Here is a 55636-nt window from a genome sequence, read left to right on the forward strand (position 1 = left end):
GGGGCGGGGGCGCGCGGGGGCGGTGTGCGGGGGTGACGCTGGGTGAGGACCGGGGCCCGCCCGCCGGGTCGGCGCGGGATCGAGGTGGGCGGGCCCCGGAGCGGGGGTGGGGCGGGTGCGGTGCGGTGCGGGTGCGGATGTGTGCGGGTGCGGTGCGGGTGCCGGTGTGATGCGGGTGCGGCGCCGTGTCCACACCTGCCGGAACCCAGCGGCCAGTGGCCCGGCTCAGGACCGGACGGACCCGGCAGACGGGTGGGCGGCCGGGGTCACCGGGCTCACCGGGCGGACCCGACGGATCCGCCGAGCCGACCGGACTGAGCGAACCGACCGGACGGAGCGAGCCGACGGCCGCGCCCACGGCCGCCGCACCGCGTCACGCGACGCCGCAGGCCGTGCCGTTCAGGGTGAAGCCGGTGGGCTTGGCGAAGGTGCCGCCGTAGGTTCCCTGGAACCCGAAGGTCCCCTGACCGCCGGGCGCGATCTGCCCGTTGTACGCCAGGTTGGTCGCGGTGACCGGGCCCGAGGACGCGGAGACGGTGGCGCCCCAGGAGCTGGTGATCCGCTGACCGGTGGGCAGGGTGAACCCGAGCTTCCATCCGTTGACCGGGGTCGAGCCGGTGTTGGCCACGGTGACGTCGGCCGTGAAGCCGCCCTGCCAGACGTTCGTCCCGTACGTCACCCGGCACGCCGTGGAGTCGCCCGGAGTGGTGCCGCCCGTGTTGACCGTCGAGGAGAAGGACGACACCTCGAGGCCCGCGCCGTTCTGCCAGGGCTCGAAGCCGGCCTGGACGCTCGTCAGGTACCAGCTGGCCTGGGCGAGTCCGCGGGAGACGGCCTGCCGCACGAAGTCCATGACGTCGAAGGACCAGCTGGTGATCGCCGACGGGGCGACGAAGGACAGCACGTCGTTGGAGCCGTTGTTGCCGGACCACACCTGCCACTGCCGCCCCGCCACCGTGGCGGTGCCGACCTGCGAACCGACCGGCTGGACGGAGCCGACCTTGTGGAACCAGACCATGATCTCGGTCTTGTTGACGCCGTCCGTGCGCGGCGTCGGGTCGAGCCAGATGTCGTACGCGGCGTCGTACACGGCGTTGCTCACGTACGTGTACGAGATGGAGGTCGGGGCGCTGGAGATGGTGCTCAGCCGGGCCGGAAGGCTCGTGCCCGGGGCGCAGTTGGTGTAGTGGCAGCCGTCGAAGACGGACGGGTAGGACTTCGGGGCGCCGTTCGTGGGCACCGAGCCGTCGGCCTGGGTGAGCTTGAACCCGGAGTCCGTGACGTTGACGCACTGGGTCTCGCTGGTTCCCCAGCGGTTGTTCTGGACGACGTACCGGCCCCGGATCGTGGTGGAACCGAACTGTTCGCAGATCGTGGTGTCGGCCTGTGCCGGCGAGGTGGTGGTCAGCAGCGCCGCCAGGGCGGCGAGGGCGGTGAGCAGCGCGCCGAACAGGCCACGCGCTGTTCGGGCATGGTGCTTTGACGGTCGCATGCGGTCGGTCCTCTCCGAAGGGACGGGGAAGTCGTTGCGGGAGTGCTGCCGTGCGATGCGATGGGAGCGCTCCCATTCGTCGGTCCGGATGGGACTGTAGGGACCGCTACATGGCCCTGACAAGACGATGGACACGACCGCGTCGAAGCGATTTCGAAGGCGCAGGTCAGGAAGGGCGGTTTCGGGAAGGCGGTCACCGGCCGCCGGTGTCAAGGGACTTGGGAGCGCTCCCGACAGACGGAGCCGGCAAGGCGGTGAAGCATCCCGCGGCGCGCGGGAACCGCAAGACGCCGAAGCACCCCACGACACTCAGGAACCGACAAGGCGGCGAAGCACCCCACCACACTCAGGAACCGGCAGGGCGGCGAAACACCCCACGACTCAAGAACCGGCAGGGCGGCGAAGCATCCAGTGACACTCAAGAACCGGCAAGACGCCGAAGCACCCCACGGCGAAAGCGGGAACCCGCAGAACGACAAGGCCCCCACAGCCCGCGCTCAGGTCGACTCCCGTACCACCAGTTCCGTCCGGAGGATGACATGCCGCCAGGCCACGGCCGTCTGCTCCTCCATCTCCTCCAGGAGCAGCCGGACCATGGCCCGTCCGATCTCCTCCAGCGGCTGGCGGACCGTCGTCAGCCGCGGCGTGGTCCGCTGGGCCAGCGGGAAGTCGTCGAAACCGACGACGGCGACGTCCTCGGGCACTCTGCGCCCCGCCGCGCGCAGCGCCTGCAAGGCACCGGCGGCCGTGGTGTCCGACGCGGCGAGGACACCGTCGATCTCGGGATGGCGTTCGATGAGCCGGGCCATGGCCTGGCGTCCGCTCTCCTCGGTGAAGTCGCCCTCGGCGACCCAGGACGGCTTGGCCTCCACACCGGCCAGCGCCAGTGCCTCGTGGTAGCCGCGCAGTCGGCACCGGGCGACGTACATGTCGGACGGCCCGGTGATGGTGGCGATCGCCGTACGGCCTCGTTCCAGCAGGTGGGAGACCGCGGTGCGGGCCCCGCCGACGTTGTCCGCGTCGACGTGGCTGACGTACTCCTCGCCGGAGCGGCGACCCAGCAGAACGGTCGGCAGCCGGGCCTCGGCGAGCATGTCGGGCAGCGGATCGTCGGCGTGCACGGACATCAGGAGCACCCCGTCGACCCGGCCGCCGCGCGCGTACTCGAGGAAACGCCGCCGGTCGTCGCCGGAGCGCACCAGGGTCAGCAGCAGTTGCATCCCGGTGTCGGCCAGCGCGTCCCCGAGCGAGCTGACGATCTCGGAGAAGAAGGGCTCGGCGAACTGCCGCCAGTCCGGCTCGGTCATGACGAGCGCGACGGCGTCGGCCCCGCGCCCGGCGAGGGAGCGCGCGGCGAGATTGGGCACGTACCCCAGCTCCGCGATCGCTTGCTGCACGGCACGCCGTGTGGACGCCTTCACCCCTGCCGCGTTGTTGATGACGCGGGAGACCGTGCCCCGTCCCACACCTGCGTGAGCGGCCACCTCCTCCAGCGTCGGCGTGCCAGGGCGTCGCTTGCCCATGACCACCTCCCCCAAGAGATCACCGATCCTACGACCCGGGCCACATCGCGCACACGGCTTCCCGCCGCCCACGGAAACGCGGACCGCGACCCGTGGACGGCGACCCGCGGACGGCGACCCGCGGACGGCGACCCGCGACAGGCCGGGTACAGGGCGCCGGACCGGGTACGGGGCGTCGGACCGGGTACGGGCGTCGTTTCGGGCGCGTCCCCGCCCCGCCGACGGTGATCACGTCTGGTTCCCACCGCGAGGGCGCGGCTAGCCTGCCGCCCATGCGCCTCGACCCGCTCCCCCTCACGGCCGACCACGACATCCCGGCACCCCTGCTCACCGAACTCACCGCGCTCTACGCCTCCGACCGGGAGTTCCAGGCACTCAGCGGGGACTTCCCGGACCCCGACGACATCCGGCCCGAGCAGGTGGCCAGGGCGTTGGCCGACGAGTTGGCCGATCCGGGGGCGGAGGTGCTGCTCGCGCGTGGCGGCGGGCGGCTCGTCGGAGTGGTGGTCACCCTGGCGCGGCATCCCGACCCGGACGATCCGGACCCCTGGATCGGGCTGCTGCTGGTCGACGCGGCCGTGCAAGGCCAGGGCTACGGGCGGCGGATCGCCGAGGCCGTGGAGGACCGGTTCCGCGCGGCCGGCCGTGGCGGCGTACGGCTCGCCGTCCTGGACGCCAACCGGCGGGGCCTCGCCTTCTGGACGGCCCTCGGCTACGAGGTGATCGGACACCGGGCCGACCTCCGGCTCGGCCGCCCCTGCGCCGTACTGCGCAAGATCCTGCGCACCCCGCGCCGTGCCGCCCGCGTCGCCGTGGTGGACCCGGCCGGCGCGGTCTTCCTCTTGCGGTACGACAACGTCGAGATCGGCGTGCACTGGGCGCTGCCCGGCGGCGGGCTGGAGGAGGGCGAGTCCCCGCGCGAGGGCGCGCGACGGGAGCTGGCCGAGGAGACGGGCTGGACGGACCTGGAGCCGGGCGAACTGCTGCACACCTGGGAGCACGACTTCACCCACTCGCGTACGCCCGTCCACCAGTACGAGCACATCTACGTCACCCCGGGCCCGCGCCGGGAACCCGCCGGCCCCGGCCTGGCCGCCGCGCACGCCGCCGACGCCATCCTCACCTGGCGCTGGTGGACCCGCGAGGAGCTGGCCGAGGAGGCGGAGCCGGTGTGGCCGGAGGGCCTTGCCGGGCTGCTCGACGCCTGGGAGGCCTCACGTCGGCCTCGGTGACGGCGGGTCAAGGGCGTTCCGGTCTGCCCTTCCCGTAGAGCCAGTCCCGCCAGATCGGCTCGAAGTCCTTGTCCGGGGCCTGCTGCTCGACGTACGCCGTGAAGTCGTCGGTGTCGGCGTGGCCGTGGCGGTGGGCGGCGGTCCAGCCCTGGACGAGGTCGTAGAAGGCGTCGTCGCCGACCGTCCGGCGGATCTTGTGGACGACCATCGCGCCGCGCTGGTAGACCGGGTCGGCCGAGACGTCCGCGGCACTGCCGGGTGCCGCGGGCGGGAACTCCCAGAGGTCCTCGTAGGTGTCCTCGCCGTGGTCGTACCGCTCGGTGAAGGTCTCCTCGGCTGTGGGGCCGCCCTCGTCCTCCGTCCACAGCCACTCGGCGTAGGTCGCGAAGCCCTCGTTGAGCCACATGTCCCGCCAGGTCCTGGGCGTGACGGAGTTGCCGAACCACTGGTGGGCGAGTTCGTGGACGAGGAGTCCGACTCCGGGGGGGCCGGGGAAGACGGGCCGGTTCTGGGTCTCCAGCGCGTACAAGGAGTCGCGCGGGCGGTCGACGATCGCGCCGGTGGAGGAGAAGGGGTACGGGCCGAAGTTGTACGCCGCCCACTCCATGACCTCGGGCAGCCGGGCCAGTGTGGTGCGGCTCGCGGCGGCCTGGGTGGGGTCGACGGCGACGTACACCGGCAGGCCGTCCCCGGTGCTGGACCGGGTGACGGTATAGCGGCCGATCGCGAGCGTGGCGACGTGGCTCGCCATGGGCTCGGCGGTGTGCCAGGCGTACGTCGTACGGCCGCCCGTGGTCCGGGCGCTCCTCAACTCCCCGTTGGACACGGCCGTCAGGCCCTGCGGCACGCTGACCGTGAGGTCGTAGGACGCCTTGTCGCTCGGGTGGTGGTTGCCGGGGAACCAGGCCATGGAGCCGGTCGGTTCACCGAGCGCCAGCACCCCGTCGGCGGTCCTCAGCCAGCCCTCCTCCGAGCCGTCCGGGTCGGTGATCGTCTCCGGGTGGCCGGAGTAGCGCACGACGACCTCGAAGGTCGCGCCCTTGGCGAGGTGGTCGTCGGGGCGGACGGTCAGCTCCTGTCCGTCGCGGTCGAAGGACGCCGCCCTGCCTCCGACGGTGACCTCCTCGACCTCCATGCCCCGCAGATCGAGGTGGAAGGCGGAGAGGGCCTGGGTGGCGCGGGCGGTGAGGCGGGCGGTGCCGGACAGACGGCGGCCCTCGGGGTCGTAGGCGAGGTCGAGACCGTAGTGGCGGACGTCGTAGCCGCCATTGCCCGCCTTCGGGAAGTACGGGTCGCCGACCCCCGCCGCCCCGCCTCCCCCGCCCCCGGCATCGTCCGCGCCGCTCCCGTCGCAGCCGGCGAGAGCGAGGGGCAGGGCGAGGCCCCAGGCGGCCGCCACGGCGACGGCCCTGACAAGGCGCGCGGATCGGGACATGCGAGCGATCCTAGGTGCGCGCAGACCGGGACATGTCAGTTGTCCGAGTACTGCGCGGATCGGAACGGACAGGGGGCCGAGAGCCGCCGGGCTGGAACGGGAAGAGGGCGTCCGAGAGCCGCCCGGGTCGGAGCGGGAAGGGCGTCCGAGAGCCGCCCGGGTCGGAGCGGGAAGGGCGTCCGAGAGCCGCCCGGGTCGGAACCCGCCCAGGGATCCGAAAGCCGCGCGAGCCGGGAGAGGCCGGGGAACCGGCAGCCGCACGGGTGGAGACTCGCCAACGAACCAAGAGCCCCACCGACGAGTCCCTGCACACCGGCGAACCCAACAGCCACACAGGCCGGAACGCCGGGGATCCGAAAGCCGCGCGAGCCGCGAAGGCCGGGGAACCGGCAGCCGCACGGGTCGAGACCCGCCAACGAACCAAGAGCCCCACCGACGAGTCCCTGCACGCCGACGAACCCAACAGCCACACAGGCCGGAACGCCGGGGATCCGAAAGCCGCGCGAGCCGGGAAAGGCCGGGGAACCGGCAGCCGCACGGGTCCAGACTCGCCAACGAACCAAGAGCCCCACCGACGAGCCGCTGCACGCCGACGAACCCAACAGCCACACAGGCCGGAACGCCGGGGATCCGAAAGCCGCGCGAGCCGCGAAGGCCGGGGAACCCGCGGCCCGACAGATCGGCACACGCCGGCGATCCGAAGGCGGGGCGGGTCCCCCGCACAGTGGCAAACCGCAGCCTCCGAGGTCCCCACACGTCGGCGAACCAGCAGCCCCCGAGTTCCCCGCACGCCGGCCGTCCGGCAGGCCCCCGCGGGGTCGGGACGGGCCAGGGCCCTCAGGGGCGCCCTCTCTTCGGGAGCCGTGACACCATCACGTACGTGCTCGACATCGGCTACGCCCTCTCCAACCGCTTCCCCGACCCCCCGCAGACCGACTACCGCCGCGCGGACGTCCACGCGCTGCGGCACGACCTGTTCTGCGGTGACGTCTACCTGGCCGACACCAAGGCCGACCGGGAGGTGTCCACCGCCTGGGGATGGGTGCCGGTGCTCGACTTCGCGTGGGCGCTGTGCGACATCGTGGAGCGGCTCGACCGGGATCCCAAGGGCTCCCGCGCCTCCCGCCCCCAGCACGCGGAACTGGACTTCACCGAGTCCACCGACCGCATGCTCTTCGAGCGCCGCTTCGGCTGGGTCGACATCGAGGCCGACTGGATGCCGGCCGAGGAGCCCCCGCTGACCTTCTCCCACGCCGAACTGCGCCGCGAGGCCCGCGACTTCCTGCACGACCTGATCGCCGACCTGGTCGACCTGCACGACGACCTGGACGAGAACCCGGCGATCTGGACCCTCCAGGCCCGCTTCCCCCGACTGGGCTGAGCGGCCCGCACGCCGGGCCCGGCCGGCAGGCCACGCCCTCCTCCCCCGGCACCGGCACCTCCACCGGCGGCAGCGGCAGCGTCCTCGCCGGTCCGTGCCACCAGTAGGGTCTCCGAGAACGGTCGACTCCCTCTCAGTCCTCCACCCTGATCCCCAGCTCCGCCGCCAGCACCGGGGCCAGGTCCAGTAGTTGACCCGTGCTGATCACCGCGCCGGACAGGCGGTCCAGGCCGCCCGCGATGCCCAGCTCCGTCGCGCCACGCAGATCGGTGTCCGTCAGGGTCGCCGCGGTGAAGTCGGCCGACTTCAGGGCGCAGTCCAGGAACTCCACGCGCTCCAGGCGGGCACCGCCGAAGTCCGGTTCGACCAGCACACAGCCCTGGAAGACGACGTCCCGCAGCCTGGCCTGCCGCAAATTGAGGTAGTCGATCTTGCCGCCGCGGATCAGGACCCGCTCCAGGACCGCGCCGTGCAACTGCGTCCCGCCCAGGCGGGCGTCGACCAGCTCGACGTCGCGCAGGGTCGACTCGGCCAGGTTCGTACCGACGCCGCGGATGCCGGTGAGCACCGAGTCGAGCAGCCGGGCGTGATGCAGGCGCGTCCCGTCCAGCACGCAGGCCGACAGCGCGCAGTCCATGAAGCGGGCGCCCCCGCCGTCCTGCCCGGACAGGTCCGACTCCCGGAAGTCCAGCCCGTCGTAGTCCCCGTCGGGCGCCAGCCCTCCGCCGCCGTACGGCTCCAGAGGAGGCAGCCGCACCTCCGGCCGCCGCGCGCCCTTCACCCGGCTGCCACTCCCGCCGGCCGCCCTCGCCCTGCCCCCGCCACCCGCACCCGTCCTCGCCATGCCCCCATGCTGCACCCCACCACTGACAACGCCGCTGACCAGCGCCGACGCCTCCGTCCTGATCGACTCACGGCCCACACGCACGACTCCGGGGGACCCCACGCACGCCGTCCGACGGCACGCCTTCGGCCCGCCCGAGAACCTGACCCACGAGGCCCACCGCGCCCTGGACCCGGGGACGACCGGCAAGGTCGTCCCCGGAGCCCTGAGCCCGGAGCCCTCAGCCCGGAGCCCTGAGCCCTGACGCGCCGGGTCCGCCCGAGGAGCAGCACCCACCGAGCACCCACCGAGCACCCAGGGAGCGCGACCGGCCGCACGGCGGGTCCGCTCAGTGCCGTCCCGCCACCCGGTCCGCCACCCGCGCCAGCCGCGACGACCCCGGGCTGTGGGTCCGCGTCTCCCGGCGGTCCGCGGCCCGGTAGGTCGCGTACATGGCCTGCACGCCCAGCCAGCGCAGCGGCTCCGGCTCCCACCGGCGGACCTTGTGGCCGACCCACGGCAGTTCCGTGAGGGGTGTGCGCCCGGCCTGCCCGGAGTCCTGCCGGACCAGATCGCACAGCGTGCGCCCGGCGAGGTTGGCGGTGGCGACACCCGAGCCGACGTAGCCGCCCGCCCAGCCGAGGCCCGTCGAACGGTCCAGGGTGACCGTCGCGCACCAGTCGCGCGGCACGCCCAGCACCCCCGACCAGGCGTGCGCGACCCGCACCCCGGCCAGCGCGGGGAAGAAGCCGACGAGGATCTCGCGCAGCGCCTCGACGGTGGCCTCCTGCGTCCGCCCGTCGTTGTCCGTCCGGGACCCGAAGCGGTAGGGCACCCCGCGTCCGCCCAGCCCGATCCGTCCGTCGGCGGTGCGCTGCGCGTACATGTAGGCGTGCGCCATGTCGCCCAGCGTCTCGCGGCCGTCCCAGCCCACCGCGGCCCACTGCTCGTCGGTCAGCGGCTCGGTGGCGATCATCGAGGAGTTCATGGGCAGCCAGGTCCGCCGCTGGCCCTTCAGCGAGGCCGTGAACCCCTCGGTGCACCGCAGCACGTACGGCGCCCGCACGGTCCCGTACGGCGTCACCGCGTGCCCCGCCCGGATCTCGGTGACCGGCGTCGACTCGTGCACGACGACGCCCAGCGCCTCGACGGCGGCCGCCAGCCCCTTCACCAGCTTCACGGGGTGCACCCGCGCCCCGTGCGGCGTCCACGTGGAGCCGACCGCGCCGGCCACCCGGATCCGCTCGGCGGTCTCCCGCGCGCCGTACAGCTCGCGGTCCTGCTCGCCGTACTCCAGCTCGTGCGCGTGGAAGGCCTTCAGTCGGGCCAACTGGGCCGGGGTGCGGGCCACTTCGAGGACACCGCCGCGGTGCACGTCGGCGTCGATCGACTCCTCGCCGACGACCCGGACCACCTCGGTGACGGTCTCGTTCATCGCCCGCTGGAGGCGTACGGCGGCGTCCCGGCCGTGCGTCCTCGCGTACCGGTCGCGGCCCGCGATGCCGTTGTAGAGCCAGCCGCCGTTGCGCCCGGAGGCGCCGTAGCCGCAGAACCGCTGCTCCAGGACGGTGATCCGAAGGAAGGGCGCTGCCTTCTTCAGGTAGTACGCGGTCCACAGGCCCGTGTAGCCGCCGCCGACGATCACCACGTCCGCGGAGACGTCGCCGGAGAGGGGCTCCCGCGCCGCGGGGACGCCGTCGTCCGCGTACCAGTAGGAGATCCCGCCGTTCACGACACCGCTGCTCATGGCCGGACGTTAACCCGCCCGAGCGACCCCTGTCTCCTACGGATTCCGTCGTCCCGCACGCCTGTGACCAGCAGACAGCGGCCCCGTACGAGGAGCACGGATGCCGCGCGGCGAAGGACGACCGTCGGGAAGCCAAAGGCCACCTGGACCGCTTGCTCGAGCGGCGTCGTTGAGGCCCGTCGTTTGGATCAGGCCGTGGGACGGCGGCGGGCGCGGAGCCAATGGACACCCTTCACGGCGTATACGGCGCTCATGATCGCGAAGCCGGCGACGACCAGCCAGGCCCAGGCACCTCCGACGACCAGGCTCAGCAACATCCCGCCGAAGGCCAACAGGGAGCCGACGGTCTCCAGCAGGTCGAGGCGTGCCTTGGACTGCAGCGCGGAGTCGGTTTCCCGCAGCCGGTGGATGACGGGGAATAGCCCGAGGACCTGCCAGAAGAACGGAATGAGAACGATCCAGACGAACCAGCCGGGTATGCCCACGGCGCGCACTGTATCGGCCGCTCGGAACCTCTCGGAGGAAGAGTCGAAAGAAGCATCCGGGGAGGGACTGCCGTCAACGCCCCCACGGTCCGAGATCGTGGGGGCGTCGTCCCTGGTCGGGCGTGAGCCTCCTGTCGGATTCGAACCGACGACCTTCGCTTTACAAGAGCGGTGCTCTACCAGCTGAGCTAAGGAGGCGTGCGCGTCGGCGTGCGGCGGGCGCGCCCGAGCAGTGTACCCAGGTCGCCGGGGGTCGCCGTCGAATATTTCCGCGAAGTTCACCTGTCTCCGGGTACTGACAGATCAGGCGAACGCCAGGTACCGTCCAGAACCGGTTCACTCATGTGGACTACACCTTCCCGGCACCGCCCGGGAGGCTCACCACCTTCCTACAACGGATCGTCCGGCACGTTCCTGCCGGTAGAAGGGGGCCCATCACCATGGCCACTGTCACGTTCGACAAGGCGACCCGGATCTACCCGGGTTCCACCAAGCCCGCCGTCGACGCACTCGAGATCGACATCGAGGACGGCGAGTTCCTCGTCCTGGTCGGCCCGTCGGGCTGCGGCAAGTCCACCTCGCTCCGCATGCTCGCGGGGCTCGAGGACGTGAACGGCGGCGCCATCCGCATCGGTGACCGCGACGTCACGCACCTGCCGCCGAAGGACCGGGACATCGCCATGGTGTTCCAGAACTACGCGCTGTACCCGCACATGACCGTCGCCGACAACATGGGCTTCGCGCTCAAGATCGCCGGCATCAACAAGGCGGAGATCCGGCAGAAGGTCGAGGAGGCCGCGAAGATCCTCGACCTCACCGACTACCTCGACCGCAAGCCGAAGGCCCTCTCCGGTGGTCAGCGCCAGCGTGTCGCGATGGGCCGCGCCATCGTGCGTGAGCCGCAGGTGTTCCTCATGGACGAGCCGCTGTCCAACCTGGACGCCAAGCTCCGCGTGTCGACGCGTACGCAGATCGCCTCGCTCCAGCGCCGTCTCGGCATCACCACCGTGTACGTCACCCACGACCAGGTCGAGGCCCTGACGATGGGCGACCGGGTGGCGGTCCTCAAGGACGGTCTGCTCCAGCAGGTCGACACCCCGCGCAACATGTACGACCGCCCGGCGAACCTGTTCGTGGCCGGCTTCATCGGCTCCCCGGCGATGAACCTCGTCGAGGTCCCGATCGCCGACGGCGGCGTGAAGTTCGGCAAGTCGGTCGTGCCGGTGCAGCGTGACGCGCTCGCCGCGACCACCGACAAGACGGTCACCGTCGGCGTGCGTCCCGAGCACTTCGACGTGGCCGGCCCCGACACCGAGCAGGGCCTCGCGGTCGTCGTCAACGTGGTCGAGGAGCTGGGCTCCGACGCCTTCGTCTACGGCACCGCCCAGGTCGGCGACGAGTCGAAGGACCTCGTCGTCCGCGTCGGCGGCCGCAACGTCCCGGAGAAGGGCAGCACGCTGCACGTCGTGCCGCGCGGCGGCGAGACCCACGTGTTCTCGACCTCCACGGGCGCGCGCCTCTCCGACTGAGCGACGGCCGAGCGGCGCCGGGTGACGGGCGAGCGACGCTCGGCCGGGTGAACCGCCCGCACGGAACACGAGAGGGCCTCGCGGCAGCCGCCGCGGGGCCCTCTCGCGCGCCTGCGGCCCGGAGACCGGAAAACCCCGGCACAACGGTCGTTTCGAGCAGCGAACGTCAACCCCCTACCCAAAAAGAGGCACTCCTTCATCCCCCGACCGGGTGACTAAATGTCGCCAAATCATTACCCCGCGCTACCCTCACACGCGTGAAGCACTCCGTGAAGCACTCCGCCACCCAACCGTCGCGACGCGGCCAGGGCCCCGCCCGACGGATCGGCCGCTCGCTCGCCCTCGTCCTGCCCGTCGTCATGGTGCTCTCGGGGACCCTCGCGGTCACCCGGGTCAACTGGTCGGGGAACCCCTCGGATTCGGTGCTCACCGCCTCCGAGGTATCCACCGCCCACCGCGCCTCCCACGGCGGCGCCAAGGCCCCGCAGGACGTCCTGCGCGAGCAGCTGCTGACCGAACTCCAGGAGAAGGACCCGGGCACCGCGCTGACGCACCTCCAGGCCGCGGTGAACGGCAAGCCGTCCCTGGCGAAGCACTGCACCTCCATCGCCCGCGCCCTGGGCCGGGCAGCCGTCCGCATCTACGGCGCCTCGCGCGCCCAGTCGTACACCCGCCCGGTGTGCGACACGTCCTTCGCCTCGGGCGTCCTGGCGGCGCACAGCTAGGGCCGGCCGTCTGGATCAGACCCCGCGAGCCCGGCACGATCCAGACGAGAGGCGCCAGGGCGCAGGCCCCTCCAGGGGAGCCTGCCGACGGGAACGGGGCGCCGCGTACAGTTCGGGCATGACCGATCCGCACGCCGCGTCCCGACCCACGCAAGCCGTCATCCTGGCCGGTGGCCAGGGGTCCCGGCTGCGTCCCTACACCGACGACCGGCCCAAGCCGATGGTCGAGATCCCCGGGACCGGGACGCCGATCATCGGCCATCAGCTGGGCTGGCTCGCCGAGGAGGGCGTGACGGACGTCGTGGTCTCCTGCGGCCACCTCGCCGGCGTCCTGGAGACCTGGCTCGACTCCGCCGACCTGCCCCTGAAGGTGACCACGGTCGTCGAGACCGAGCCCCTCGGCCGCGGCGGCGGCCTCAAGTACGCCGCCGCCCACCTCCCCCACCCCGAGCGCCCCTGGTACGCCACCAACGGCGACATCTGGACCCGCTTCTCGCTGCGCGACATGGCGGACTTCCACACCGAGCGGGACGCCGTCGCGACCCTCGCGCTGGCCAGGCCGCGCATCCCGTGGGGTGCCGTGCAGACGGACGGCTTCGGCCACATCACGGACTTCATCGAGGCCCCGCCCACGACGTACGAGATCAACGCCGGCGTCTACGTCTTCTCCCCCGCGTTCGCCGGGCTGCTGCCCGCGCGCGGGGACCACGAGCGCACGACCTTCCCGCACCTGGCCCGTGAGCGGCGGCTGGCCGGGTTCCCGATCCCGCAGGGCGCCTACTGGCGCGCCATCGACACGGCGAAGGACCTCACCGAGGCGGCCAAGGAACTGGCGGCGCTGGGCCGCTGACGGCCGGACAGCCGGTCAGCCGGTCAGCCGGACAGGACGGCGCTGGGCCACTGACAGCCGGTCAGCCGGACAGGACGATGGGGCCCCGCTCGCTTCCACAGGCGAGCGGGGCCCCATCGTCGTAGCGGCGGGAGGGGCTAGCCCAGCAGGCCGCCCACCAGGCCGGGGCGGTCCGCCGACGGGGAGCCGCCGTCCGAGCCGCCGGTGGAGCCGGAGGAGGAGCCGCCGGTGCCTCCGGAGGTGGGCCCCGAGGTGGTGCTGGGGGCCTCCTCGACCGGGCTGGACCGTTCCGGCGGGGCCTCCCCGCCGGTGCCCTGGGTCTGGCTGGGGCCGCCCCCGGCGGTCTCGGTGTCCCGCGTGGCACCCGGAGCGGAGTCCTCGTCCCGCGTCGGCGCCTCGGACGTGCTGCCCCGGGTCGGCGAGGTGGACGCGGACGGCGTCCTGCTCGGCCGGTGCCCGTCGGACTCCTCGGGGAGCGGGGCACCGGGCAGTTCGTTGCGCGGGGCCTCGCCCGGACCGGGGACGACGACCCGGTCGGCGTCGCGGACGGCACCGCCGAGGAGCGAGCCGACGAGCAGGGTGAGTCCGACGACGATCGCGGTGACGAGGGTGCCGCGGCGCAGCACGTAGCGGCGCAGCTCCCACAGGTCGGACCGCGGTCCGAGCCGCCGCCAGGCACCGGCGGCGAGGCGGCCGTCGACGGAGTAGACGGGGGCGCCGGCGATGATCAGCGGTGACCAGGCGGCGAGGTAGATGATGTCGGGCGTCTCGTAGACCGGGACGGTCTTCCAGCTGACGGTGAGGATCAGCGCGGCGGAGAGCATGGCGCCGAAGCCGGCCGCGACCCGCTGCCAGCAGCCCAGGACCGTGAGCACGCCCACGACGACCTGGAGGAAGGCGATGACGAGGCCGGAGCCGACGGGGTGGTGCAGCGCGAACTGGCGCAGCGGCTCGGCGACTTCCCACGGGTGCAGGGTGTTCAGCCACTTCACCATGGAGCCGCGCTTGCCGCCGTCGAAGTAGACGGGGTCGCACAGCTTGCCCATGCCGCCGTAGAGGGAGATGAAGCCGAGGAGGATCCGCAGCGGGAGCAGGACGACGCCGAGGTTCATCCGGCGGCCGGGGAAGTAGGCGTGCCGGGCCGGGTCGGCGCTGTGCCGTCCGCCGCGCGAGCCGCTGTCCGCCGTGGCGGCGGCCTCCGCGAACTCCTCGAACCCATCGTCGTCGTAGGGCGGTTGGCCGTAGCCGGGACGGCCGTGGCCGGACCGGTCGTAGCCGGGCTCGTCGTAGGCGCTGCCGACGGAGCGCATCTGCGGCAGGAGCCGCTGTTCGCCGTCGCCGTGGGTGCGCTGGGCTCCGACGAGCGGGGTCTCGAGGGTCTGCGCGGTGAGGTCGCCGTCGTAGCCGTCGTCGATCCCCACGCGGGGGATGACCTGGGTGGCTCCGGCGTCGGCCGCGGGCGGTTCGCCGTGGCCGACGCTGCCTGCCCGCACGGCCTGGAGCAGCCGGTGGGCGCCGGTGTCGTCCGGTGCGGACCGGCCGCTCCAGACGACCGGCCGGCGACGGGCGGCAGAGGCCCCGACGGCGGCGATGCGCGCGGTCTCCTCGGCGACGCTCGCGTGCCGGGCGACCCGCGGGGATTGACTGCGCCCTGCCGACGCCCCCAGCTGCACGCGGAAACTCGCGTGATTGACGATGATCTGCGCCGGGTCGCTCGGCACCTTCACCATGCTCAGCGCGGGAGCGTCGTCGAAGCCCGACGAGAGGTCCCCCGTAGGTGTGCGGGGTGTTCTGGTGTCCACACTCATCTAACCGAGTGACGTGTGGTTAGGACACTGCTTTGACCCGCCGGATCTGTCCGGACAGCGTCAAGGTTGCCCGACGCGTCGGAATTACGCCGTACGGGTGAGACGGCGGACGGGTGTGCGACCCGTCCGCCCCTCTGCTCGGCATGGCCTCAGACCCTGCGGCGAGCCGCCTCGTACAGGACGATCCCCGCCGCCACACCGGCGTTGAGCGACTCCGCGCCGCCCGGCATCGGAATCCGCACCCGGTGGTCGCAGGTCTCGCCGACCAGGCGGGACAGGCCCTTGCCCTCGCTGCCGACGACGATGACGACCGGGCCGCCCAGGGCCGCCAGCTCACCGATCTCGGTCTCACCGTCGGCGGCCAGACCGACGATCGTCATGCCGGCCTTCTTGTACGCCTCCAGGGCGCGGGTGAGGTTGGTGGCGCGGGCCACCGGCGTGCGGGCGGCCGCACCGGCGGACGTCTTCCAGGCACCGGCGGTCATGCCGGCCGCGCGGCGCTCGGGGACCACGACGCCGTGGCCGCCGAAGGCGGCGACCGAGCGGACGACGGCACCGAGGTTGCGCGGGTCGGTCACGCCGTCGAGGGCGACGATCAACGGGTCCGCGCCCTCGTCGTAGGCCGCGTTCGCCAGGTCCTCGGGGTGCGCGTACTCGTACGGCGGGACCTGGAGGACCAGGCCCTGGTGGTTGAGGCCGTTGGTCATGCGGTCCAGCTCGGGGCGCGGCGCCTCCATCAGGTTGATGCCGCCGCGCTCGGCCGCGAGCTGGAGCGCCTCGCGCACCCGCTCGTCGTTGTCGATGAACTGCTGCATGTACAGCGTGGAGGCGGGCACGCCGCCGCGCAGCGCCTCGACGACCGGGTTGCGGCCGACGACCAGCTCGGAGGGCGACTTGCCGCCGCGGCCGCGCGGCGCCGGCCGGCGCGCGGTCTGCTTGGCCTTGGAGCTGGCCAGGCGGTTCTTCTTGTGCCCCTTGCGCATCTCGGCGGGAGGGGTCGGACCCTTGCCCTCGAGGCCCCGGCGCCGCTGGCCGCCACTGCCGACCTGCGCGCCCTTCTTGCCGGACATGCGGCGGTTGTTGGCTGCCATGACCTACCCGTCTGTCGTGAAGCGTGTGTGCGTACGTAATGCAGTGTGCCGCCCGGACACCCGGGCGGCACAATCGATCAAGAATGCATCAAGAATCGATCAAGGGAGTGCTCAGCGTGGACCGAGCGTCCAGCGCGGCCCCTGCGGGCCGTCCTCGATGACCAGCCCGGACTGGTTGAGCTGGTCGCGGATGGCGTCCGCGGTGGTCCAGTCCTTGCGACCGCGCGCCGCCTCCCGCTGGTCCAGGACCATCCGGACGAGGGTGTCCACGACGCCGTGGAGGTCCTCGCCCCGGTCGTCGTCACCGGCCCACTGCGGGTCGAGGGGGTCCAGTCCGAGGACGCCGAGCATGGCGCGCACCTCGGCGAGGCGGGCCACGGCGGCTTCCTTGTCGTCGGCGGCGAGGGCGGAGTTGCCCTGCCGGACGGTGGTGTGCACGACGGCGAGGGCCTGCGGGACGCCCAGGTCGTCGTCCATCGCCTCGGCGAAGGCGGGCGGCACCTCGGCGGCGGGCTCGACGGCTCCCCCCGCCTTCTCGACGACGCGCTGCACGAATCCCTCGATCCGCGCGAACGCGGACTCGGCCTCGCGCAGGGCCTCCTCGCTGTACTCGATCATCGAGCGGTAGTGCGGGGTGCCCAGGTAGTAGCGCAGCACGATCGGGCGCCACTGCTTGACCATCTCGGAGACCAGGACGCTGTTGCCGAGCGACTTGGACATCTTCTCGCCGCTCATGGTGACCCAGGCGTTGTGCACCCAGTACCGCGCGAACTCGTCGCCGTAGGCCCTGGCCTGGGCGATCTCGTTCTCGTGGTGCGGGAAGATCAGGTCCAGGCCGCCGCCGTGGATGTCGAAGGCGGTGCCCAGGTACTTGTGGGCCATCGCCGAGCACTCCAGGTGCCAGCCGGGACGGCCGCGGCCCCACGGGGTCTCCCAGTCGGGCTCGCCCGGCTTGGTGGCCTTCCACATCGCGAAGTCCCGCGGGTCGCGCTTGCCGGTGATGCCTTCCTCGGCCGGCTGGCGCAGGTCGTCGATGTCCTGGTTGGACAGCGCCAGGTAGCCGGGGAAGGAGCGCACGTCGAAGTAGACGCTGCCGTCGGCCTCGTAGGCGTGGCCGCGCTCGATGAGCCCGCGCATCATCTCGATCATCTCGGGGACGTGCCCGGTGGCCCGCGGCTCGTACGTCGGCGGGAGGCAGCCGAGGGCCCGGTAGCCGTTGTCGAACGCCCGCTCGTTCTCGTACCCGATGGACCACCAGGGGCGGTCCTGGTCGCGCGACTTGACGATGATCTTGTCGTCGATGTCGGTGACGTTCCGGATGAACGTGACCTCGTAGCCGCGGTGGAGGAACCAGCGGCGCATGATGTCGAAGTTCAAGCCGGAACGGATGTGCCCGATGTGCGGGGCCGCCTGCACGGTGGCACCACACAGGTAGATCGAGACACAACCCGGCGTGAGCGGGGCGAAGTCACGAATCTGCCGGGCGCTGGTGTCGTACAGGCGAATAGTCACCACTCCAGGGTAGTGGGCGCGGGCGAGTGCCCGACACCTTCCACCGGTTCGAGAATGCGGTGTCCGCGGGCCGCTGGGGCGGGGCCTCGCGCCGCCACGGCCGGACCGGGGGCCCGGATCACGGGCCGCCGCGACCGGCCGGCGCGGACGCGCACACGGCCCTCCCCCACCACGGTCCCTCAGCCCTGTCGCACCACCAGCGCCGTCGCCACCGCCATCAGGCCCTCGTCCCGGCCGGGGAAGCCCAGCCCGTCCGTCGTCGCGCCGGACACCGACACCGGGGCGCCCACCGCCTCGGAGAGGATCTTCTGCGCCTCGTCGCGGCGTCTGCCGATCTTGGGGCGGGGGCCGACGACCTGGACGGCGACGTTGCCGATGCCGAAACCGGCGGCGCGGACGATCCGGGCCGCCTCCGTCAGCAACGACACGCCCGACGCGCCGGACCACTCCGGGCGGCCGGTGCCGAAGTGCTGTCCGAGGTCACCGAGGCCCGCGGCGGAGAACAGCGCGTTGCACGCGGCGTGCGCGACGACGTCCGCGTCGGAGTGACCGGCCAGGCCGGGCCCCTCGCCCTCCCACCTCAGACCCGCGCACCACAGCTCGCGGCCCTCCTCGAAGGCGTGGATGTCGGTGCCGATGCCGACCTGCGGCAGCACGGGCGGCAGCGGGGTCGCCTCAGAAACCATCGTTGAGCCTCCTGCGGGCGAGGACCGCCTCCGCGAGGACGAGGTCCAGCGGGCGGGTGACCTTGAAGGCCTCCTCGTGGCCGGGCACGACCACGACGGTCACCCCGAGCCGCTCCACCATGCCGGCGTCGTCGGTGACGTCACCGCTGACCGTCTCGTGGGCGCGCACCAGGGTCGCCCGGTCGAAACCCTGCGGCGTCTGTACGGCCCGCAGCCGCGCCCGCTCGGGCGTGGCGACGACGGATTCGGGCCCGCCGGGGACCGCGGCCGGTTCGACCTCCTTGACGGTGTCGGCGAGCGGCAGCGCCGGCACGACGGCCGGGGCGCCCTCACGGACCGCCTCGATCACGGCGTCGACGGTGTCGACGGGCACCAGCGGCCGGGCGGCGTCGTGCACGAGCACGATGTCGTGGCCGGGCGGCAGGGCGTCGAGGCCGAGCTTCACCGACTCCTGGCGGGTCTCGCCGCCGGGCACGACGACGAAGTCGGTGCGGTCGGGCAGCGCGTGCGCGTCGAGCAGCGACCTGACCTCGGCGGCGCCGTCCGGCGGGGCCACGACGACCACGAGGGAGACGGCACGGGAGGCGGCGAGCGCGCGCACCGCGTGGATCAGCATGGGGGTCCCGCCGAGGGTACGGAGCGCCTTGGGGGCGCCCGGACCGAGGCGTACGCCCCGGCCGGCGGCCGGAATCACCGCGGCCGTACGGACGGGGACGGGGGCGGGAAGCGAATCGTCAGACATCGGTTCCTGTCAGGTTTGTGTGCTCGGCCTACGTGGGTACGGAGACAGCGTGCCGGGCGAGACGCCTTGAACGGACCCTTCCGTGACACCGGTCGAGGCGGCGAGCAGCCCGGGCCCGGCACACCGCACTTCCCGGGGCTGCGTCCGAGGTGAACACGCACCACTGGGTACGTCCGGGCTCATCCGCGTCCGGGCTGTCGTGCGCGGGCATGCCCGCGCCGGCGTTTGGGCATGAACATGCCGCAGCGCCCGGCGACGGAACTACGTCATCGGGCACCGCGGCATGATCACTGTGCTGAGCGAGCTGAGCTGGGGCCGACCGGTCCCGGCGTCAGGACGCGAGGACCTCGTCGAGCAGCGCCTCGGCCTTGTCCTCGTTCGTGTTCTCCGCGAGCGCCAGCTCGCTCACCAGAATCTGGCGGGCCTTGGCGAGCATGCGCTTCTCACCGGCGGAGAGTCCGCGCTCACGCTCACGACGCCACAGGTCACGCACGACTTCCGCGACCTTGATGACATCGCCGGAGGCGAGCTTCTCCAGATTTGCCTTGTAACGACGCGACCAGTTCGTGGGCTCCTCGGCATACGGCGCGCGCAGCACCTCGAAGACCCGGTCCAGCCCGTCCTGACCGACCACATCACGCACGCCCACGAACTCCGCATTGTCCGCTGGCACACGCACCGTCAGGTCACCCTGGGCGACCTTCAGCACCAAGTAGGTCTTGTCCACGCCTTTGATCTGGCGAGTTTCGATAGCCTCGATCAGCGCGGCCCCGTGATGGGGATAGACCACGGTGTCGCCAACCTTGAACGTCATGTGACAGGTACCCCTTCCGTGGCTATCCAGGGTAACACGGAAACTGCGGGTTCTGAATGGCGTTTTCGCAGGTCAGGGCATATCTCGGGGCTTGACAACAGCAACAGGAACGTGCTGCGACCGGTGGGCGGAAGCAGGTATTCGCAGGTCGGAGCGGCTCTCCGCGAGGGCTGAAACGCGCACGTCACACACTCCCGGGGACCCATCAGAGTGACCGAACCTCCCCAAATGTCCGCTTCCAGGCGTGCGACTTCCGCTACTCCGTTCGGTGGCCGCCGTCGGATCCGAGCCGTTTCCGGAATTGATCACGCGGTCGGCCGAACGGGCGATGATCAATTCCCGCGAGGGCCGCGCATTCCTTCACGGAAAATCCGCGTCCCCTGTGAGCGGCGCTTATGCGAATGCACGACAACGTGCCGACGATCAGAGAAGCCAATGTGACTGATGGGCCACTTGGGGCTGGGGCGGCTCATGCGCCTCAGGCGACTCAAGCGACCGTTGCGTTCTCTGTGATGCCGAACGTGCAGCGGTTGTGGGGCACATGTGACGCCGAACGTCCGAGGGAGGAGGCCCGACGGGGGAGGTCCGAGGGGAGAGGTCCGAAGGCGTGGGGTTCGAGGGCGTGGGGTCCGAGGGCGTGGGGTCCGAAGGATGAGGCCCCAGGCGCCGGGTCCGAGGTGTGGGGTTCGAAGGGTGAGGCTCCAGGCGCGCGGTCCGAAGGATGAGGCCCCAAGGGTGGGGCCCAAGGGAGGCGTCCGACGGGGACGTCTCGCGGCGACGGATGCGTGCCCGGATCGCCGCAGAGGCGGGTCGGGTGCGGTGGCGTGGGGACGGCTCGGTAACCTAAGGCCGCTGACAGACCCTTAGGGCGGCTTTATCCAAGGAGCTGCCCCTGCGTTCCCAAGGAGTTGCCGCCGCCGTGAGCAGCAGCCTTCGACGCGGCGCCCTCGCCGCGTCCGCCCTCGTGTTCTCGATCGCCACGCTCGCCGCCTGCGGCGCAGGCAACGACGCGCAGACGCTGGAGATCAAGCCGGACAACGCCGCCACCAGCGTCGGCGACATCAAGCTGCAGAACGTCGTCATCATCACCCAGCCCGACCCGGAGTCCACCGGCCCCGCCGCGATCTCCGCGACCGTCTTCAACGGCAGCGCCAAGGCGCAGACGCTGGAGTCCATCGCCGTGGACGGCGTCGACCGCACCGTCGAGATCAAGCCGGCCAAGGGCGACGGCAAGCTGACCGTCCCGGCCGGCGGCTCCGTCGTCATCGGCGGCGAGAACAACGCCACCGCCAGCCTCTCCGACACCCCCGAGGCGCTGCAGGACGGCAACGCCCAGAAGGTCACCTTCACCTTCAGCGAGACCGGCGAGGTCAGTCTGCGCGCCTTCGTCGTCCCGGCCGAGCACTACTTCGCCAAGTGGGGCCCGAGCGACGTCCCGAGCCCCTCGGCCGAGTCCGGCTCCGCCTCGCCGTCCGCGAGCGAGTCCGCCTCCGCGTCCCCGAGCGCCGAGGGCGACTCCGCCTCCCCGAGCGACACGGCCTCCCCGAACGCCTCGCAGTCGGAGACGGCCGGCCACTGAGCGCCGCCCACCCGGCACGTACGTACGGCGAAGGGGCGGCACCCCCACACGGGGTGCCGCCCCTTCGCCGTACGCCACGAGCGACTCACGGCTCATCGCTTGCCGCTCATCGCTTACGGCTTACGGCTTACGGTTCGAACTTGTAGCCCAGGCCGCGCACCGTCACCAGATAGCGCGGGGCCCCGGGGTCGGGCTCGATCTTCGCGCGCAGGCGCTTGACGTGGACGTCGAGCGTCTTGGTGTCGCCGACGTAGTCGGCGCCCCAGACGCGGTCGATGAGCTGCATGCGGGTCAGGACGCGGCCCGCGTTGCGCAGCAGCATCTCCAGGAGGTCGAACTCCTTGAGGGGGAGGTCGACCTTGGAACCGGAGACGGTGACGACATGACGGTCGACGTCCATACGGACCGGGCCGGCCTCCAGGGCCGCCGGGGCGACCTCCTCCGGCTCGCCGCGACGGCGCAGCACCGCGCGGATGCGGGCCACCAGCTCGCGGGAGGAGAACGGCTTGGTGACGTAGTCGTCGGCTCCTATTTCGAGGCCGACCACCTTGTCGATCTCGCTGTCCTTGGCCGTCACCATGATCACGGGGACGTTGGAGCGGCCGCGCAGCTGGCGGCAGACCTCCGTGCCGGGCAGGCCCGGCAGCATCAGGTCGAGAAGCACGAGGTCGGCGCCGTTGCGCTCGAACTCGTCGAGTCCATCGGGACCTGTGGTCGCCACGGCGACTTCGAAGCCCTCCTTGCGGAGCATGTACGACAGGGCGTCGGAGAAGGACTCCTCGTCCTCGACGACGAGCACTCGGGTCACGGAAGGACCTCCGGGGCGGAAAGCGTCTGGTACGCGGTTGACTCGGGGGGTGAGGCATGGGGGGTGCCGGCGGCGGACCCGCCCTCCACGTAGTCGTCGAGGTCGGGGGGCTGCGGGGCGCGGTCACGGGCGGCGCCCGCCTCCGGCAGTCGCAGCGTAAAGGTGGAGCCCTGTCCCTCCGCGCTCCACACCGTGACCTCCCCGCCGTGCGAGGCGGCCACGTGTTTGACGATCGCCAGCCCGAGGCCCGTACCGCCGGTGGCACGGGAGCGGGCGGGGTCGACTCGGTAGAAGCGCTCGAAGACGCGCTCCTTGTCCTTGTCCGAGATGCCGATGCCCTGGTCGGTCACGGCGATCTCGATCAGTTCCCCGCCGTGCATCGTCACCCTGCGGGCGGCGATGCCGACGCGGGTGCGGGCGGGTGAGTAGTTGACGGCGTTCTCGACCAGGTTGCCGAGGGCCGCGGCCAGCTGACCGCGATTGCCCCAGATCCGCAGGTCGGCGACGTCGTCCGCGCCTCGCCCACCACCCGGCTCGGGAGTTTCGGACGCCGTCACGTTCGTGGCCATGGTGATCTGTTTGGCGCCGGCCTGGTGCCGGCAGCGGTCGATGGCCTCGGCGACGAGTTCCTCGACGCGGACCGGTTCGGCGTCCTCGAGGGGGTCGTCGTTCTGGACCCGTGAGAGGTCGATCAGCTCCTGGACCAGGTTGGTCAGGCGGGTCGCCTCGATCTGCATGCGGCCGGCGAAGCGCTCCACCGCCTCGGGGTCCTCGGAGGCGTCCATGACAGCTTCGGAGAGCAGGGAGAGGGCGCCGACCGGGGTCTTCAGCTCGTGGCTGACGTTCGCGACGAAGTCGCGGCGGACGGCCTCGATGCGCCGGGCCTCGGTCAGGTCCTCGACGAGCAGGAGGACGAGCCGGGAGCCGAGCGGCGCCACCCGGGCCGACACCGCGAGGGCCTCGCCCCGGCCGGTGCCGCGCCGGGGCAGGTCCAGTTCGACCTGGCGTATCTCTCCGTCGCGTCTGGTGTCCCGCGCCATCTGGAGCATCGGATCGACGGCCAGGGTCCCGCCGCGTACCAGCCCGAGGGCGTACGCGGCGGAGCTGGCCTTGACGACGGCGTCGGCCTCGTCGAGGACGACGGCCGAGGAACGGAGCACGGACAGTACGGTGTCCACGCCCGGCGGAAGCACGGGATCGGTGTGCAAGGAGGTCCTGGTGGGTCGATTCTGATCGCGCTCGCTCCAACGGAACGCGAGCATGGCGATCACGCCGGTGAGCACCCCGGCGATCGCCGCCGCTGCGGCGACCGCCGCGTTCACGTCCATGTGACCAGGTTAGGCATGCGACAGGACCTGGCCACAGCCATCGAGGTGCGACCTCGAACACTCGTCGCCCAGAGTTCACCTTGGGGCCAGGGGCGGTTCATTTGGGAGGACGGAAACCGACGCGTACGGGGCGGACCGTGGCACCGTGGGGTTCGCAGGGCCGGTTCCACGGCCGGTCCCGGCCCCCGGACCCCCCGAGAACGACGTACGAGAGGGAACCCTGATGCGGGACGCGTACCACGAGGAACTGGACTCGATCGGCGACGGTCTGGTGGAGATGGCCCGGCTGGTGGGGTCGGCGATCGGGCGCGCCACGACCGCCATCCTCGACGCCGATCTGAAGCTGGCCGAGAGCGTGATCGAGGCGGACAAGAAGGTCGACGAACTCCAGCACGACCTGGAGGCGCGGGCCATCGCACTGCTCGCGCGCCAGCAGCCGGTGGCGACCGACCTGCGCATCGTCGTCACCTCGCTGCGCATGTCGGCCGACCTGGAGCGCTCCGGCGACCTCGCCCAGCACGTGGCGAAGCTGGCCCGGCTGCGCTTCCCCGAACGGGCGGTGCCGCAGGACCTGCACGCCACCATCCTGGAGATGGGGCAGCTCGCGCAGCGCCTGATGGCCAAGGCGGCCGAGGTGATCATCACGAAGGACGTCGACCTCGCGCTCCAGCTGGAGACCGACGACGACGCGATGGACCTGCTGCACCGCACGCTCTTCCAGCACCTGATCGACGACCGCTGGAAGCACGGCATCGAGACGGCCGTGGACGTGACCCTGCTCGGCCGCTACTACGAGCGCTTCGCCGACCACGCGGTGGCGGTCGCCAAGCGTGTGGTGTTCCTGGTGACCGGCGAACACGCGGACAACCTCCAGCAGGACCTGCCGGCGGAGATCCAGCCGGTCGCGGGGGCGGAGGGGGCGTAGTCCGCTTCGCGGGCGGGGGGCGTGCTTCGCATCGCGGGCGGGGTGTGATCCGCTTGAAGCACCGTGGCGTGATCCGCATTGAGCGCCGTGGCGTGATCGGCTGCGCGGGGAGGCTGGTCCACTCGGGTCCGGTTTCCAGGCGGATGGCGCTGTCTCCGGGCCGATCGCGCTGTCTCCGGGCCCCCGGCCACCGCGGTGGCCTACCCGCGCTTGCCGGAGTGGATGGCCTACCCGGCTCGCGGCGTCCCCCTCCGGAACGGGTCGGGGCGCCTGGAAGCCCCTGTGCGCCGTTGATGCGCCCGCCCGATCGGGCATGAAATGGGCAACAGGCGCTCCTGCCTCCAGGCCTCCAGGAGGAACCACATGGCCGAAGCCCCCAGCAAGCCCGACCCCACCCAGGAACGCCCGACCGAGCAGCCCGCCGAGATCAGAAGCCTGCTTCTGATCGCGGCATGCGGCTGTGGCTCGGGCTGCGGCTGCGGCTGCCAGTCAGGCAGCCCCTGCCAGTGCGGCTGAGACGTCACGACGAGAGGGGCCGGGCGCGCTGTGCGCCCGGCCCCTCTTCCCATGGCGTCGGTCCGCCCCTGCCCGCGCGAACCCGTGCGCACAGGAGCAGCATGGAGGTGACGACGGCAGACGGGCTCTGCGTGTCGGGCCCGCAGGAGAAAGGGGATGCGGTCATGACCAGGTTCATGGACGTCCACCACGGCATGGAGGGCATCACCGCCGACCAACTCCACCAGGCCCACCAGGCCGACCTCGCGATCGAGGCGGAGGAAGGGGTGCGCTTCGAAAGCGCCTGGGCGGACCCGGAGTCCGGCACCGTCTACTGCCTCTCCGAAGCCCCCTCCGCGGACGCGGTGCAACGCATCCACGAACGCGCGGGCCACAAGGCGGACGAGATCCACGCGGTGCCGCTGACGGCGTGACCGGAGCCGGGCCGTGGGCCGCGGCGACAGCTGTGTCCGCGGGGCCCACACCCACAGGGCCCACAGCGTCGGCTGAGGTCAGGACGCGTGCGGCCGCCCCGCCGCCCTGGTCGACGTCTTAAGGGTGCGCGTCCTGAGAAGCCCGGCCAGTCAGGGAGCCCGCACGCCGCTGCCGCCCCAAGGCGATCGCGGCCAGGACCGACATCACCAGGAGGAGCAGGGCTCCGGCGCCCGATGCCACGGCCAGTACGGCCGCGCCACCACCGTCGACATCGTCCTCACGGGCGGCCACCCGCGGGTCGTCCGCCCGGTACCGGACGGTCAAGCGCGTGCCGACGGAGTCCTTGCCGCCCCCGCTGCCTACCGGCAGATCGGCCACCACGGTCCGCCCAGCGGCCTCGAACCCGACCCGGCAGCGCCCCATCATGCAGGAACCGCCCGTCTGCAACGTGGCCTGAGTTCGCTCGCCATCACGGAGGGCACGTAGATGCTGGGCCGCCGGCAGCATCACCAGCACCGACAGCGCGCCCAACAGCAGTGCGGGCACCAGCGCCATGAACAGGCACGTACGAGGCCCCAAGCCGGCCATGGCCGTGTTCTGCCGCCGCACACCGGGGGCGCCTGCGTCCGACAGGTCTTCCGCACCTCTCGCCATATGTTTCCGTCCCGTCCCACCCAGTCGAAGCGGCATCCATGTAGTCGTGGCCGTCCGCCTGACAGGCTAGGTAGAGCCACGAGTTGGTGACACGTGCCGGTGTCGGCACGCTGCACACGGCCAGGCTGCCTGGCATCGGAAACGAAGGCCGGCGGAGCACCGGCCCCACCGCACCCGGCAGTGGACGCGAGTCCGGAACGCTCGTGGGCGTACAGGCACGCAGCACAATGGGCCACACGGCAGGGCACCGCAGCGGCCCCTGCACCAGACTGACCTGCGGGCTTGGAGTCCCAAGTGACAAAGGGGCTTCGGCTCGGCGTGACAAAATGGGGGCCGTTCGTCCGTCCTTCGATGCTGCGAGGTTCTCCGTGAGCAAGCACGTGGCCCGCGAGCCGCTGCGCCGTAATTCGCGGTCCAACCGGGCGCGCATCCTGGCCACGGCCCGTGAGGAGCTGGGGCGGAACCCCGATGTCACGCTGGAGGAGCTGGCGCGGGCCGCCGGGGTCGTCCGGCGCACCCTCTTCGGGCACTTCCCGGGGCGGGCGGCGCTGCTGGAGGCACTCGCCGAGGAAGCCGCCGAGACGTTGCGGAACGCGGTGGAGGCCGGGCCGGAGTCGGAGGAGTCGGCCGAGCGGGCGTTGGCGTGGTTCGTACTCCGGATGTGGCCCGTGGGCGACCGCTACCGCATGCTGCTGGCGCTCACCCGGCGGGACCTCGGCTCCGAGCGCGTCACCGAGGTGCTCGCGCCGGCCCGGGAGGCCGCCATCGGGATCCTGGAGCGCGGGCAGCGGGACGGCGTCTTCCACTCCCATCTGCCGCCGGCCGTGCAGAGCGCGGGCCTGATGGCGTTGATCGTAGCTCTGGTGGAGTCCGTCAACACCGGCGAGCTGGAGGACGACGGGCACCGGATCGCCACGGCCACCCTCATCGCGGCCGGCGTGCCGGAGGACCGGGCGAGCGCGGTGGTCGAGGAGGTCGCGTCGGCGATGGCTACGGCTCTTCCGGCCCACGGCGCCTGATCTCTCTCCGCCCGACCCGTTCGACGAGGTGTCCCGGGCGTCGTCGCGGCGGAAGGTGACCGACTTGCCGGAGAGGTGGGCGGTGAGGCCCTTTGCCGGAGAGGTGGGCGGTGAGGCCCTGCTCCGTGGTGGTGACCGAGCGCAGTCGGAGGCCGTCGGGGATGTTCCGCGGCGCGATCGACTCGGCGAAGACCTGACCGAGCGACTTCTCATCGGCCTCGGGCAGGGCGACGCGGCCCGCGACCTTGAAGTCCTCGAAGGTGACGCGCCCGCATCCTTGAAGTCCTCGAAGGTGACGCGCCCGCGACCTAGAAGTCCTCGAAGGTGACGCGGTCGCCGGAGGCCGCCGAGACGGTCGTCGTCGCGGTGTCGTCGAAGCCGAGAGCTGTCAGGACGCGGGGACGCGGGCGCGGATCCGGTCGGAACCGTAGCCCGGGTCAGTTCCAGGGCCTGGGTGCGCTGTCCGGACAGGTCCGCGTCCGACAGGAGGGCGGTCGCCTCCGCCGAACGGGCCCGGGCCTCACCGTCGCCGTCCGACTTCTTCAACCCATCCGCCCGCAGGGCGAGTTGGGCCACCGGCAGCGGGCGCTCGGAGCCGTCGCCGGGTTCGTGCGAGTACGAGGACTCGCACTCCCGGTCACGGTCGTGCTCGGGGCGGGGGCGGGGGCGGTACATCGGCCCTCTTCCAAAGGACTTCGGGGGACAGGGACTTGGGGTCGGACATCGGTGTGAGTGCGAGTGGGGGTACGGGCGCGGGTTTCAGACGGGACTCGGGGGCGGCCCGGACTTCCGTACGTGATCGACCTTCGCGGCGGCGGTGTCCGGGGCGACTCCCGCGGCGATGAGGGCGGCGGTGGCGGCGCCCGTGCCGTCGTCGGACCACAGGCCGCAGTCGACGCAGTCGAGCAGGGTCAGCAGTTCGGCCTCGATGGCTCGGACGAGCGGGTCGGGCGGGACGGCGGTCTGGAAGACGCCCTGCCGACGACCGTGGGCGAAGACCCCCGTGGCCATGGCGCGGGCGGGGGCCAGCAGTTCGTCGACGCGGGCGCGGGCGAGGTCATGGCCGCGGGCCAGCCGGATGAGGGCGCGGTAGCGGTCGCCGACGGGCCACACCGTGAGGACGAATCGCGCCATGTCCGCGACGGCGTCGGGGGTCGGGGCCGGGGCAACCGCGACGGCGCGCCGGATCGCCTCCGCGGCCTCGGCGGTCAGGCCCTCGACGAGCGCGGCCCGGCAGGCGAAGTGGACGTACACGGTGCGCCTGGCCACACCGGCGGCGGCGGCGATGTCCTCCAGGCGGCTGTCGGGGTCGCGGGTCAGTTCCCGTCGAGCGGCGTCGAGGATCCGGGCACGGGTGGCCCGCGCGTCCCGACGCCGCGCCGAAGTCGAGGTCGAAGTCGGCGAGGGGGACGAAGTCGAAGTCGGAGCAGAAGTCGGAGTCGGAGCAGGAGGGGACGGCGTCTCGTGGGGCCGGGCCGGAGACCGTCTCGGCCTCGTCGTCGGCGTTCGTGCTGGTCGGCTGGTCACGTCGGTACCTCGGGGGCGGGTGGGAGGAGGGAGTCATCGCGATAGTTGCACAGCGAGGGGCAATAAACTAGTCTGCACATCGATGGGCAATTAAGTGATTCCGCTCGTCCGCCCCGTCCCTCTCAGGAGCTACTGATGCCCTTCCTTGCGAACACCCCCGTGGAGAAGATGACCGAGCCGTACGCGCGGCGCTGGTGGGCGCTGCTCGTGCTGTGCCTGAGCCTGCTGATCACGGTGATGGCGAACACGTCGCTGATCGTCGCCGCCCCCGACATGACCACCGACCTGGGCCTGAGCAGCAGTGATCTGCAATGGGTCGTCGACGGCTACACCGTTCCGTACGCGGCGCTGATGCTGGTGCTGGGCGCGATCGGCGACAAGTACAGCCGGCGCGGCGCGCTGGTGCTGGGTCTGCTGATCTTCGCCGGCGGTTCGGTGATGGGGAGCATGGTCGACGAGACCTCGCTGGTCGTCGTGGCCCGCGCGATCATGGGTGTGGGTGCCGCGGTCGTGATGCCGGCCACGCTGTCCCTGCTGGTCGCGACCTTCCCCCGGAGCGAGCGGGCCAAGGCCATCACCGCCTGGGCCGCGACCTCCGGGGTGGCGGTAGCCGTCGGCCCGCTGGTCTCCGGCCGGCTGCTCGAGGACCACGCCTGGGGCTCGACCTTCCTGATCAACGTGCCGATCGCCGTCCTCGCCGTGTTCGGCGCGCTCGCCCTGGTACCGCCGTCCAAGGCGGAGGGCATGGGCCGGATCGACTACGTCGGTGGTCTGCTGTCGATCGTCACCGTCGGCTCCCTGATCTACGCCGCCATCGAGGGCCCGCACTCCGGCTGGGGCGCCGGCCCCGTCACCGCCGCCGTGGTCGCCGGTGTCGGTCTGGCCGCCTTCGTCGCGTGGGAGCTGCGGCACCCGCACCCAATGCTGGACGTCCGAAAATTCGCGCTGCGGCCGTTCAGCGGCTCGATGCTCGCGGTGATGTTCTTCTTCTTCGGTATGTTCGCCGTGATCTACTACGCGACGCAGTTCCTGCAGTTCGTCCTCGGCTACGGCCCCCTGGACACGGGTGTACGGCTGCTGCCGCTGGGCGGTGCGGTGTTCCTCGGGTCCGCGGTGACCGGGGTGCTCGCCCCGAGGCTGGGGGTGAGGGTGATGGCCGTGACCGGCCTGGCCGTCGGCACGGCGGGCATGTTCCTGCTCACCCAGATCGACAAGGGGTCGACGTACGGGGACTTCCTGGCGCCGCTGATGATGCTGGGCCTCGCGCTCGGACTGGCCATCTCCCCGGCGACCGACACGATCATGGGCTCCTTCCCCGAGTCGGAACTGGGTGTCGGCGGCGGTGTCAACGACACCGCGCTGGAGCTGGGCGGGGCGCTGGGCATCGCGGTGCTGGGCTCGCTGCTGGGCACGGCCTACCGGGACGAGCTGACCGACCTGGTGGGCGACCGGCTCCCGGCGGAGGCGATGGAGACCGCCAAGGACTCGGTCGGCGCCGGCCTGGCCGTCGCGGAGCGGGTCGGGCAGGATCCCGCCGCCGGGCCCCAGCAGGCCCAGGCGGCCGTGGACGCCGTCCACCAGGCCTTCGCCCACGGAGTCGCCCAGACCAGCCTCATCGGCGGGATCATCATGGCCGCCGGAACACTGATCGTCCTCGCGGTCCTGCCGGGCCGGCGCGGGTCCGCGAAGCGGAACGCCGAGCCGGAGGCCGGGACCGCGGCGAGCGAGGCGGCGACTGTGCGGGAGCACACCGGGTCCACCCGCTAGATCGCCGGCGGGGCGTCCACTGGATCGCCGGGGACGCGTCCGCCGGGTCGCCGGCGGGGCGTCCGGCGGGTCGCTGGCGGGGCGTCCGCCGGTCGCCGCCGGGTCGCCGCCGGGTCGCTGGCGGGTCGCCGGCGGGGCGTCCGCCGGGTTGCCGAGGACGCGTCTGCCGGATCCGTCCGCCGGGTGCGTCGGCCAGGAGCCCGGTGACGCGGGACGCGCAGGGCGCGGCGCGGTCCACGGCCCACGGCCGGCGGGTCTCCTGTCGGAGCACCTCACCGTCCTCGGCCTCCGGGCCGCCGGCCCGAGGCTCTCCTCCGGGGCGACCCGGAGGAGGCGCCCGTCGAGTTCGACGACTTCGCCGAGCCAAAGACGGTCGCCGACCGCATCCTGGGCTTTCTGCACAGCAGCTGCCCCCTCCAACCACCCAGAACTCGAAGGGTCGACCGGGACCATGACCGAGAAGGAAAGGCAGGAGGCCATGGCTGTGGCGACTCCTCCGTACACGAGCGACGCACTGGCCGAGGGGACCGTCGACGCGGTGGTGATCGGCGGGGGCGCCGCGGGGCTGAACGGTGCACTGATCCTCGCCCGCTCCCGCCGCTCGGTCGTCGTGATCGACAGCGGCTCCCCGCGCAACGCGCCCGCGAAGGCCGTGCACGGCCTCCTCGCCCTGGACGGCACCCCGCCGTCCGAACTCCTTCGACGGGGCCGGGAGCAGGTGCGCCAGTACGGCGGACGCGTCGTGTCCGGCGAGGTGGTCTCGGCCGAGCCCGCCGCCCCGTCGGCGGACGGGGACCTGCGGTTCACCGTCACCCTGGCCGACGGCCGCCCCATCACCGCCCGCCGCATCCTGGTGGCCACCGGCCTCACGGATGTGCTGCCGGAGGTGCCCGGGCTCGCCGGGCACTGGGGGGACAGCGTGGTGCACTGCCCGTACTGCCACGGCTGGGAGGTGCGCGACGAGCCCATCGGCATCCTCGCCACCGGCGCGGCCTCCATCGGCCACGCGTTTCTGTTCCGTCAGCTGACCGAGGACCTGACCTACTTCACCCACGGAACCGACCTGGACGAGGACAGCCGCGCCCGCTTCGCCGCCCGCGGCATCCGCGTCATCGACACCCCGGTCACCGAGGTCGTCAACGACGCCGACGGTGCCCTCGCCGGGGTGCGCCTGGCCGACGGCCAGGTCGTGGCCCGCCGCGTCCTCGCGGTCGCCGCGCGGATGCAGGCCCGCACCCAGGGCCTGGAAGGTCTGGGCCTGCCGGTGCAGGACCTGCCGGTGGGCCGCGGTTTCGCCTCCGGCATGGCCGGCGCCACCGAGGTGCCGGGTGTGTGGGTGGCCGGCAACGTCACCGATCCGGTCGCCCAGGTGGGGGCCTCCGCAGCGGCCGGCGCACTCGCCGGCGCCGACATCAACAGGATGCTGGCCACCGCGGACACCGACGCGGCCCTCGAGGGAGGATCGCCGAGGTAAGCCCAGAAGCGGCCACAGGATGATCGTTCCTCGCGGCGTCTCCACAGGGCCTTCGCCCCAGCCCGGACCTGCGCCGCGCGCTCGGTGCGCCGGTACATGTCCAGCTCTCGCAGCGTCGGGTCCCGGATCATCACCGAGCTGGTGTGGCTCCCGTCAGCCCCCCCCCCTGAACCGACACCCCCGCCGAGACCGCCGTCCCGTAGCCCTGCTGATCATTCTCGACATCCGGGTGCGACGCTCACTGCCGTCCTATCTGACGGCCCAGCCATGCGTCCCGTGAACGGCGTCAGCCGGCGGAGGCCGCCCGCCACCGCGCGGTGATACACCCCTCTTCCACGTGCCACCACTCCTTGGCCACACCGTGGTTGAGCAGCTTCTGCACCTTGGTGAAACAGACACCGAGTTCGTGAAAGGCGTTGAGCACGCTCTGCCGTGCGGCTTCCGAGCCGCCGTCACGCACCACGATGAGGCGGATGGTGCTGTTCTCCGAACGCCGAACCACCTCGCCGGCCCACCGCACGCCCTCCTCGTCGGGCTCGGTGGCCACGATGTCCCCGCAGGCAATGCCCCGGACGAACCAGGGGATGTTGTCGAGCCGTGCGGTGCCGTCGCCCTGGTCGACAGCCCACAGACTCTCCACCGACGCCGGGGGCCAGTCGTCCTCGCTCTCAAGTCGGAAGTGCACCTTCACGTACGGGCCCTCGGGGTTCGCCATGGTGCTCAGGATGCACAGCCCTGCCGCGCCGGCCGCAGGCGGTCCCTCGGTCGACATCACCTTGCCGTGGAAGATGGCGGACGGGCCTCCGGTGACCAAGCGGCTGATCTTCACCGGGCCGCGCGGTGGTCACGTCTGGCGGACGTCCCTCAACGAAGGGGTGTGGAAGCGGGCGCTGGCCTCGGCCGGTGTGATCCCCGAGCGAAAGGCTGGCGAGTCGTACGCCGAGTCTCGCGACAACGGCTTGCACGCGCTCCGCCACTTCTACACCTCGGTGCTGCTGGACGCCGGAGAGAACATCAAGGCTCTCGCCGAGTACCTGGGCCACTCGGATCCTGGCCTGACGCTTCGCGTCTACGCGCACCTCATGCCGTCCAGTCAGGAGCGCATGTGCAAGGCAGTCAGTGCGATCTTCAGATCGCAGGAGCTCTAGCTAGCTTGTCAGCAGTCGACCCCAAACGGTGTCCGATTTGGTCCTCAAATTTGAGATCCGTTTCGCAGTCCAAATCTAGGTTCCAAAATCTAGGATCAAATCGGCTGAGCCAAACCGACTTGGCCAAACCGACTTGGCCAAACGGATTTGGCAAAGCGGATTTGGGAAACCGGCTGAGCAAACCGGGAACCCAGACCGCGACTGGTCCCCGAGCAGCCCAACCCCCGCCAGCATGCCCTGTAGCAACGCGGGGGGGGGGGGGGACGAGACGGCGCGGTGACGCAGGTCAGCACCAGCAACGCGGCGCGAGCACTGTGGACCCAGCACGAAGCGACGCAGGGCGACAAGGAGACTCCTGGAAAGATTGGAGAGTCTTCAAAGCCTCCGAGCATTCTTGGAGTGCTCTGACTGTCCACCATCGTGGACAGTCCGTCTACGCAAGCGAACAGAGTGGCTTTTAGCTGCGCGTTTGGCTGGCGCGTGAGGCTGTGGGAAAGTTTCAGCGGCATACGAATGCCGCCCGATCAGGGGCGGCATTCGTCTCCATTGCCACGTCCCAGAAATCACCTTGCCAAGTGAACCGAGCCCAGCTGGAGAGCCTCATGGTCCCACGCGTCGGCGTGACCGTCGACATCCATCCCCGCGACCTGCCGATCGCACTCATCGGCACGGCCGGCGGTGCACTCGCCCTCTGGGCCGACGCTCCGGTCGAGATCGCCGTCCCCGTGGCGCTGTTGATCGTCCTGGACGTCCGCATCCGCCGCTGGCGTCGTCGCACCTGACGGCCCAGGGACGGCCCAGCCCCACCAAAAAGCCCCCACCCCGCGAGGAACTCGCAGGTCGGGGGCTTATCAGCGTCGCGTTACTTCTTCTTGCCCTGGTTCTTGACCGCCTCGATCGCTGCCGCTGCCGCGGCCGGGTCGAGGTAGGTGCCGCCGGGGGTGAGCGGCTTGAAGTCGGTGTCCAGTTCATAGGACAGGGGGATGCCCGTGGGGATGTTCAGGCCCGCGATGTCCGCGTCGGAGACGCCGTCGAGGTGCTTGACCAGGGCGCGGAGCGAGTTGCCGTGGGCGGCGATCAGGACGGTGCGGCCGGTGAGGAGGTCGGGGACCACGGCGTCGAACCAGTACGGGAGCATGCGGACGACGACGTCCTTGAGGCATTCCGTCCGGGGGCGCAGCTCCGGCGGCAGGGTCGCGTAGCGGGCGTCGTCGAACTGGGAGTACTCGGCGTCGCGGGCGAGCGGCGGCGGCGGGGTGTCGTACGAGCGGCGCCAGAGCATGAACTGCTCCTCGCCGAACTCGGCGAGCGTCTGCGCCTTGTCCTTGCCCTGGAGGGCGCCGTAGTGACGCTCGTTCAGGCGCCAGGAGCGGTGGACCGGGATCCAGTGGCGGTCGGCGGCCTCGAGGGCCAGCTGGGCGGTACGGATCGCGCGCTTCTGGAGCGACGTGTGGACCACGTCGGGCAGCAGGCCGGCGTCCTTGAGCAGCTCACCGCCGCGGACCGCCTCCTTCTCGCCCTTCTCGTTGAGGTTGACGTCCACCCAGCCGGTGAACAGGTTCTTCGCGTTCCACTCGCTCTCGCCGTGGCGGAGGAGGATCAGCTTGTACGGTGCGTCGGCCATGGCTATGAGCGTAATCCAAGGTTTTGGGGGCCGGTGCCCCGTGCCCGAGGAGCGGACAGCCGACGGACGGTTGACGGGATCTGTTAATCGAGTGGTCGCATGAGCCGGGCTTCTCGTAAGTTCTAGACACCGCCTGCGCCGCTTACATCGGGGGATCAGCCATGTCGTCCGTCGTCTCCGTCAGATCCTTCCGGCGTGCCGCCCGGGAGACCGTCTCCGGGTTGCCCCGTGAGTTCTGGTGGCTGTGGACCAGCACCCTGGTGAACCGGCTCGGTGCCTTCGTCGCCACCTTCATGGCGCTGTATCTCACGCTCGACCGCGGCTACTCCGCCTCCTACGCCGGTCTGGTGGCCGCGCTGCACGGGCTGGGCGGGGTCGTCTCGTCCCTCGCCGGCGGCGTGATGGCCGACCGGCTCGGGCGGCGGCCCACGATGCTCGTCGCGCAGACCGCCACCGCGCTGTCCGTGGCCGCCCTCGGTTTCGTGCACCACCCGCTGGCCATCGCCGGTGTCGCGTTCCTCGTCGGCATGGCCTCCAACGCCTCCCGGCCCGCGGTGCAGGCGATGATGGCCGACATCGTGCGACCCGAGGACCGGGTCCGGGCGTTCTCGTTGAACTACTGGGCCATCAACCTCGGGTTCGCGATCTCGACCATGGGTGCCGGGTTCATCGCCGAGGTCAGCTATCTCGCCGGGTTCCTGATCGAGGCCGGCATGACGCTGGCCTGCGCGATCGTCGTCTTCCTGAAGCTGCCCGAGTCGCGGCCGGAGCAGGGCGGCATGGACGGGGAGGGCGCTCAGGAGGAGGCCGTCGGGCTGGGGACCGTACTACGCGACCGGCGGTTCATGGGGGTGGTCGGGCTGTCCTTCCTGGTCGCGTTCATCTTCCAGCAGGGCGCGATCGGCCTGCCGGTGGCGATGGGCGAGGCCGGCTTCACCCCGGCCGACTACGGCATGGCGATCGCCGTCAACGGCGTGCTGATCGTCGCGTTGCAGATCCCCGTCACGCGCTTCATCCAGCACCGCGATCCGGGCCGGCTGCTGGTGATCTCGTCCGTGCTCGCCGGGTACGGCTTCGGACTCACCGCCTTCGCGGGATCGGTCGGCGTGTTCGCCCTCACCGTCTGCGTGTGGACGCTCGCCGAGATCGTCAACGCGCCGACCCAGACCGGCCTCGTGGTCCGCCTCTCCCCCGTCCACGGACGCGGCCGCTACCAGGGCATGTACACCATGTCGTGGGCGGTGGCCTCGCTCGTGGCTCCTCTGATGTCCGGCGTCGTCATCGACCGGTACGGCGCGGAGTGGCTGTGGGGACTGTGCGCCGTCGTAGGGACGGTCGCGGGCGTCGGGTACGCGGTGCTGATGCGGCACCTGGCCGCCGAGGACCCCCTCACCGAGCCCACGACGGTGCCCACAGTGACGCGTACAGCCGTGCCTACCGCGGTGCCCACAGCCGTCGCTCCGGCCGAGCCTGTTTCCGTCCTCCCGGACGCGCCCCTTGCCGAGTACTCGGACGCGCCCACCGCCGAACGCCCGGCCGCGCCCCAGGCGGAGGTCACGACCGCCTGAGTCGGCTACCGCTCCCCCTTCCCCTCCCCTCTTCCGCCGTCTCCCCCGCCCCTCTCACGGATGCATCCGCGCCCCCTTCAGCACCTTGTCCACCGCGTTGCGCGGCCCGTACACCGCCAGTCCCACCAGGTCCAGGCCGCCTGTCGGCACGGCCCGTACCGCCGCGCGGTTGTCGCGGTCGTTGCCGGTGGCGAACAGGTCGCCGGTGAAGACCGCGCGCGGGAGGGCCCGGGAGAGCACGCGCGCGTGGGCCGCCGTCAACGTCTCCTTGGCGCCCTCGAAGACCAGCACGGGCTGGCGGAACATCGGCAGGTAGGGGATACCGTCCCCGTCCTCGTACGGCTCCCCGATCACCTCGGGGACCTCGGCACCCAGGCCGCTGACCAGGAACGCGGTGACGTTCAGGCGCTGCCAGGTCTCCAGGTCCTCGCGCAGCAGGACGGCGATCTTCGTGTCGAAGCGCAGGGGTTCAGTGCTCATGCCACGAGACTGCCGTCCGGCGTACGGCGGCGTCTTGTACGTTCTTTGCATGGCCGTTTCCCGCCCGGCCCCGCGGCCGACCGCCGACGTCTCCGCCTGGCGCCCGCAGGTCCCGGGCGTCGTGGAGGTCTTCCACGCGCACTTCACCGGCTACGCCTATCCGATGCACGTGCACGAGGCGTGGACGCTCCTCATCGTCGACGACGGGGCCGTACGGTACGACCTCGACCGGCATGAGCACGGCACCCCGCACGACACCGTGTCGCTGCTGCCGCCGCACGTGCCGCACAACGGGTCCGCCGCCACCGCGGACGGCTTCCGCAAGCGGGTGCTGTACCTCGACGCGAGCGTGCTCGGCGAGGAGCTGATCGGGGCGGCCGTGGACGGGCCCGATCTGCGGGATCCGGTGCTGCGGCAACGGGTGGGACGGTTGCACGGCGCGCTGTCCCGCCCCGGCGACGAGCTGGAGGCGGACAGCCGGCTGACGTTCATCGGCGAGCGGCTGCGCGGGCTGCTGCGGCCGGGCCGGGCCGTACGGGCGCCGTTCCGCGACCCCGTCCTGGCGCGCCGGCTGCGGGAACTCCTCGACGCCCGCGTGACGGAGGGGCTGACGCTGAACACGGCGGCCGGGCTGCTTCAGGCGCATCCGGCGCATCTGGTGCGGGCGTTCAGCGGGGCGTACGGCATCGCGCCGCACCAGTACCTGACCGCCCGCCGGGTGGACCGGGCCCGTCGGCTGCTGCTCGACGGGCTGCCGGCGGGCGAGGCGGCGGTGGCCGCGGGCTTCTACGACCAGGCCCATCTCACCCGGCACTTCCGGAGGTTGGTGGGGGTGACACCGGGGAGGTACGGGTCGTCGTCCGTCCCCCACCCGCCGCCCATCTCCGCACCTGCACCGGCACCGGCTACCTGACGTCGACGTGGCCGTCGTCGCCGGCCGCCGGAGCGCCGGGGCGTCGGCCGCCGGGGCGCCACTGGTCGTGGCCGTCTCGCCGAAGGTCCGGCGGCGCCGGCAGCCGACGGCATCGGCGGACGGTGGAGGCCGTGGTCCGGTGGCACCGTGGCGAGCGTGGCCAGCGAGGGCCCGGACACCGTCATGTTGGTGCGGGCCGCCTCCCCGGTCGGTGCGGCGAACGCCGTCGGCGTCTACTGGCTGGGGCTGGGGCGTTGCGTCAGGTTGCGGAACGCGTCGAGGTTGCGGGTGGACTCGCCGCGGGAGACGCGCCAGGCGTACTCCTTGCGGATCGCGGAGGCGAACCCCAGCTCCAGCAGGGTGTTGAAGGCGCCGTCGGCGGCCTCCAGGACCTGGCCGAGGAGCCGGTCGGTCTCCTCCGGGGTGACCGTGGAGAGGGGCAGGCGGGCGGTGACGTAGACGTCGCCGAGGGGGTCGACGGCGTAACTCACGCCGTACAGCCTGAGGTTGCGCTCCAGGAGCCAGCGGTGGACGCCTGCCTCGTTCTCGTCGGGGTGGCGGATGACGAAGGCGTTCAGCGACAGGGAGTGGCGGCCGACGATCAGGGAGACGGTCGTCCGCAGTTTGCGGGTGCCAGGGAGCTGGACGACGTAATTGCCGGGCTCGGGGCTCTCCCACTCCAGTTCGGCGTCCTTCAGGACGTCCTCGATGACCTTCGCGGCCGTCTTCTCCGCCTCGCCCATCCTGGCACCACCCTTGTCGGCCTCACCCATGCTGGGAGCGTACGTGACGGCGGTGGGACTGTACGGCGGCCGTGTAGACGTCGCCGGTGGCGGCGGCCGCGGTGTCCCAGCCGAACGACTGGGCGTGCCGGGCGGCGGCCGCGCCCATGCGGGCGGGCAGCTCCGGGTGGTCGGCGAGTTCGGCGAGCACGCGCGCGTAGTGGGCGGGTTCGTGGCCGTGCACCAGGAAACCGGTCTCGCCGTGGCGGACCGCCACCGGCAGTCCGCCGACCGAGGCCGCGAGCACCGGCGTGCCGGTGGCCTGCGCCTCTATGGCGACCAGACCGAACGACTCGCTGTACGACGGCACGACGAGCACGGACGCGGCCCGGAACCAGTCGGCGAGCTGCTCCTGGCCGACGGGCGGGTGGAACCGTACGACGTCGGAGATGCCGAGGCGGGCGGCCAGCTTCTGCAGACCCTCCGGTTGGGCGAGGCCGCTGCCGCTGGGGCCGCCGACGATCGGTACGACCATCCGCGTCCGCAGCTCGGGGCGCTGGTCGAGGAGCACGGCGACGGCGCGCAGGAGCACGTCGGGCGCCTTGAGAGGCTGGATGCGGCCGGCGAAGAGCGGGATCAGGGCGTCCCGCGGAAGGTCCAGGCGGGCGCGGGCGGCTGCTCGGCCGTCCGCGGGACGGAAGCGGTCGAGGTTGACACCGGGGTGGACGACGGCGATCTTGCCGGGGTCGGCGCCGTAGTGCCGGGCGAGTTCGCCGGCCTCCTCCGCGGTGTTGGCGATGAGACGGTCGGCGGCGTCGACGATCTGCATCTCGCCGATGACGCGGGCGGCGGGCTCGGGGGTGTCGCCGTCGGCGAGGTTGGCGTTCTTGACCTTGGCCATGGTGTGCATGGCGTGCACCAGGGGCGTGCCCCAGCGCTGGGCGGCGAGCCAGCCGACGTGGCCGGAGAGCCAGTAGTGCGAGTGGACGAGGTCGTAGTGGCCGGGGCGATGGCCGGCCCAGGCCTGCATCACGCCGTGCGTGAAGGCACACAGCTGCGCCGGCAGCTCCTCCTTGGCGAGGCCCTCGTAGGGGCCGGCGTCGATGTGCCGGACGAGGACGCCGGGCGCCAGGTCGACGGTGGGCGGGAGGCCGCCGGTGGTGGCGCGCGTGAAGATCTCGACCTCGATGTTGATCGCGGCGAGGCGCTGCGCCAGCTCCACGATGTACACGTTCATGCCGCCGGCGTCGCCGGTGCCGGGCTGGTGGAGGGGTGAGGTATGCACGGAGAGCATGGCGACACGCCGAGGACGGCGGTGCAGTCGCAGTCGTGAGGGTGCCGCCGAGGTGCGACGCCCGAGCCTGCTGACGTACTGGCTCACGTGGCGTTTCCTCCTTGCTGCGGGCAAGCCGGACGGAGGGTGTGGCCGTCCCTTCAAGCTGATGCAACGCCGGAGCGTGGTATTCCCATTCCGTACGGCCGCGCCGCGGGGTGGTTTTTGCCTTGTCGTTACCGTCTATCGCTCAACCGTTCGAGGGTCAGTGGCGTCGCGGGACGCCCCGTGACCAGCGGGCTCTCACCGCCGGGTACCGCATACCCTCAAAGGCATGTCCCCCCGTACGCCGCCCCTCCCCCGCTCTCGGCATCGCCCGAGCGGGGGGACCGCCGTCGTGGGCACGGTCACGCGCGGGACCACCAACCCCAACCGGCTGCGCCGCATGGACCGCTGGATCGCCGCGGTGCACGGCGCCGAGCTGCGCCGTGCCGACGGCCCCGTGGCCGTCGATCTGGGCTACGGCGCCGCACCCTGGACCGCCGTCGAGCTGCTGTCCCGGCTGCGGTCCGTCGCGCCGCACGCGCGCGTGGTGGGCGTGGAGATCGAACCGGCCCGGGTCACCGCCGCGAAGCCGTACGAACGCGAGGGCCTGGTCTTCCGGCACGGCGGCTTCGAGGTCCCGGTGGCGGAGCCCCCGCAGCTCATCCGCGCCGCCAACGTGCTGCGCCAGTACGACGAGGACGAGGTCGCCGCGGTGTGGGAACGGCTGTGTTCCCGGCTCGCGCCCGCCGATCCCGGGCGGGGGTCCCTAGGGGGACTGCTCGTGGAGGGGACGTGCGACGAGATAGGGCGGCGGCACGTGTGGGTCGCGCTCGGGCCGGAGGGGCCGCGCACGGTCACCTTCGCGACCCGGCTGGGATCCCTCGTACGGCCCTCGGACCTGGCGGAACGACTCCCGAAGGCACTGATCCACCGCAATGTCCCCGGCGAACCCGTGCACGCCTTCCTGCGCGACTTCGACCGCGCCTGGGCCGCGGCCGCGCCCTACGCCTCCTACGGCGCCCGCCAGCGGTGGATCCGCGCGGCGCGGGCCCTGACCGCCGACTGGCCACTGACGGACGGTCCCGCGCGGTGGCGGCAGGGGGAAGTGACCGTGGCGTGGGGGGCGTTGGCGCCGGCCGGGTAGCGGGCGTCGGGGAGGGGCGGGGGTCGAAGGCGGGGATCGAGGACGGGATCTGGGGGCGGTGGCGGGAGTCGGCATCCGAGGACGTGGAACGCGGGGCCGGGTTCCGTCGCCGCCACCGTCGCGATCCGGTCCTGAGCGCGGGTGGGACCGGGCGCATGCCCGACGGAACACCTCCTCCCAGACGCCGCGTTCACCTCCGGCACCACCAACTGCCCCCGGCTCCTGACCCTCAGCCCACTACCCCCAGCCCCCAGCCCCCAGCCCCCAGCCCCCAGCCCCCAGCCCCGGGAACGATCTCCGTGAGGCGTTCGTCACAATGACGGGGAGATCGTCATGCCGGGACGGGACCGGGGGGAAGGACTGCCTCTGTCGTTTTCCGTCGTGGCGTGGCACGATCCCCCGGGTGACCGTAAGTTACTGACGGTAAATCAGCTTGGGGGACGTTATGGGTTCGGGCAAGCGCGGCCTGCTCGCGGCGGCCGTGACCGTGGTGTGCACGGTCACCGTCCTGGCGGTACCGGGCACCGCGTTCGCGAGTCCGACCCCGACCCCGGCCCCGACGACCGCCCCCGACCTGACCCCGCCGCCCGCGACCAACGAGGATCTCGAAGCGGTCCGCGAGAAGCTCGACACGCTGTACCACGACGCCGCCGTCGCCACAGAGGCCTACAACGCGGCCGAGGAGCAGGCGAAGAAGCAGTCCGCGGAGTTGGTCGAACTGGCGAAGAAGATCGTCGAGGGCCGGGGGAAACTGGCCGATCTCAAGAACCGCGCCGGTGCCGCGGCCCGGTCCCAGTACCGCGGCGGCGGCCTGCCGGACGAGGCGCAGTTGCTGCTCAGCGAGGACCCGGGCGAGTTCCTGGACGGCGCGGGCCGGGTGATCCAGGGGCAGCGCGCCACCAAGGGCCTGCTCGCCGAGATGACCCGGACGCAGGAGGACTTGGAGCAGTACGCCAAGGACGCCTCCGCCCAGTGGCAGAAGCTGGAGGCCAACCGCAAGGCCAGGGCCGCCGCCCAGAAGAAGATCGAGAAGCAGATCGCGGCGGCCGAGAAGCTAGAGTCCGCGCTGGAGAAAGAGGAGAAGGAGCGCCTCGCCCGGCTCCAGGAACAGGCCGCGCAGAAGGCGCAGACCGCCTGGCTGGACACCGGGATACTCGACGGCGCCACCAGCGGCAAGGGCACCGCGCAGGGCACCAGGGCCGTCCGGTACGCCACCGCGCAGATCGGCAAGCCGTACGTGTGGGGCGCCGAGGGTCCCGACTCCTTCGACTGCTCCGGTCTGACCTCCCGGGCCTGGGAGGGCGCGGGCGTCGCCATCCCCCGCACCTCGCAGGAGCAGTGGCGGCAGCTGAAGCAGGTCGCCGTCAAGGACATGCGCCCCGGTGACCTGATCATCTACTTCGACGACGCCAGCCACGTCGCGATGTACGTCGGCGGCGGCACGATGGTCCACGCCCCGCGCCCCGGCCGGACGATCACCCTCGCGGGGGCGGGTTCGATGCCGATCCTCGGAGTGGTGCGGCCCGACGCGTAGGACGCAGGGCGCCGGGCAGGGCGCAGGGGGAACCGGCAGGGCACCGTGGCGCCCGGCAGGACGCAGGAGCGAACCGGCCAGGGCACCGTGGCGCCGGGCAGCGCACCGTGGCGCCGCGTGAGCCGCGGACAAGTGACCGAGTACGGCAACGGATGCTCGCCGTGAGCCCTCTCCCGCCCGCGTGACCACGGCCACGTGACGCATGGCACGCGGCTCTGCCGCCAAACCGCGCAGGGACGTGACCTTCGTCATCTCCGCCCCCGCACCGCCCTGCCCAACTGCGGTACGGATCGCGGCATATGACAATGGCCAGAGATCAAGCGACGTGCCGTACACCATTCCGCTGCGGCGCCTTCTGCCGCTATGGTCCCCGTCGGTGGGTCGAGGTCCCTCGTCCCCGCCATGCCCTCGGGGGGAGGGAAGGAACCCGAAACGATGCCCGTACCCGTACCGCGGCAGAGAGCGATCCCGGCCGTGGAGTGTGGTCAGGCGCAGGCCGCGCCCGCAGACGGGGGTCCCACCACGGGAGTGGCCCCGCGCACGGACGACCGGACCGACGACCGCGAGGAAGCGACCGTCGAGAACAACGCCGCACCCGGCGACGGCGTCCCCCACGGCGTGAGCCCCACCCACACCACCCTCACACTGCTGCTGATCGAGGACGACCCCACGGCCGCCCCGATCGTGCCCGACCTGCTCGACTCGGCCGGCAAGCCGATCCGGGTGCGCACCGCCCGCAACCTCACCGAGGCCGGGCGGCTGCTCACCGACGACGTCCACTGCATCCTGCTGGACCTCGCGCTGACGGCACCCGGCCGCACCGCCGACGACGACGAGCTGGCCGTACTCCGGCATGTCCTGGAACTGGCGCCCCGGCACGCCGTGCTCGCCCTGACCGCGTCCGGTGACGCCGAGCGCGGCGCGGAGGCGGTACGCGTCGGCGCACAGGACTACCTGTTCCGCGACGAGTTGGACGGACGGCTGCTGAGCCGCGCCATCCGCTACGCCGTGGAGCGCAAGCGGTCGGACTCCGCCGAGCGGCGGCTCGCCGAAGGCAAACTGCGCGCGCAGGAGAACGCCCGCCTGGAGCGCGGCCTGCTGCCGACGCCCCTGCTGGAGGGCTCCCCGCTGCGCTTCGCCGCCCGTTACCGCCCCGGCCGCTCCCGCGCGCTGCTCGGCGGCGACTTCTACGACACCGTCCGCACCCCGGACGGCACGGTCCACGCGATGATCGGCGACGTCTGCGGGCACGGTCCGGACGAGGCGGCGCTCGGCGTGGAGCTGCGGATCGCCTGGCGGGCGCTGACGCTGGCCGGGCTGTGCGGCGACGAGCTGCTGAACACGCTCCAGCAGGTGCTGGAGCACGAGCGCGACAACGACGAGATCTTCGCGACGCTGTGCACGGTGGACATCGCACCCGACGGCCGTCGCGCCGGCCTCTGCCTGGCCGGACATCCGGCGCCGCTGATCGCCCGCCCCGACCAGCCGGCCCGGCTGCTGCCGTACGACAACAACGGCCCGGCGCTCGGACTGCTGCCCGGCGCCCGCTGGCCGCGGATGCAGGTCGAGCTGGGCGCGGAGTGGAGCCTGATGCTCTACACCGACGGGCTGATAGAGGGGCGCGTCGGCGAGGGCCGGGAGCGGCTGGGCCAGGACGGCATGGTGGAGATGATCCGCCGACAGCTCGCGGCGGGCCTGCGTGGCGAGGATCTGCTGCGGTCCGCGGTCAACGAGGTCCGCGACCTGAACGGCGGTGAGCTGACCGACGACGTGGCGGTCGTCCTGCTGGACCGGACGCCGTAGACCGGACGGGCTGCTGGACCGGACGCCGCAGGCCGGAGGGCTGCTGGACCGGATGCCGTAGACCGGCTGCTGGACCGGAGCCGTAGACCGGACGAGCGCGGCTACCGGCCGCCGTTGTACGGCCCGTACGGTCCGTCGCTGCTGGAACCGCCGCCCCTGCGGCTGCGGCCGCCGCCCGGCAGGGAGCGCAGGGCGGGCCGGACGTCGACCATGTACACGATGGTGGCGATCAGGCCGACGATCGGCAGGAACGACAGGATGGGAAAGATCAGGTTCACCACGAAGGCGAGCCCGAGGATGATCATCCAGAACGGCTTGGTCTGCTTGTCGGCGGCCCGGAAGCCGTCCTCGCGGCGGATCACCGCGTCGAACAGGGCGAAGCCGCTGAACACGATCAGGGCCAGGCTCAGCAGAGACATGAACCCGGCGAAACCTTGCATCAGCACTACGTCCACCACCCGACTCGGCACGACATCGCTCGTCCTTACGCGGTCACCGTACCCGCAACCGCGCCCGCACTACCCGTACAACGAGCCGGGCACTCGCCGAGTGCCCGGCCCGTCGCCGTCTTCGTGTCCGTACCGCGTGAGCGCCGCCTGGCTCAGCCGGCCGGGGGCGTCGCCTTCTTCGCGGTGGTCTTGCGGGCGGCCGGCGCCTTCTTGGCGGGGGCCGTCCTCGGCCCGGCGTCCGCGTCGGCCGCGGCGGGCTTCGGCTCGTCCTTGACGGCGACCGGCTCGCTCCTGCCCTCGACCGCGATGGCCAGTTCCTCGATGTCCTCGGCGGCCTCGCCGCGCCAGGTCTTCACGGCCTGCTCGCCGTGCTCGGCGACCTTCTCGTAGGTCTCGCGGGCCTTGACGGCGTACTCGGCGGCGACGCCGACGCTGCGCAGCGCGATGTCCTGGGCGGACTCGCCGAGCTTCTTCAGGTCGGCGTCGAGCGTGGTGCCGAGCTTCTTGATGTCGCCGTCGAGGGAGGAGATGAACCCGGTGACCTTCGTCTGGAAGGTCTCCTGCGCCTCCTTGGCCTTGACGCCCGCCTCCTTGGCGCGGGCGGCGGCGCGCTCCTGGACGACCTTGGGGTCGGTGTTGCGGACGGCCTCGAAGCGCGCGGGCGCCTCGGTGCGCAGCTGCTCCACCAGGCCGGGCACCCTCTTCGCCTGCTTGAGGGCCAGGTCGGCGGTGCCGGCGGCGAAGTAGAGGGGGGTGGGGTCGCTGAGGGTCTTGCGCAGGTCGTCGGTGATGGCCATGGTGATGGTCCTCCCGTATTCGCGTTCGTCGCGTTCGTCGATGTCGGTTGGTGCGGGTCCGCAGTCGGGCGGCCGGTCCCCTGGTCCGGTCAACCGGCCGTCTGCTGCGGATCGGCGTCGGTGCCGCCGACCGTGCGGATGCCGGGCACGGCGTCCTCGCTCTGCCGGGCGTCCACCGCACCGTCGCCGCCCGCGAATCCGTTCTCCTTGCGGAAGGATTCGTAGATCTGGAGCAGCACCTGCTTCTGCTGTCCGGTCAGCGTGGGATCGGCGAGGACGGCGGCCCGCGTCTCGACGTCGTCCCGGTCGCGCTCGGCATCGAGGATGCCCGCCCGGACGTACAACGTCTCGGCGGAGATCCGCAGCGCCTTGGCGACCTGCTGCAACACCTCCGCGCTCGGTTTGCGCAGCCCACGCTCGATCTGGCTCAGGTACGGATTGGACACCCCGGCGGCCTCGGCAAGCTGCCGCAACGAGAGCTGGGCGTTCCGCCGCTGCTCGCGCAGGTACTCACCGAGATTGCCGACGTTGAGCGAAGCCATGGCTCCACAGTGCCCCACCCTCGCTAACAATTGCAAGCACCTGCTTGCAATAGTGCGCCACGCCACGCGGAGAACCACCCGATCCGCTCAACCGACGGGTGCCCGTTCCCCGTGGATGCGCCGGGTCCGCGCGGTTGGGGCGAACGACCTGGCGAGTCCCGGCGAAGCCGGCCGGCCCGTACGGTCCACCGTCCGGGCGTTCCGGCGCGGCTGCTCCTGGACCCGCTCCGCGAGCCGCGGAGAGGCGGCGTTGTCGGTGGGCTCTGCCAGGGTGGGCGTCGTGGAGGAACTGGTGGAGCGTGTCGACGGTCGGGATCGCGTGGTGGGGGTGGTCAGCCGTCGCCGGGCCGTTCGAAAGGGCTGGCTGCATCGGGTCGCCGTGACGGTGTGTCGTGACGATCGTGGCCGGATCCTCGTCCACCGTCGGTCGGAGCGGCTGTCGCGCTTCCCCGGGCACTTCGAGGTCGTGGTCGGTGGCGCGGTGCATGTCGGCGAGTCCTACACACAGGCCGCCGCGCGGGAACTGACCGAAGAACTGGGCCTGCGTGCGCTGCCGCGCCTGCTGTTCACGTTCGTCAACCGCAGCGGCCTGAGCCCTCACTGGCTCGGCGTACACGAAGCCGTGCTGCCGGACGCCGTGGTCCCCGATCCCGACGAGGTCGCCTGGCACGGCTGGCTGACCGGGCCGGAGCTTCGCTCGGCCCTGCGGGAGTGGCCCTTCACCCCCGACAGTCACGAAGCCTTCAGCCGGTATCTCGCATTCGGGACCCCGCGGGCCTGATCCGGCCCGCCCTCAGGACCGGGGCGCCTTCCACGGCGGGCTGCCGGTGCCCTCGCGCCTGGTGGTCAGGATGGCTGGACCTGGTCGAAGAGGGCGAGGGCGCCGTTGTCAGTGGCCCGCGCGAGGATGGGGCATGCGCACCGATGACTGGCACCTCACCGAAGACGTCGACGAATTCCTCGCCCGGGCCGGAGAGTTCCTGCGTTCCCGCCCCGCCCTGCACACCACGCCGCTGTCGGTGACCGAGAAGCTGCGGACACAGGGCACCGAGGGGGTCCTGTTCGGCAGGCTGGAGCGAGGGGGCGAGGTCGGCGCCACCTTCTACCGCCTCCCGTCCCGCGGTCTGAGCGTCACCTCTCTCCGGCCCGAGCAGGCCGACGCCCTTGCCGCCCACCTGGTCTCCCTCGGGCACTCCCTGCCCTGGGTGACGGCCGACCACGACACCGCCACCGCGTTCGCCGAGGCCTGGCGACGGCACACGGGCGCGACGCCCACGGTCCGCGTCCGGCTCCACCTGTACCGCCTGGGCACGCTCACCCCGCCGGAGCCGCACCCGCAGGGCCGGGGCCGGCTCGTGGGCGAGGAGGACCACGAGCACCTCATGGGCTGGTGCCGTGAGTTCGCGGCGGACGTCGAGGAGGCCGTCACCATCGACGCCGCTTCCTGGGCCGGCACCCGCTTCGCGGAGAAGCGCTACACCTACTGGGAGACCCCGGACGGCACGCCCGTCTCCATGGCGGGCGTGAATCCGATGGTCGGCGGCCAGGTCCGGGTGGACCCCGTCTACACCCCGGCCCACCTGCGCGGCCGCGGCTACGCGGGCGCCGTGACGGCCGAGGTGAGCCGGGCCGCGCTGGCCGCGGGGGCCGAGGAGGTCGTGCTGTACACGAACGCGGCCAATCCCACCAGCAACGCCCTCTACCAGCGCCTCGGATTCGTCCGGCTCACCGACGTCACCGTGTACGACCTCACGTGAGCGACGGCCGGAGCAACCAGGCCTCCACCGTCTCGAAGTCCCGCCCGTCCAGGCCCCGTCGGGGGTCCACCCGGTGGAGGAGCGCGGGGACCGGACGGGTGGCCCTCACGTAGTCGCGGTCGGCGGGCGTGATCTCGTCGTCGAGCCAGACGAAGGGGTGGCCCGCCGCCCAGGACAGCACCGGCCCCGTCTTCCAGTGCACGCCGGGGGCGGGCGGGTCCTCCGCCAGGTCCGGCACCGGCAGACAGGGCAGCGGCGGCAGGCCCAGCCGCGGCCCGACGACCGTGTTCGCGTCCTCGCCCCAGGTCGTGGCCCACACCAGGTCGCAGCCGAGAGCCAGCAGGCGGGGGCCGAGGGCCGGGTCGAGGCGGGAGAGGAGGGGGTTGGGGGCGGGCGGGCCGTACCGCGGGTACGGGTCAGGGCCGCCGAAGGGGATCAGCGGGCCGTCCACGTCGAGGAAGATCAGCATCTGACGCCAGGATGCCCCGTCCCACCCCTCCCACGGAAGCTCCCGCGCGCGCACCACGTCGAGGCGGGACACCGCTCCGGGTCAGGACCACGTACAGGTGGTTCAGGCCGCGTTGCCCGGCCTCCGCGACGGCGGCGGGTTCCACGGCGACGACATGGTCGTACTCAAGGCCCTTGACGAGGGTCGCCGCGACGGGCCTTGGCCCGACCGCGCAGGCGGTGTCCGAGGGCTTCGGTGTCGGCACCGGAGGCGGAGACCTCCTCGCCGGTGACCACCCGGCGGTCGGCGCCCGAGCGCATCGCGGCGAGCGCGGCACGGCAGGCGTCGTGGTGGGCGCGTTCTATTAGTCCGACTCGCACCGGCTCGGGAACTCCGCCCCGTCCCTCAGGCCAGTGCCGGAAGCCCCGCCGCCAGCGCCGCGAACGCCCGCTCCGCCGCCGCCAGCGCCTCCGCCCGGACGTCGGCCACCCGCTCCCCCGCCTCGATCCGCCGCCAGTTCTCCTGGGCGAGGATCCGCCGGACCGCGACGATCTGCCCCGCCGCGAGCCGCGCGTCGAGGTCGCCGCCGAGCACCTCCGCCAGTGCGGCCTCCGACCGCTCCAGGTAGGCGTGGAGGCGGGCGACCAGGGCGGGGGTGCCGTAGAGGAGGGCGCAGAACGAGCGGACCTCGGGGTGGTCGTTGACGCCGGTGATCGGGTCGGACGCGGCGATCCCGTCGAGGAAGTTCCGGCGCAGGGCGGCCAGCGGGGCGACCCCTGCCGCCCGCCCCGCGGCGACCACCTCGGCCGCCTCCCGCTCGTGGTCGGCGAACCGGTGCAGGACGAGGTCCTCCTTCGCCGGGAAGTACCGGAACAGCGTCGGCTTCGAGATCTCGGCCGCGGCGGCGATCTCCGCCACGGACACCGCGTCGAAGCCCCGCTCGACGAAGAGCCGGACGGCGATGTCCGACACCTCCTGGTACATCCGCCGCTTCTTGCGCTCGCGCAGCCCGGTCTCGCTCATGGGCCGAGCCTACGACCGCTCCGGTCGAGCCTTGACCTCAAGTCCGGTCGAGGTCGCAGGCTCTCCCCGGACATGCATCCGATGCGACAGTGGGGAGTCGTCATGCGAGCGGTACAGGTCAAGGCGTTCGGCGGGCCGGAGGTCCTGGAGACGGCCGACCTGCCCGACCCGGTCCCCGGACCCGGCGAGGTCCTGATCGAGGTCGACCACGTGGACACGATCTTCGTGGAGACCCAGATCCGCGCGGGCTGGGGCCGCGAGCACTTCGACACCGAGCCGCCGTACGTCCCCGGCGGCGGTGTCTCCGGCACGGTCGCCGCGGTCGGCGCGGGGGTGGCGGACGGCTGGCGGGGCCGGCGGGTGACCGCGTTCGTGCGGGGCGGTTACGCCGAGCGGGCGACCGCCGCCGTCACCTCCCTCACCCCGGTCCCGGACGGCGTCGATCTGCGAACGGCCGCGGCCCTGGCGCACGACGGGGTGACCGCTCAGGGCCTGCTCGGCGTCACGGGCGTGCGCGCCGACGACCGGGTGCTGATCCTGGGCGCCTCGGGCGGGATGGGGACGCTGCTGGTGCAGCTGGCGAAGGCGCGCGGTGCCTGGGTCGTCGCCTGCGCACGGGGCGGGCGAAAGGTGGCGCTGGTGCGGGAACTGGGCGCGGACGCGGTCGTCGACGTCTCGGCCGAGGACTGGCCCGAGACGGCACGGGCGGCTCTCGGCGGGTCGGGCGCGGACGTCGTCCTCGACGGCGTCGGGGGGGAACTCGGCGCCCGTTCCTTCGCGTTGGCCGCCGACGGCGGCCGCTTCTCCGCCCACGGCGCCCCGACCGGCGGCTTCGCCCCCGTCGACCCGGAGGAGGCGAAGCGGCGGGACGTCACCCTCTTCGGCATCGCCGACGCGCAGTTCGGCGAGGCCGACGTACGGCGGCTGCGGACGGCCGCCCTCGAGGAGGCGGCGGCCGGACGGCTGCGGGTGGTGGTGGGCCGGGTCTTCCCGCTGACGGAGGCGGCGGCCGCACACCGGGCCGTCGAGAGTCGGCAGCCCGTCGGAAAGGTGCTCCTGAAGGCGTGAGGCCCCGCCGGCACGGGAGCCACGGCAGCGGCCGTCACGCCAACGCCCGCGCCAGGAACGGGTTCGCGGTGGCCGGCAGGGGCAGGCCCAGGGAGGCGGTCGCGGCGGCGAGGGTCTCGGGGTAGGAGGCCACGGCGCGGCGGACGTTGGGGGCGTCCAGGCCGGCGCCGGTCCGCAGCCGGTCGAGGTCGATGTAGGCCGAGCGGACGATCTCGATCCACCGGTAGACCCGCCAGTCCGCGCGCCAGTCCCGCGTGTACCGCGCGGGGAGCCTGCTCTCCCAGCGCGCGAACATGCGCTGCCTGATCTCCGCTCTGGTCGGGGTCAGGTGCATGTGCCGGACCAGGTCGTACAGGGGGTCGCCGACGAGGGCCATCTCCCAGTCGATGAGGGTGAGCGCCAGCTCGTCGGGGCGCCGGACCAGGTTCCACGGGTTGAGGTCGCCGTGCAGCAGGGCGGGCTCCCGGCGGCTCAGCCGGTGCCGGGACAGCAGCTCCCGCAGCCGCTCGTCGTCGGGCAGGCCGAGGGTCCGGGCGAGTTGCAGGGACTCCTTCGGCAGCCCGCGCACGAGGCCGGCCAGCTGTTCCGTGAGCCATCGGTGGAAGTCGACCTTGTCGGCCCCCGGCTCGACCAGGCTGTGGTCGACCGTGGTGAGTTCGCACAGCTGGTCGACGAGGGCGTCCGCCTCGTGCGGCAGCAGTCCGTGCACGGGGTGCCTGGGCGGTCCGACGTAGGTGTGGATCGCGAACGGCTCGTCGGGGTAGCTCTCGCCCAGAGCGAGCACCCGTGGCGCGGCCACCCTCGCCCGGGAGCGCTGGATGGCCTCCAGGACGGTGTGCTCGCTCAGATAGCTCGGCTCCCGCCGTGTGACGTTCGGCAGCTTGCGCCGTACGACCACGAACGCTCCGGGATTCCCGGCCCGGACGACGGAGTTGAGGTGCGCGGTGCCCTTGAACACCTGGTCGGCCGGGGCGGCGCCCTCCGCCAGCAGGGCCTCGCGGACGGCGGCCGCGGGGAAGCCGTCCCGCTCGGGCAGCCGCGGGTCGGGCCGCCAGCCGTAGGCCTTGGCGGCCCAGGAGCGGCCGCCCACGTCGCCGCGTGACGCCAGCCATCGGAAGAGGGCGCCCTCGATCTCGCCGCGGGACGGCACGCTCCTCAGCCGCAGCGGTTCCGCCGCCGCCCCCAGGGCCCGGCCCACCTCCGCGGTCGCCTCGTCCAGGCTCTGCTCGGTGAAGGGGCCCTGGACGGCGCGCGCGGCCCGCATGATGTCCGGGTAGACGGACTGCGCCCGCTCGAAGTCGAGGTAGTGCCGCAGGTCCCGGGAGAGGCCGTTGACCGCGGCCGGGCGGTGGCGCCCCATGGCCCGCGCCCACGCTTCGACCACCTCGGGCCACTGGTGGGCGGGGTACCGCATCCGCACCAGGTGGGTGGCGAGTTCGTGCAGCGGATCGCCGTAGGTGGCCAGTTCCCAGTCGACGCAGACGAGCGGCGGGGAACCGTCGTAGGGCATGATCAGATTGTCCCGGTGCAGGTCCGCGTGGAGCAGGCTGTACGGCCGCCGCGCCATCGGGGGGATCCGGTCGGCGAGGTCGAGCAGGGCGTCCTCGGGGATGCCCAGCGCCTTGAAGAGTCCGCCGAAACGGTCCCGGTTGGGGCGGCGGATCTGCCGGTCGGCGAGGCGCGCGAGGGACTTCAGAAAGCCCTGGCTGTCGGTGTGGTTGCTCGGCCAGTCGGCCGGCAGGGGCGGCAGGGCCGACCGGCGCACCTCGGTCATCCGGCACAGCAGCTCGGTCAGTGCCTCGGTCAGCAGGGCGTCGACGGGCTTGCCGTTCCCGCAGACGGCGGAGAGCGGGACGCCCTCCACATAGCTGTGGACGGCGAAGTCCGGGCGCCTGACCAGGCACTCGGGAACGTGGGGAAGGACCTCGTGGACGGCGTCGAGGACCGCGGCCTCGTCCCGCCAGGTCCTGATCACCACCGGCAGCGCGTCGGCACGCGGGATCCGCACGGTCACCGGCGTTCCGGCCTCCCGCCCCAGCAGCGCCGCCACGTCCTCCGTCAGCGGCAGCACGTGATTGCTGTGGTGGTGCCCGCTGGTCGCGGCGGTGGACTCGGCGACCGCCACGAAGCGCCGGAGCAGGGCGTCCGACGGGTCACCGGCGGGTCGAACCCCGTTAGGGTCCCGGGGCACGAAGGGCTCGACCACTGGCCGCTCCGGTTACTCACACGTGATCGGATGGGTAAGGCAAACGTTAAGTGCCGCGAGGGGCGACGAACGAACGGGAGGGCGGCGAAGTGGCCGAACGGGTGGTCCGTGCCCTCGTCCCCGCCGGATCGTGCGAGACCGGCCTGTTCGCCTTCTCCCACGGATGGAGGAGAGGGATTCCCCGCGCGGTCCGGGCATGCTAGCGCACACCCGTGGCCTACTCGGCGAGGTGCTCCCCGGGTCCGACGGGGTCGGCGTGGGCGTCCGCGCCCGGCACAACGGTGCGGCCGTCGGGGCCGCCGCCGCCCTCGTGACGACGACTCAGGTCCGACGGGCTCGGGCCCGGCTCCGCACCGCCGCCAGCACCGGCTCCAGCGAGTTCACCACGTGCGTCGCTCCCGCGTCCCTGAGCAGCTCCTCCTTCCTCTTGTTGCGCGCGTATCCGAGGAAGGGCGCACCGGCCCGCCGGGCGGCGAGGCAGTCCGACGGGGCGTCGCCGATCATCAGGGCCGCGGACGGGGCGGTGCCCATGGCGCGCAGGGCCCGGTTCAGGCAGTCCGGGTCGGGCTTGAGCAGGTGCAGGTCGCGGGTGCGGCCGTAGACGTGGGGAAGGAAGCAGGAGGTGAGGCCGCGGCTCGTCAGGTACCGGGTGACGACGCGCGGGGAGTTGTTCGTGGTGACGGCCAGGCGTCGGCCCACCGCCGTCAGGGTGCGTATCAGCGGGTCGGCCCAGGCCGTGGGCATCGCCGAGGCGGCGGCCTTCAGCTCCTCCTGGGTGAGGCGCTCCTCCAGCTCCGCGACGAGGTCGCTGCCGGGGTGGCGCAGGTCCACGGCGCGCAGGACGGCGTGGGGGTCGGGCGACTCCCGCTCGCCGTCCGTCAGCAGTCCGCGCAGGCCCCGCACCTCCAGCCACTCGACCAGGCCGAGGGCCACCCGCTCCGCCGAGTGTCCGGCGAACAGTCGGCAGATCGGCCCGTCGAAGTCCCACAGGACCACGCGGGCGGGCGCGAGCAGTGCGCCCAGCGCCACGGTCCCCTCGTCATCGGTCTCGGATGTCACCTGTCCGTTCCGCGTCGTGTCAGAGGTCACTAGGAGAGTGTCAGGTCCGAGGTGATGGTTTCCCAGAGGGCGTCGAACCACTTCTGGGATTCGTCCACGAAGACGGCGTCGCGCGCACCGGTCGCCTTCTCGAAGGAGAACAGGAGCGACTCGGTGCCCAGCACGTCGTACATGTCGAGGATCCCGTCGTCGGTGGACTCCTCGCGCCGCATGACCATGTAGTACGCCATCAGCGCCTCCTCCCCGTTGAGCAGGTACAGCTTCACCGGCGGGGTGAAGGGCAGCGCCCGGAAGGACACGCTCACCTCGATGCCCTGCGAGCGCAGGGTGAGCAGGTTGTGGCGCAGGACGTGACCCTGGGCGTTGCGCATCGCCAGCCAGCGCTCGTGGACCGGATCGCCGCTGCCGCGGGCGTCGACCCGGACCGGGAAGGCGAGGTTGATGTCGCGGGACGGCAGCAGGATGCGGACGTCGATCTTCCGCGGGCGGAGGCTGCCGCCGTGGATCAGCCGGACGGGTTCGCTGAGGGCCGGGATGAGGCTCTCGGCGGTGAGGCAGGCCGCGTCGATGCGGACGTGCTCGGCCGAGAAGGCCGCGGTCAGCCGGGGGGCCAGGCCCACCATCGTGGGCTGGGGTTCGTCCGGCGCCGACGTCTGTTCCGCGATGCGCGGAGGGCTGCCCTTGCTCACGTTGGTGAGGAGACCGTCGTCCTGGAGGGCGCGCAGGGCCTGGCGCACGGCACCGCGCTCCACGCCGAACTCGTCGGCGAGTTCGGCCTGTGTGGGCAGTCGGTCACCGGCCTTGAGGTCGCCGGCACGGATGCGTTCGCGCAGGACGTCGGCGATCTCCTGCGGCGAAAGCCTTCGGCTGCCGTTCACGGCCACGTTCTCCTGAGTCACGACCAAACGCTACAACTTCGATCCATCTGGCGGGAGTTACCTGAAAGTTGTTTAGCAGTTGTCACCAAGTGGGGACAACATAGTCAAAGTTGGTTGCCAACTTGGCAGAGTTGGCGGACGTTCTGCTCTCCGCGCCTCCCCGCGCTTCCCGCCTCCGAAGGGAGGAACACCATGCCCGCCCTCGCCCTCCTCGCCGCCGTCCTCGAACAGACCGTCCAGTGGAGGTACGGCACCGCCGGCACCGTCGGCCTGCTCCTGCTCACCGTCGGCATCCGGGCCAGGCGGCCGACCCTCAGCTCCGCCGGCGCCGTGATCCTCGCCCTCCTGGTCACCGGGCCCGCGCTCAGCTCGTGAGCACCGGCTCCGCGCTCAGCCGGTGAGCACCAGCTCCGAACTGATCGTCTCCCACAGGGCGTCGAACCAGAGCAACGACTGTTCCACGAAGGTCGTGTCACGCGCTCCGGCGCCCTGCTCGAAGGCGAACAGGACCGAGCGGGTGCCCTCGGCGTCGTACATCTCCAACTGCTCGTGGTCGATCTGCTGCTCGTGCCGCTTGACCGTGTAGTAGGCGAACAGCGCTTCCGTCCCGTTGAGGAGGTAGAGCTTGACCGGCGGGGTGAAGGGCAGCGCGCGGAAGCGGACCCGGACGTCGATGCCGTGCGTGGCGCGCAGCGTCAGCAGGTTGTGCCGCAGCACCTGGCCCTGCGCGTTGCGGTGGGCGAGCCAGTGCCGTTGCAGCCGCTCGGTCGCCGAGCCGTCCACCGCCGTCGGGAACGCCAGGTCGATGTCGCGGGACGGCAGCAGCACCCTGACATCGATCTTGGCCGGTTTCAGCTCCCCCGCGTGGATCCGGCGCAGCGGCTCACCGATCGCGAGCGTGAGCGATACGGCGGTCAGGCACAGGGCGTCGATCTCGACGTGCGGGGCGGCGAAAGCCTCGGCGATGCGCGGCGTCAGCGCCGCCATCGTGGGCTGCGGCGAGGCTCCGGGGCCGGTCAGCAGGGCTGCGGCGCCCAGATCCGGGGCGACCGTCGCCGGCGCGCCCTTGGAGACGTTGGTGAGCAGGTGCTCCGACTGGAGGATCCGCAGGGCCTGGCGGACCGCCCCGCGCTCGATACCGAACTCCTGCGCGAGCGCGGCCTGGGTGGGCATGCGCTCACCCGGCCGCAGCGCACCGGCCCTGATCCGGGCGCGCAGCTCGTCGGCCACGTCACGGGGGGACCGCCGCGGTCGCGGCGACCGCTCCGG

52 protein-coding genes, 1 tRNA gene and 2 pseudogenes (1 of these 55 running past the window's edge) are annotated in these 55636 nt (G+C 72.2%); 23 read left to right on the forward strand and 32 right to left on the reverse strand.

Annotated features, from left to right (window positions below; genetic code table 11):
* Nucleotides 1-373: 373 nt before the first annotated feature.
* Both ACFYO5_RS31035 and ACFYO5_RS31040 read right to left on the reverse strand, forming a co-directional pair.
* Nucleotides 374-1492 carry a cellulose binding domain-containing protein gene (locus ACFYO5_RS31035; RefSeq protein ID WP_388715052.1) on the reverse strand — a complete coding sequence of 373 codons (1119 nt, stop codon included), beginning with the start codon at nt 1490-1492 and terminating at the stop codon, nt 374-376.
* Nucleotides 1493-1989: 497 nt separating this feature from the next.
* Nucleotides 1990-3015 (reverse strand): LacI family DNA-binding transcriptional regulator, encoded by a 1026-nt coding sequence (locus ACFYO5_RS31040; protein WP_388715055.1) that lies wholly within the window; start codon nt 3013-3015, stop codon nt 1990-1992.
* A 272-nt stretch (nt 3016-3287) separates the two neighbouring features.
* Between ACFYO5_RS31040 and ACFYO5_RS31045 the strand changes: the two genes are divergently transcribed.
* Entirely contained in the window at nt 3288-4247 is a 960-nt protein-coding gene (locus ACFYO5_RS31045; protein WP_388715058.1) for a GNAT family N-acetyltransferase, read from the forward strand.
* 7 nt (nt 4248-4254) lie between these two features.
* On the opposite strand, the gene ACFYO5_RS31050 is transcribed toward ACFYO5_RS31045, so the two are convergent.
* Nucleotides 4255-5682: a M1 family metallopeptidase gene (locus tag ACFYO5_RS31050; RefSeq protein WP_388715061.1), complete on the reverse strand. Its 1428-nt coding sequence runs from the start codon at nt 5680-5682 to the stop codon at nt 4255-4257.
* Between the two features lie 880 nt (nt 5683-6562).
* On the opposite strand from ACFYO5_RS31050, the gene ACFYO5_RS31055 reads away from it, so the two are divergent.
* Nucleotides 6563-7063, forward strand: coding sequence for a hypothetical protein (locus ACFYO5_RS31055; RefSeq protein WP_356569127.1), 501 nt, complete (start codon nt 6563-6565; stop codon nt 7061-7063).
* A gap of 133 nt (nt 7064-7196) precedes the next feature.
* Here ACFYO5_RS31055 and ACFYO5_RS31060 read toward each other — a convergent pair whose 3' ends face one another.
* The 4 genes from ACFYO5_RS31060 to ACFYO5_RS31075 all read right to left on the reverse strand — a co-directional run bounded on the left by ACFYO5_RS31060 (nt 7197) and on the right by ACFYO5_RS31075 (nt 10316).
* A complete protein-coding gene (locus ACFYO5_RS31060) occupies nt 7197-7907 on the reverse strand; it encodes a pentapeptide repeat-containing protein (protein ID WP_388715065.1) in 711 nt (236 codons plus the stop codon).
* A 328-nt stretch (nt 7908-8235) separates the two neighbouring features.
* Nucleotides 8236-9633 carry an NAD(P)/FAD-dependent oxidoreductase gene (locus tag ACFYO5_RS31065; RefSeq protein ID WP_388715068.1) on the reverse strand — a complete coding sequence of 466 codons (1398 nt, stop codon included), beginning with the start codon at nt 9631-9633 and terminating at the stop codon, nt 8236-8238.
* 188 nt (nt 9634-9821) lie between these two features.
* On the reverse strand, nt 9822-10118 hold the full coding sequence (locus ACFYO5_RS31070; protein ID WP_388715071.1) for a hypothetical protein: 297 nt from the start codon (nt 10116-10118) through the stop codon (nt 9822-9824).
* Between the two features lie 125 nt (nt 10119-10243).
* Nucleotides 10244-10316: transfer RNA gene (locus tag ACFYO5_RS31075), tRNA-Thr, on the reverse strand.
* Between the two features lie 242 nt (nt 10317-10558).
* On the opposite strand from ACFYO5_RS31075, the gene ACFYO5_RS31080 reads away from it, so the two are divergent.
* From ACFYO5_RS31080 to ACFYO5_RS31090, 3 genes are all read left to right on the forward strand, one after another.
* Complete coding sequence (locus ACFYO5_RS31080) at nt 10559-11647, forward strand: ABC transporter ATP-binding protein (RefSeq protein WP_388715073.1); 1089 nt, start codon at nt 10559-10561, stop codon at nt 11645-11647.
* 269 nt (nt 11648-11916) lie between these two features.
* Nucleotides 11917-12372: a hypothetical protein gene (locus ACFYO5_RS31085; protein ID WP_356569149.1), complete on the forward strand. Its 456-nt coding sequence runs from the start codon at nt 11917-11919 to the stop codon at nt 12370-12372.
* A 118-nt stretch (nt 12373-12490) separates the two neighbouring features.
* Nucleotides 12491-13222, forward strand: a complete 732-nt coding sequence (locus tag ACFYO5_RS31090) for a nucleotidyltransferase family protein (RefSeq protein WP_356569119.1) — start codon at nt 12491-12493, stop codon at nt 13220-13222.
* 137 nt (nt 13223-13359) lie between these two features.
* Here the strand turns inward: ACFYO5_RS31090 and ACFYO5_RS31095 are convergent, their stop codons facing one another.
* The 6 genes from ACFYO5_RS31095 to ACFYO5_RS31120 form a co-directional block, all read right to left on the reverse strand.
* Nucleotides 13360-15030 (reverse strand): DoxX family membrane protein, encoded by a 1671-nt coding sequence (locus ACFYO5_RS31095; RefSeq protein ID WP_388715076.1) that lies wholly within the window; start codon nt 15028-15030, stop codon nt 13360-13362.
* Nucleotides 15031-15179: 149 nt separating this feature from the next.
* Nucleotides 15180-16121, reverse strand: a complete 942-nt coding sequence (rlmB, locus tag ACFYO5_RS31100) for a 23S rRNA (guanosine(2251)-2'-O)-methyltransferase RlmB (RefSeq protein WP_356569116.1) — start codon at nt 16119-16121, stop codon at nt 15180-15182.
* 111 nt (nt 16122-16232) lie between these two features.
* Entirely contained in the window at nt 16233-17633 is a 1401-nt protein-coding gene (gene cysS, locus ACFYO5_RS31105) for a cysteine--tRNA ligase (protein ID WP_388715079.1), read from the reverse strand.
* A 179-nt stretch (nt 17634-17812) separates the two neighbouring features.
* Nucleotides 17813-18319, reverse strand: coding sequence for a 2-C-methyl-D-erythritol 2,4-cyclodiphosphate synthase (ispF, locus tag ACFYO5_RS31110; RefSeq protein ID WP_388715084.1), 507 nt, complete (start codon nt 18317-18319; stop codon nt 17813-17815).
* Nucleotides 18309-19061, reverse strand: coding sequence for a 2-C-methyl-D-erythritol 4-phosphate cytidylyltransferase (ispD, locus tag ACFYO5_RS31115; protein ID WP_388715087.1), 753 nt, complete (start codon nt 19059-19061; stop codon nt 18309-18311). The genes ispF and ispD overlap by 11 nt, the downstream gene beginning before the upstream one ends.
* A gap of 331 nt (nt 19062-19392) precedes the next feature.
* On the reverse strand, nt 19393-19875 hold the full coding sequence (locus ACFYO5_RS31120; RefSeq protein ID WP_003953493.1) for a CarD family transcriptional regulator: 483 nt from the start codon (nt 19873-19875) through the stop codon (nt 19393-19395).
* A gap of 919 nt (nt 19876-20794) precedes the next feature.
* Between ACFYO5_RS31120 and ACFYO5_RS31125 the strand changes: the two genes are divergently transcribed.
* Nucleotides 20795-21454, forward strand: a complete 660-nt coding sequence (locus ACFYO5_RS31125; RefSeq protein ID WP_388715090.1) for a DUF461 domain-containing protein — start codon at nt 20795-20797, stop codon at nt 21452-21454.
* A 127-nt stretch (nt 21455-21581) separates the two neighbouring features.
* Here ACFYO5_RS31125 and ACFYO5_RS31130 read toward each other — a convergent pair whose 3' ends face one another.
* A complete protein-coding gene (locus tag ACFYO5_RS31130) occupies nt 21582-22262 on the reverse strand; it encodes a response regulator transcription factor (RefSeq protein ID WP_073941673.1) in 681 nt (226 codons plus the stop codon).
* Nucleotides 22259-23590 carry a sensor histidine kinase gene (locus ACFYO5_RS31135; protein WP_388715094.1) on the reverse strand — a complete coding sequence of 444 codons (1332 nt, stop codon included), beginning with the start codon at nt 23588-23590 and terminating at the stop codon, nt 22259-22261. The genes ACFYO5_RS31130 and ACFYO5_RS31135 overlap by 4 nt, the downstream gene beginning before the upstream one ends.
* 223 nt (nt 23591-23813) lie before the next feature.
* Here ACFYO5_RS31135 and phoU point away from each other — a divergent pair, with 223 nt between their 5' ends.
* The gene (gene phoU, locus ACFYO5_RS31140; RefSeq protein ID WP_356569103.1) at nt 23814-24515 is read left to right on the forward strand and encodes a phosphate signaling complex protein PhoU; all 702 of its coding nucleotides are present in this window, start codon (nt 23814-23816) and stop codon (nt 24513-24515) included.
* Between the two features lie 680 nt (nt 24516-25195).
* On the forward strand, nt 25196-25444 hold the full coding sequence (locus tag ACFYO5_RS31145) for an SCO4226 family nickel-binding protein (RefSeq protein ID WP_388715097.1): 249 nt from the start codon (nt 25196-25198) through the stop codon (nt 25442-25444).
* Nucleotides 25445-25562: 118 nt separating this feature from the next.
* Here ACFYO5_RS31145 and ACFYO5_RS31150 read toward each other — a convergent pair whose 3' ends face one another.
* The gene (locus tag ACFYO5_RS31150) at nt 25563-26000 is read right to left on the reverse strand and encodes a DUF3592 domain-containing protein (RefSeq protein ID WP_388715100.1); all 438 of its coding nucleotides are present in this window, start codon (nt 25998-26000) and stop codon (nt 25563-25565) included.
* 467 nt (nt 26001-26467) lie between these two features.
* On the opposite strand from ACFYO5_RS31150, the gene ACFYO5_RS31155 reads away from it, so the two are divergent.
* Nucleotides 26468-27118 (forward strand): TetR/AcrR family transcriptional regulator, encoded by a 651-nt coding sequence (locus tag ACFYO5_RS31155; protein ID WP_388715103.1) that lies wholly within the window; start codon nt 26468-26470, stop codon nt 27116-27118.
* A 759-nt stretch (nt 27119-27877) separates the two neighbouring features.
* Here ACFYO5_RS31155 and ACFYO5_RS31160 read toward each other — a convergent pair.
* Nucleotides 27878-28462, reverse strand: coding sequence for a TetR/AcrR family transcriptional regulator (locus ACFYO5_RS31160; RefSeq protein WP_388715325.1), 585 nt, complete (start codon nt 28460-28462; stop codon nt 27878-27880).
* 318 nt (nt 28463-28780) lie between these two features.
* On the opposite strand from ACFYO5_RS31160, the gene ACFYO5_RS31165 reads away from it, so the two are divergent.
* Nucleotides 28781-30412 (forward strand): MFS transporter, encoded by a 1632-nt coding sequence (locus ACFYO5_RS31165; protein ID WP_388715106.1) that lies wholly within the window; start codon nt 28781-28783, stop codon nt 30410-30412.
* Between the two features lie 478 nt (nt 30413-30890).
* The gene (locus tag ACFYO5_RS31170; RefSeq protein ID WP_388715328.1) at nt 30891-31886 is read left to right on the forward strand and encodes an NAD(P)/FAD-dependent oxidoreductase; all 996 of its coding nucleotides are present in this window, start codon (nt 30891-30893) and stop codon (nt 31884-31886) included.
* Between the two features lie 286 nt (nt 31887-32172).
* Here ACFYO5_RS31170 and ACFYO5_RS31175 read toward each other — a convergent pair whose 3' ends face one another.
* Nucleotides 32173-32601, reverse strand: a complete 429-nt coding sequence (locus tag ACFYO5_RS31175) for a DUF4265 domain-containing protein (protein ID WP_388715109.1) — start codon at nt 32599-32601, stop codon at nt 32173-32175.
* A 43-nt stretch (nt 32602-32644) separates the two neighbouring features.
* Here ACFYO5_RS31175 and ACFYO5_RS31180 point away from each other — a divergent pair.
* Nucleotides 32645-33034, forward strand: a pseudogene (locus ACFYO5_RS31180) (tyrosine-type recombinase/integrase); the annotation flags it as partial.
* 575 nt (nt 33035-33609) lie between these two features.
* Nucleotides 33610-33816 carry a hypothetical protein gene (locus ACFYO5_RS31185; RefSeq protein ID WP_385676307.1) on the forward strand — a complete coding sequence of 69 codons (207 nt, stop codon included), beginning with the start codon at nt 33610-33612 and terminating at the stop codon, nt 33814-33816.
* A gap of 80 nt (nt 33817-33896) precedes the next feature.
* On the opposite strand, the gene ACFYO5_RS31190 is transcribed toward ACFYO5_RS31185, so the two are convergent.
* Nucleotides 33897-34658 (reverse strand): phosphoglyceromutase, encoded by a 762-nt coding sequence (locus ACFYO5_RS31190; RefSeq protein WP_356569087.1) that lies wholly within the window; start codon nt 34656-34658, stop codon nt 33897-33899.
* 161 nt (nt 34659-34819) lie between these two features.
* On the opposite strand from ACFYO5_RS31190, the gene ACFYO5_RS31195 reads away from it, so the two are divergent.
* The gene (locus ACFYO5_RS31195) at nt 34820-36226 is read left to right on the forward strand and encodes an MDR family MFS transporter (protein WP_388715113.1); all 1407 of its coding nucleotides are present in this window, start codon (nt 34820-34822) and stop codon (nt 36224-36226) included.
* Nucleotides 36227-36280: 54 nt separating this feature from the next.
* On the opposite strand, the gene ACFYO5_RS31200 is transcribed toward ACFYO5_RS31195, so the two are convergent.
* Entirely contained in the window at nt 36281-36706 is a 426-nt protein-coding gene (locus ACFYO5_RS31200) for a DUF2000 domain-containing protein (RefSeq protein WP_356569083.1), read from the reverse strand.
* Between the two features lie 49 nt (nt 36707-36755).
* Between ACFYO5_RS31200 and ACFYO5_RS31205 the strand changes: the two genes are divergently transcribed.
* The gene (locus ACFYO5_RS31205; RefSeq protein WP_388715117.1) at nt 36756-37619 is read left to right on the forward strand and encodes an AraC family transcriptional regulator; all 864 of its coding nucleotides are present in this window, start codon (nt 36756-36758) and stop codon (nt 37617-37619) included.
* Between the two features lie 233 nt (nt 37620-37852).
* Here the strand turns inward: ACFYO5_RS31205 and ACFYO5_RS31210 are convergent, their stop codons facing one another.
* Together ACFYO5_RS31210 and mshA are read right to left on the reverse strand one after the other, a co-directional pair.
* Entirely contained in the window at nt 37853-38362 is a 510-nt protein-coding gene (locus tag ACFYO5_RS31210) for a YbjN domain-containing protein (RefSeq protein ID WP_388715331.1), read from the reverse strand.
* A gap of 22 nt (nt 38363-38384) precedes the next feature.
* Nucleotides 38385-39722, reverse strand: coding sequence for a D-inositol-3-phosphate glycosyltransferase (mshA, locus tag ACFYO5_RS31215; RefSeq protein ID WP_388715120.1), 1338 nt, complete (start codon nt 39720-39722; stop codon nt 38385-38387).
* Between the two features lie 289 nt (nt 39723-40011).
* On the opposite strand from mshA, the gene ACFYO5_RS31220 reads away from it, so the two are divergent.
* The 3 genes from ACFYO5_RS31220 (at nt 40012) to ACFYO5_RS31230 (ending at nt 44140) form a co-directional block, all read left to right on the forward strand.
* Nucleotides 40012-40803: a class I SAM-dependent methyltransferase gene (locus tag ACFYO5_RS31220; protein ID WP_388715123.1), complete on the forward strand. Its 792-nt coding sequence runs from the start codon at nt 40012-40014 to the stop codon at nt 40801-40803.
* Nucleotides 40804-41248: 445 nt separating this feature from the next.
* Nucleotides 41249-42337: an NlpC/P60 family protein gene (locus ACFYO5_RS31225; protein WP_388715334.1), complete on the forward strand. Its 1089-nt coding sequence runs from the start codon at nt 41249-41251 to the stop codon at nt 42335-42337.
* A 435-nt stretch (nt 42338-42772) separates the two neighbouring features.
* A complete protein-coding gene (locus ACFYO5_RS31230; RefSeq protein ID WP_388715126.1) occupies nt 42773-44140 on the forward strand; it encodes a PP2C family protein-serine/threonine phosphatase in 1368 nt (455 codons plus the stop codon).
* Between the two features lie 101 nt (nt 44141-44241).
* Here the strand turns inward: ACFYO5_RS31230 and ACFYO5_RS31235 are convergent, their stop codons facing one another.
* The 3 genes from ACFYO5_RS31235 to ACFYO5_RS31245 all read right to left on the reverse strand — a co-directional run bounded on the left by ACFYO5_RS31235 (nt 44242) and on the right by ACFYO5_RS31245 (nt 45928).
* Entirely contained in the window at nt 44242-44559 is a 318-nt protein-coding gene (locus ACFYO5_RS31235; RefSeq protein WP_388715129.1) for a DUF2516 family protein, read from the reverse strand.
* Between the two features lie 182 nt (nt 44560-44741).
* Complete coding sequence (locus tag ACFYO5_RS31240) at nt 44742-45386, reverse strand: hypothetical protein (RefSeq protein ID WP_356569072.1); 645 nt, start codon at nt 45384-45386, stop codon at nt 44742-44744.
* Nucleotides 45387-45475: 89 nt separating this feature from the next.
* Complete coding sequence (locus ACFYO5_RS31245; protein ID WP_356569070.1) at nt 45476-45928, reverse strand: helix-turn-helix transcriptional regulator; 453 nt, start codon at nt 45926-45928, stop codon at nt 45476-45478.
* Nucleotides 45929-46199: 271 nt separating this feature from the next.
* Between ACFYO5_RS31245 and ACFYO5_RS31250 the strand changes: the two genes are divergently transcribed.
* Together ACFYO5_RS31250 and ACFYO5_RS31255 are read left to right on the forward strand one after the other, a co-directional pair.
* Nucleotides 46200-46709: an NUDIX domain-containing protein gene (locus ACFYO5_RS31250; protein ID WP_388715132.1), complete on the forward strand. Its 510-nt coding sequence runs from the start codon at nt 46200-46202 to the stop codon at nt 46707-46709.
* Between the two features lie 133 nt (nt 46710-46842).
* Nucleotides 46843-47685 carry a GNAT family N-acetyltransferase gene (locus ACFYO5_RS31255; RefSeq protein ID WP_388715135.1) on the forward strand — a complete coding sequence of 281 codons (843 nt, stop codon included), beginning with the start codon at nt 46843-46845 and terminating at the stop codon, nt 47683-47685.
* On the opposite strand, the gene ACFYO5_RS31260 is transcribed toward ACFYO5_RS31255, so the two are convergent.
* Entirely contained in the window at nt 47678-48154 is a 477-nt protein-coding gene (locus ACFYO5_RS31260; RefSeq protein WP_388715337.1) for a hypothetical protein, read from the reverse strand. The genes ACFYO5_RS31255 and ACFYO5_RS31260 overlap by 8 nt on opposite strands.
* A 30-nt stretch (nt 48155-48184) precedes the next feature.
* A pseudogene (locus ACFYO5_RS31265) lies at nt 48185-48347 on the reverse strand (ATP-binding domain-containing protein); the annotation flags it as partial.
* Between ACFYO5_RS31265 and ACFYO5_RS31270 the strand changes: the two are divergent.
* Nucleotides 48328-48501, forward strand: coding sequence for a hypothetical protein (locus tag ACFYO5_RS31270; protein WP_388715340.1), 174 nt, complete (start codon nt 48328-48330; stop codon nt 48499-48501). The pseudogene ACFYO5_RS31265 and the gene ACFYO5_RS31270 overlap by 20 nt on opposite strands.
* A 37-nt stretch (nt 48502-48538) precedes the next feature.
* Here the strand turns inward: ACFYO5_RS31270 and ACFYO5_RS31275 are convergent, their stop codons facing one another.
* The gene (locus tag ACFYO5_RS31275) at nt 48539-49156 is read right to left on the reverse strand and encodes a TetR family transcriptional regulator (RefSeq protein ID WP_388715138.1); all 618 of its coding nucleotides are present in this window, start codon (nt 49154-49156) and stop codon (nt 48539-48541) included.
* Between the two features lie 102 nt (nt 49157-49258).
* Between ACFYO5_RS31275 and ACFYO5_RS31280 the strand changes: the two genes are divergently transcribed.
* Nucleotides 49259-50224, forward strand: a complete 966-nt coding sequence (locus ACFYO5_RS31280) for a zinc-binding dehydrogenase (protein WP_388715140.1) — start codon at nt 49259-49261, stop codon at nt 50222-50224.
* 34 nt (nt 50225-50258) lie between these two features.
* Here the strand turns inward: ACFYO5_RS31280 and ACFYO5_RS31285 are convergent, their stop codons facing one another.
* The 3 genes from ACFYO5_RS31285 to ACFYO5_RS31295 all read right to left on the reverse strand — a co-directional run bounded on the left by ACFYO5_RS31285 (nt 50259) and on the right by ACFYO5_RS31295 (nt 54394).
* Nucleotides 50259-52415, reverse strand: coding sequence for a phosphotransferase (locus ACFYO5_RS31285; RefSeq protein ID WP_388715142.1), 2157 nt, complete (start codon nt 52413-52415; stop codon nt 50259-50261).
* A gap of 336 nt (nt 52416-52751) precedes the next feature.
* Nucleotides 52752-53489, reverse strand: a complete 738-nt coding sequence (locus tag ACFYO5_RS31290; RefSeq protein WP_388715145.1) for an HAD family hydrolase — start codon at nt 53487-53489, stop codon at nt 52752-52754.
* A 29-nt stretch (nt 53490-53518) separates the two neighbouring features.
* The gene (locus ACFYO5_RS31295; protein WP_356569050.1) at nt 53519-54394 is read right to left on the reverse strand and encodes a winged helix-turn-helix domain-containing protein; all 876 of its coding nucleotides are present in this window, start codon (nt 54392-54394) and stop codon (nt 53519-53521) included.
* A gap of 165 nt (nt 54395-54559) precedes the next feature.
* Here ACFYO5_RS31295 and ACFYO5_RS31300 point away from each other — a divergent pair, with 165 nt between their 5' ends.
* Nucleotides 54560-54742 (forward strand): hypothetical protein, encoded by a 183-nt coding sequence (locus ACFYO5_RS31300; RefSeq protein WP_356569048.1) that lies wholly within the window; start codon nt 54560-54562, stop codon nt 54740-54742.
* A gap of 15 nt (nt 54743-54757) precedes the next feature.
* On the opposite strand, the gene ACFYO5_RS31305 is transcribed toward ACFYO5_RS31300, so the two are convergent.
* Nucleotides 54758-55636, reverse strand: the 3' portion of a protein-coding gene (locus ACFYO5_RS31305) for a GntR family transcriptional regulator (RefSeq protein ID WP_356569046.1). 45 nt of this gene lie beyond the right edge of the window; only the last 879 of its 924 coding nucleotides appear in the window; the start codon falls outside the window, past its right edge; it ends in the stop codon at nt 54758-54760.

The organism is Streptomyces sp. NPDC006259 (assembly GCF_042870975.1).
In the GTDB taxonomy this organism is placed as follows: domain Bacteria; phylum Actinomycetota; class Actinomycetes; order Streptomycetales; family Streptomycetaceae; genus Streptomyces.

Bases quoted from the DNA above. Each gene is read 5' to 3' on its own strand.
- ACFYO5_RS31035 (WP_388715052.1), bottom strand. From the start codon at position 1,492: ATGCGACCGTCAAAGCACCATGCCCGAACAGCGCGTGGCCTGTTCGGC.
- ACFYO5_RS31040 (WP_388715055.1), bottom strand. From the start codon at position 3,015: ATGGGCAAGCGACGCCCTGGCACGCCGACGCTGGAGGAGGTGGCCGCT.
- ACFYO5_RS31045 (WP_388715058.1), top strand. From the start codon at position 3,288: ATGCGCCTCGACCCGCTCCCCCTCACGGCCGACCACGACATCCCGGCA.
- ACFYO5_RS31050 (WP_388715061.1), bottom strand. From the start codon at position 5,682: ATGTCCCGATCCGCGCGCCTTGTCAGGGCCGTCGCCGTGGCGGCCGCC.
- ACFYO5_RS31060 (WP_388715065.1), bottom strand. From the start codon at position 7,907: ATGGCGAGGACGGGTGCGGGTGGCGGGGGCAGGGCGAGGGCGGCCGGC.
- ACFYO5_RS31065 (WP_388715068.1), bottom strand. From the start codon at position 9,633: ATGAGCAGCGGTGTCGTGAACGGCGGGATCTCCTACTGGTACGCGGAC.
- ACFYO5_RS31080 (WP_388715073.1), top strand. From the start codon at position 10,559: ATGGCCACTGTCACGTTCGACAAGGCGACCCGGATCTACCCGGGTTCC.
- ACFYO5_RS31090 (WP_356569119.1), top strand. From the start codon at position 12,491: ATGACCGATCCGCACGCCGCGTCCCGACCCACGCAAGCCGTCATCCTG.
- ACFYO5_RS31095 (WP_388715076.1), bottom strand. From the start codon at position 15,030: ATGAGTGTGGACACCAGAACACCCCGCACACCTACGGGGGACCTCTCG.
- rlmB (WP_356569116.1), bottom strand. From the start codon at position 16,121: ATGGCAGCCAACAACCGCCGCATGTCCGGCAAGAAGGGCGCGCAGGTC.
- ispF (WP_388715084.1), bottom strand. From the start codon at position 18,319: ATGGTTTCTGAGGCGACCCCGCTGCCGCCCGTGCTGCCGCAGGTCGGC.
- ispD (WP_388715087.1), bottom strand. From the start codon at position 19,061: ATGTCTGACGATTCGCTTCCCGCCCCCGTCCCCGTCCGTACGGCCGCG.
- ACFYO5_RS31120 (WP_003953493.1), bottom strand. From the start codon at position 19,875: ATGACGTTCAAGGTTGGCGACACCGTGGTCTATCCCCATCACGGGGCC.
- ACFYO5_RS31135 (WP_388715094.1), bottom strand. From the start codon at position 23,590: ATGGACGTGAACGCGGCGGTCGCCGCAGCGGCGGCGATCGCCGGGGTG.
- phoU (WP_356569103.1), top strand. From the start codon at position 23,814: ATGCGGGACGCGTACCACGAGGAACTGGACTCGATCGGCGACGGTCTG.
- ACFYO5_RS31145 (WP_388715097.1), top strand. From the start codon at position 25,196: ATGACCAGGTTCATGGACGTCCACCACGGCATGGAGGGCATCACCGCC.
- ACFYO5_RS31150 (WP_388715100.1), bottom strand. From the start codon at position 26,000: ATGGCGCTGGTGCCCGCACTGCTGTTGGGCGCGCTGTCGGTGCTGGTG.
- ACFYO5_RS31165 (WP_388715106.1), top strand. From the start codon at position 28,781: ATGCCCTTCCTTGCGAACACCCCCGTGGAGAAGATGACCGAGCCGTAC.
- ACFYO5_RS31170 (WP_388715328.1), top strand. From the start codon at position 30,891: ATGGCTGTGGCGACTCCTCCGTACACGAGCGACGCACTGGCCGAGGGG.
- ACFYO5_RS31175 (WP_388715109.1), bottom strand. From the start codon at position 32,601: ATGGCGAACCCCGAGGGCCCGTACGTGAAGGTGCACTTCCGACTTGAG.
- ACFYO5_RS31190 (WP_356569087.1), bottom strand. From the start codon at position 34,658: ATGGCCGACGCACCGTACAAGCTGATCCTCCTCCGCCACGGCGAGAGC.
- ACFYO5_RS31195 (WP_388715113.1), top strand. From the start codon at position 34,820: ATGTCGTCCGTCGTCTCCGTCAGATCCTTCCGGCGTGCCGCCCGGGAG.
- ACFYO5_RS31200 (WP_356569083.1), bottom strand. From the start codon at position 36,706: ATGAGCACTGAACCCCTGCGCTTCGACACGAAGATCGCCGTCCTGCTG.
- ACFYO5_RS31205 (WP_388715117.1), top strand. From the start codon at position 36,756: ATGGCCGTTTCCCGCCCGGCCCCGCGGCCGACCGCCGACGTCTCCGCC.
- ACFYO5_RS31210 (WP_388715331.1), bottom strand. From the start codon at position 38,362: ATGGGCGAGGCGGAGAAGACGGCCGCGAAGGTCATCGAGGACGTCCTG.
- ACFYO5_RS31225 (WP_388715334.1), top strand. From the start codon at position 41,249: ATGGGTTCGGGCAAGCGCGGCCTGCTCGCGGCGGCCGTGACCGTGGTG.
- ACFYO5_RS31230 (WP_388715126.1), top strand. From the start codon at position 42,773: ATGCCCGTACCCGTACCGCGGCAGAGAGCGATCCCGGCCGTGGAGTGT.
- ACFYO5_RS31235 (WP_388715129.1), bottom strand. From the start codon at position 44,559: ATGTCTCTGCTGAGCCTGGCCCTGATCGTGTTCAGCGGCTTCGCCCTG.
- ACFYO5_RS31240 (WP_356569072.1), bottom strand. From the start codon at position 45,386: ATGGCCATCACCGACGACCTGCGCAAGACCCTCAGCGACCCCACCCCC.
- ACFYO5_RS31245 (WP_356569070.1), bottom strand. From the start codon at position 45,928: ATGGCTTCGCTCAACGTCGGCAATCTCGGTGAGTACCTGCGCGAGCAG.
- ACFYO5_RS31255 (WP_388715135.1), top strand. From the start codon at position 46,843: ATGCGCACCGATGACTGGCACCTCACCGAAGACGTCGACGAATTCCTC.
- ACFYO5_RS31260 (WP_388715337.1), bottom strand. From the start codon at position 48,154: ATGCTGATCTTCCTCGACGTGGACGGCCCGCTGATCCCCTTCGGCGGC.
- ACFYO5_RS31275 (WP_388715138.1), bottom strand. From the start codon at position 49,156: ATGAGCGAGACCGGGCTGCGCGAGCGCAAGAAGCGGCGGATGTACCAG.
- ACFYO5_RS31280 (WP_388715140.1), top strand. From the start codon at position 49,259: ATGCGAGCGGTACAGGTCAAGGCGTTCGGCGGGCCGGAGGTCCTGGAG.
- ACFYO5_RS31300 (WP_356569048.1), top strand. From the start codon at position 54,560: ATGCCCGCCCTCGCCCTCCTCGCCGCCGTCCTCGAACAGACCGTCCAG.